At 38.5% G+C, this 57,671-nt stretch carries 57 protein-coding genes (2 of these 57 running past the window's edge); 40 read left to right on the forward strand and 17 right to left on the reverse strand.

Going from position 1 to position 57,671, the window contains the following annotated elements; all coding sequences use genetic code 11:
* The 8 genes from I573_RS07965 to I573_RS08000 all read left to right on the forward strand — a co-directional run.
* Window positions 1-620, forward strand: partial view of an alpha/beta hydrolase gene (locus tag I573_RS07965; protein WP_016185530.1) — the 3' portion only. It extends 307 nt beyond the left edge of the window; 620 of the gene's 927 nt are visible here — the last part of the coding sequence; the start codon falls outside the window, past its left edge; it ends in the stop codon at window positions 618-620.
* A 126-nt stretch (window positions 621-746) separates the two neighbouring features.
* A complete protein-coding gene (obgE, locus tag I573_RS07970; protein ID WP_016185529.1) occupies window positions 747-2,060 on the forward strand; it encodes a GTPase ObgE in 1,314 nt (437 codons plus the stop codon).
* A gap of 103 nt (window positions 2,061-2,163) precedes the next feature.
* Window positions 2,164-2,715 (forward strand): DUF456 domain-containing protein, encoded by a 552-nt coding sequence (locus tag I573_RS07975; protein WP_016185528.1) that lies wholly within the window; start codon window positions 2,164-2,166, stop codon window positions 2,713-2,715.
* Between the two features lie 21 nt (window positions 2,716-2,736).
* On the forward strand, window positions 2,737-3,675 hold the full coding sequence (gene rnz, locus I573_RS07980; RefSeq protein ID WP_016185527.1) for a ribonuclease Z: 939 nt from the start codon (window positions 2,737-2,739) through the stop codon (window positions 3,673-3,675).
* 3 nt (window positions 3,676-3,678) lie between these two features.
* Window positions 3,679-4,467: an SDR family NAD(P)-dependent oxidoreductase gene (locus I573_RS07985; RefSeq protein WP_016185526.1), complete on the forward strand. Its 789-nt coding sequence runs from the start codon at window positions 3,679-3,681 to the stop codon at window positions 4,465-4,467.
* Window positions 4,468-4,494: 27 nt separating this feature from the next.
* On the forward strand, window positions 4,495-4,893 hold the full coding sequence (locus tag I573_RS07990; RefSeq protein ID WP_016185525.1) for a LapA family protein: 399 nt from the start codon (window positions 4,495-4,497) through the stop codon (window positions 4,891-4,893).
* 85 nt (window positions 4,894-4,978) lie between these two features.
* Complete coding sequence (recJ, locus tag I573_RS07995) at window positions 4,979-7,264, forward strand: single-stranded-DNA-specific exonuclease RecJ (RefSeq protein WP_016185524.1); 2,286 nt, start codon at window positions 4,979-4,981, stop codon at window positions 7,262-7,264.
* A 9-nt stretch (window positions 7,265-7,273) separates the two neighbouring features.
* Complete coding sequence (locus tag I573_RS08000; RefSeq protein ID WP_016185523.1) at window positions 7,274-7,786, forward strand: adenine phosphoribosyltransferase; 513 nt, start codon at window positions 7,274-7,276, stop codon at window positions 7,784-7,786.
* A 37-nt stretch (window positions 7,787-7,823) separates the two neighbouring features.
* Here I573_RS08000 and I573_RS08005 read toward each other — a convergent pair whose 3' ends face one another.
* Together I573_RS08005 and lexA are read right to left on the reverse strand one after the other, a co-directional pair.
* A complete protein-coding gene (locus tag I573_RS08005; protein ID WP_016185522.1) occupies window positions 7,824-8,027 on the reverse strand; it encodes a hypothetical protein in 204 nt (67 codons plus the stop codon).
* A gap of 179 nt (window positions 8,028-8,206) precedes the next feature.
* Window positions 8,207-8,830, reverse strand: a complete 624-nt coding sequence (lexA, locus tag I573_RS08010; protein WP_016185521.1) for a transcriptional repressor LexA — start codon at window positions 8,828-8,830, stop codon at window positions 8,207-8,209.
* Window positions 8,831-8,974: 144 nt separating this feature from the next.
* Here lexA and I573_RS08015 point away from each other — a divergent pair, with 144 nt between their 5' ends.
* The 21 genes from I573_RS08015 to clpB all read left to right on the forward strand — a co-directional run bounded on the left by I573_RS08015 (window position 8,975) and on the right by clpB (window position 33,251).
* Window positions 8,975-9,217, forward strand: coding sequence for a DUF896 family protein (locus tag I573_RS08015; RefSeq protein WP_016185520.1), 243 nt, complete (start codon window positions 8,975-8,977; stop codon window positions 9,215-9,217).
* Between the two features lie 116 nt (window positions 9,218-9,333).
* Entirely contained in the window at window positions 9,334-11,328 is a 1,995-nt protein-coding gene (tkt, locus tag I573_RS08020) for a transketolase (protein ID WP_016185519.1), read from the forward strand.
* Between the two features lie 176 nt (window positions 11,329-11,504).
* A complete protein-coding gene (locus tag I573_RS08025) occupies window positions 11,505-12,347 on the forward strand; it encodes a glucosaminidase domain-containing protein (protein ID WP_016185518.1) in 843 nt (280 codons plus the stop codon).
* A 71-nt stretch (window positions 12,348-12,418) separates the two neighbouring features.
* The gene (locus I573_RS08030) at window positions 12,419-13,153 is read left to right on the forward strand and encodes a metallophosphoesterase family protein (protein ID WP_016185517.1); all 735 of its coding nucleotides are present in this window, start codon (window positions 12,419-12,421) and stop codon (window positions 13,151-13,153) included.
* 15 nt (window positions 13,154-13,168) lie between these two features.
* Complete coding sequence (locus I573_RS08035) at window positions 13,169-15,355, forward strand: Tex family protein (protein WP_016185516.1); 2,187 nt, start codon at window positions 13,169-13,171, stop codon at window positions 15,353-15,355.
* Between the two features lie 108 nt (window positions 15,356-15,463).
* Window positions 15,464-16,798, forward strand: a complete 1,335-nt coding sequence (murC, locus tag I573_RS08040; protein ID WP_016185515.1) for a UDP-N-acetylmuramate--L-alanine ligase — start codon at window positions 15,464-15,466, stop codon at window positions 16,796-16,798.
* Between the two features lie 123 nt (window positions 16,799-16,921).
* Window positions 16,922-17,389 carry a MaoC family dehydratase gene (locus I573_RS08045; protein WP_016185514.1) on the forward strand — a complete coding sequence of 156 codons (468 nt, stop codon included), beginning with the start codon at window positions 16,922-16,924 and terminating at the stop codon, window positions 17,387-17,389.
* Window positions 17,382-18,059, forward strand: coding sequence for a Bax inhibitor-1/YccA family protein (locus tag I573_RS08050; RefSeq protein ID WP_016185513.1), 678 nt, complete (start codon window positions 17,382-17,384; stop codon window positions 18,057-18,059). The genes I573_RS08045 and I573_RS08050 overlap by 8 nt, the downstream gene beginning before the upstream one ends.
* 100 nt (window positions 18,060-18,159) lie before the next feature.
* Complete coding sequence (gene polA / locus I573_RS08055) at window positions 18,160-20,802, forward strand: DNA polymerase I (protein ID WP_016185512.1); 2,643 nt, start codon at window positions 18,160-18,162, stop codon at window positions 20,800-20,802.
* A 9-nt stretch (window positions 20,803-20,811) separates the two neighbouring features.
* Window positions 20,812-21,648 (forward strand): DNA-formamidopyrimidine glycosylase, encoded by an 837-nt coding sequence (gene mutM / locus I573_RS08060; RefSeq protein WP_016185511.1) that lies wholly within the window; start codon window positions 20,812-20,814, stop codon window positions 21,646-21,648.
* On the forward strand, window positions 21,648-22,259 hold the full coding sequence (gene coaE / locus I573_RS08065) for a dephospho-CoA kinase (protein ID WP_016185510.1): 612 nt from the start codon (window positions 21,648-21,650) through the stop codon (window positions 22,257-22,259). The genes mutM and coaE overlap by 1 nt, the downstream gene beginning before the upstream one ends.
* Window positions 22,260-22,374: 115 nt before the next feature.
* Complete coding sequence (gene nrdR, locus I573_RS08070) at window positions 22,375-22,842, forward strand: transcriptional regulator NrdR (RefSeq protein ID WP_016185509.1); 468 nt, start codon at window positions 22,375-22,377, stop codon at window positions 22,840-22,842.
* Window positions 22,843-22,859: 17 nt separating this feature from the next.
* Entirely contained in the window at window positions 22,860-24,239 is a 1,380-nt protein-coding gene (locus tag I573_RS08075; RefSeq protein ID WP_016185508.1) for a DnaD domain protein, read from the forward strand.
* Window positions 24,239-25,171 (forward strand): primosomal protein DnaI, encoded by a 933-nt coding sequence (gene dnaI, locus I573_RS08080; RefSeq protein WP_016185507.1) that lies wholly within the window; start codon window positions 24,239-24,241, stop codon window positions 25,169-25,171. The genes I573_RS08075 and dnaI overlap by 1 nt, the downstream gene beginning before the upstream one ends.
* A gap of 23 nt (window positions 25,172-25,194) precedes the next feature.
* Window positions 25,195-25,905, forward strand: coding sequence for a tRNA (adenine(22)-N(1))-methyltransferase (locus I573_RS08085; RefSeq protein WP_016185506.1), 711 nt, complete (start codon window positions 25,195-25,197; stop codon window positions 25,903-25,905).
* Complete coding sequence (locus I573_RS08090) at window positions 25,896-26,921, forward strand: Nif3-like dinuclear metal center hexameric protein (RefSeq protein ID WP_016185505.1); 1,026 nt, start codon at window positions 25,896-25,898, stop codon at window positions 26,919-26,921. Before I573_RS08085 ends, I573_RS08090 begins: the two co-directional genes overlap by 10 nt.
* 27 nt (window positions 26,922-26,948) lie before the next feature.
* Window positions 26,949-28,178: a peptidase T gene (gene pepT / locus I573_RS08095; RefSeq protein WP_016185504.1), complete on the forward strand. Its 1,230-nt coding sequence runs from the start codon at window positions 26,949-26,951 to the stop codon at window positions 28,176-28,178.
* A gap of 71 nt (window positions 28,179-28,249) precedes the next feature.
* Entirely contained in the window at window positions 28,250-29,158 is a 909-nt protein-coding gene (locus tag I573_RS08100; protein ID WP_016185503.1) for a diacylglycerol/lipid kinase family protein, read from the forward strand.
* A complete protein-coding gene (locus I573_RS08105; protein ID WP_016185502.1) occupies window positions 29,155-29,418 on the forward strand; it encodes a DUF1294 domain-containing protein in 264 nt (87 codons plus the stop codon). The genes I573_RS08100 and I573_RS08105 overlap by 4 nt, the downstream gene beginning before the upstream one ends.
* Complete coding sequence (locus I573_RS08110) at window positions 29,415-30,431, forward strand: lysylphosphatidylglycerol synthase transmembrane domain-containing protein (protein WP_016185501.1); 1,017 nt, start codon at window positions 29,415-29,417, stop codon at window positions 30,429-30,431. The genes I573_RS08105 and I573_RS08110 overlap by 4 nt, the downstream gene beginning before the upstream one ends.
* A gap of 195 nt (window positions 30,432-30,626) precedes the next feature.
* On the forward strand, window positions 30,627-33,251 hold the full coding sequence (gene clpB, locus I573_RS08115) for an ATP-dependent chaperone ClpB (RefSeq protein ID WP_016185500.1): 2,625 nt from the start codon (window positions 30,627-30,629) through the stop codon (window positions 33,249-33,251).
* 154 nt (window positions 33,252-33,405) lie between these two features.
* On the opposite strand, the gene I573_RS11470 is transcribed toward clpB, so the two are convergent.
* The 3 genes from I573_RS11470 to I573_RS08125 all read right to left on the reverse strand — a co-directional run bounded on the left by I573_RS11470 (window position 33,406) and on the right by I573_RS08125 (window position 35,584).
* On the reverse strand, window positions 33,406-33,501 hold the full coding sequence (locus I573_RS11470) for a type I toxin-antitoxin system Fst family toxin (protein ID WP_155855541.1): 96 nt from the start codon (window positions 33,499-33,501) through the stop codon (window positions 33,406-33,408).
* A 64-nt stretch (window positions 33,502-33,565) separates the two neighbouring features.
* Complete coding sequence (locus I573_RS08120; RefSeq protein WP_016185499.1) at window positions 33,566-34,117, reverse strand: tyrosine-type recombinase/integrase; 552 nt, start codon at window positions 34,115-34,117, stop codon at window positions 33,566-33,568.
* 246 nt (window positions 34,118-34,363) lie between these two features.
* On the reverse strand, window positions 34,364-35,584 hold the full coding sequence (locus I573_RS08125; protein WP_016185498.1) for a GNAT family N-acetyltransferase: 1,221 nt from the start codon (window positions 35,582-35,584) through the stop codon (window positions 34,364-34,366).
* 145 nt (window positions 35,585-35,729) lie between these two features.
* Between I573_RS08125 and lepA the strand changes: the two genes are divergently transcribed.
* The 11 genes from lepA to I573_RS08180 all read left to right on the forward strand — a co-directional run bounded on the left by lepA (window position 35,730) and on the right by I573_RS08180 (window position 45,257).
* A complete protein-coding gene (gene lepA / locus I573_RS08130; protein ID WP_016185497.1) occupies window positions 35,730-37,568 on the forward strand; it encodes a translation elongation factor 4 in 1,839 nt (612 codons plus the stop codon).
* A 454-nt stretch (window positions 37,569-38,022) separates the two neighbouring features.
* Complete coding sequence (locus I573_RS08135) at window positions 38,023-38,313, forward strand: hypothetical protein (RefSeq protein WP_016185496.1); 291 nt, start codon at window positions 38,023-38,025, stop codon at window positions 38,311-38,313.
* A 24-nt stretch (window positions 38,314-38,337) separates the two neighbouring features.
* Window positions 38,338-38,520 carry a hypothetical protein gene (locus I573_RS08140; protein WP_016185495.1) on the forward strand — a complete coding sequence of 61 codons (183 nt, stop codon included), beginning with the start codon at window positions 38,338-38,340 and terminating at the stop codon, window positions 38,518-38,520.
* 69 nt (window positions 38,521-38,589) lie between these two features.
* Entirely contained in the window at window positions 38,590-38,775 is a 186-nt protein-coding gene (locus tag I573_RS08145) for a hypothetical protein (RefSeq protein ID WP_016185494.1), read from the forward strand.
* A 298-nt stretch (window positions 38,776-39,073) separates the two neighbouring features.
* A complete protein-coding gene (locus I573_RS08150; protein ID WP_016185493.1) occupies window positions 39,074-39,616 on the forward strand; it encodes a GNAT family N-acetyltransferase in 543 nt (180 codons plus the stop codon).
* A 42-nt stretch (window positions 39,617-39,658) separates the two neighbouring features.
* The gene (locus I573_RS08155; protein ID WP_016185492.1) at window positions 39,659-39,844 is read left to right on the forward strand and encodes a hypothetical protein; all 186 of its coding nucleotides are present in this window, start codon (window positions 39,659-39,661) and stop codon (window positions 39,842-39,844) included.
* A 54-nt stretch (window positions 39,845-39,898) separates the two neighbouring features.
* A complete protein-coding gene (locus I573_RS08160; RefSeq protein WP_016185491.1) occupies window positions 39,899-40,750 on the forward strand; it encodes a hypothetical protein in 852 nt (283 codons plus the stop codon).
* Window positions 40,737-41,708 (forward strand): hypothetical protein, encoded by a 972-nt coding sequence (locus tag I573_RS08165; protein WP_016185490.1) that lies wholly within the window; start codon window positions 40,737-40,739, stop codon window positions 41,706-41,708. Before I573_RS08160 ends, I573_RS08165 begins: the two co-directional genes overlap by 14 nt.
* A 49-nt stretch (window positions 41,709-41,757) precedes the next feature.
* Window positions 41,758-42,483 carry a class I SAM-dependent methyltransferase gene (locus I573_RS08170; protein WP_016185489.1) on the forward strand — a complete coding sequence of 242 codons (726 nt, stop codon included), beginning with the start codon at window positions 41,758-41,760 and terminating at the stop codon, window positions 42,481-42,483.
* Between the two features lie 21 nt (window positions 42,484-42,504).
* Window positions 42,505-43,914, forward strand: coding sequence for a helix-turn-helix domain-containing protein (locus tag I573_RS08175; protein WP_016185488.1), 1,410 nt, complete (start codon window positions 42,505-42,507; stop codon window positions 43,912-43,914).
* Complete coding sequence (locus tag I573_RS08180; protein WP_016185487.1) at window positions 43,911-45,257, forward strand: FAD-dependent oxidoreductase; 1,347 nt, start codon at window positions 43,911-43,913, stop codon at window positions 45,255-45,257. Before I573_RS08175 ends, I573_RS08180 begins: the two co-directional genes overlap by 4 nt.
* 259 nt (window positions 45,258-45,516) lie before the next feature.
* On the opposite strand, the gene I573_RS08185 is transcribed toward I573_RS08180, so the two are convergent.
* The 12 genes from I573_RS08185 to I573_RS08240 form a co-directional block, all read right to left on the reverse strand.
* Window positions 45,517-46,701, reverse strand: a complete 1,185-nt coding sequence (locus tag I573_RS08185) for a NupC/NupG family nucleoside CNT transporter (RefSeq protein ID WP_016185486.1) — start codon at window positions 46,699-46,701, stop codon at window positions 45,517-45,519.
* A gap of 184 nt (window positions 46,702-46,885) precedes the next feature.
* Window positions 46,886-47,734: a DegV family protein gene (locus I573_RS08190; RefSeq protein ID WP_016185485.1), complete on the reverse strand. Its 849-nt coding sequence runs from the start codon at window positions 47,732-47,734 to the stop codon at window positions 46,886-46,888.
* Window positions 47,735-47,854: 120 nt separating this feature from the next.
* Window positions 47,855-48,685 (reverse strand): prephenate dehydratase, encoded by an 831-nt coding sequence (gene pheA, locus I573_RS08195; protein ID WP_035020719.1) that lies wholly within the window; start codon window positions 48,683-48,685, stop codon window positions 47,855-47,857.
* Window positions 48,682-49,191 carry a shikimate kinase gene (locus I573_RS08200; RefSeq protein WP_016185483.1) on the reverse strand — a complete coding sequence of 170 codons (510 nt, stop codon included), beginning with the start codon at window positions 49,189-49,191 and terminating at the stop codon, window positions 48,682-48,684. The genes pheA and I573_RS08200 overlap by 4 nt, the downstream gene beginning before the upstream one ends.
* Window positions 49,188-50,483 carry a 3-phosphoshikimate 1-carboxyvinyltransferase gene (aroA, locus tag I573_RS08205; protein WP_016185482.1) on the reverse strand — a complete coding sequence of 432 codons (1,296 nt, stop codon included), beginning with the start codon at window positions 50,481-50,483 and terminating at the stop codon, window positions 49,188-49,190. The genes I573_RS08200 and aroA overlap by 4 nt, the downstream gene beginning before the upstream one ends.
* A 14-nt stretch (window positions 50,484-50,497) precedes the next feature.
* Window positions 50,498-51,595, reverse strand: coding sequence for a prephenate dehydrogenase (locus I573_RS08210; protein ID WP_016185481.1), 1,098 nt, complete (start codon window positions 51,593-51,595; stop codon window positions 50,498-50,500).
* 27 nt (window positions 51,596-51,622) lie between these two features.
* On the reverse strand, window positions 51,623-52,789 hold the full coding sequence (aroC, locus tag I573_RS08215) for a chorismate synthase (RefSeq protein ID WP_016185480.1): 1,167 nt from the start codon (window positions 52,787-52,789) through the stop codon (window positions 51,623-51,625).
* Window positions 52,790-52,791: 2 nt separating this feature from the next.
* On the reverse strand, window positions 52,792-53,865 hold the full coding sequence (aroB, locus tag I573_RS08220) for a 3-dehydroquinate synthase (RefSeq protein ID WP_016185479.1): 1,074 nt from the start codon (window positions 53,863-53,865) through the stop codon (window positions 52,792-52,794).
* A gap of 11 nt (window positions 53,866-53,876) precedes the next feature.
* Window positions 53,877-54,902, reverse strand: coding sequence for a 3-deoxy-7-phosphoheptulonate synthase (gene aroF / locus I573_RS08225; protein WP_016185478.1), 1,026 nt, complete (start codon window positions 54,900-54,902; stop codon window positions 53,877-53,879).
* A 3-nt stretch (window positions 54,903-54,905) separates the two neighbouring features.
* Complete coding sequence (gene aroE / locus I573_RS08230; protein ID WP_016185477.1) at window positions 54,906-55,790, reverse strand: shikimate dehydrogenase; 885 nt, start codon at window positions 55,788-55,790, stop codon at window positions 54,906-54,908.
* Window positions 55,791-56,166: 376 nt separating this feature from the next.
* Complete coding sequence (locus I573_RS08235) at window positions 56,167-56,934, reverse strand: ABC transporter ATP-binding protein (protein ID WP_425387056.1); 768 nt, start codon at window positions 56,932-56,934, stop codon at window positions 56,167-56,169.
* Window positions 56,931-57,671, reverse strand: partial view of an ABC transporter permease gene (locus I573_RS08240; protein WP_016185475.1) — the 3' portion only. It continues 144 nt past the right edge of the window; only the last 741 of its 885 coding nucleotides appear in the window; its start codon lies off the right edge, out of view; the stop codon is at window positions 56,931-56,933. Before I573_RS08240 ends, I573_RS08235 begins: the two co-directional genes overlap by 4 nt.

The following is a 57,671-nucleotide window of genomic DNA, read 5'->3' on the forward strand; positions in this document are numbered from 1 at the left end:
CAATGGCGGCGTATGCGAAGATGTACCATGACATGGGCTATAATGTCTTAGTCCCAGATGCGCGCGGTCATGGCCAAAGTGAAGGGGATTATATTGGATTTGGCTGGCATGAACGTCGTGATATGGTGGGATGGATTGATGAAATCATCCAAAAAAATGGTTCCGATGAAACCATTACACTATTTGGGATTAGTATGGGGGCAGCGACGGTCATGATGACTGCCGGTGAACCGTTACCAAAAAATGTCGTTTCGATCGTCGAAGATTGCGGGTATGCTTCTGTCAATGAAGAATTGACCTATCAATTAAAAGAATTATTTGGTTTACCAGCCTTTCCATTGATTCCGGTAACAAGCTTAGTCACCAAAGTCCGTGCAAATTACTTTTTTGGCGAAGCAGATGTTGTCAAACAGTTGCATAAAAATCAACTGCCAATATTGTTTATCCATGGAGATGCGGATACTTTTGTACCGTTTCACATGTTAGATGAAGTCTATGAGGCAACGAATGGTCCAAAAGAAAAATGGGTCGTACCTGGTGCAGAACATGCGAAAAGTTATGCTGTGGATCCTGAACAATACCGTCAAAAAGTAAAGGCCTTTTTAGAAAAGTACAATTAAATCAAACGGACAATGAGAGATTTAGGAGAGTCTAGGGAAAGTAATAGACAAACGACTAGTCAGTAGGTACAATGAAAGAGACTTTTTGACACACTAGGTTAGTATATAGAATGGAGGACAAGTTTAATGTCCATGTTTTTAGATCAAGTAACAATTGACGTCAAAGCCGGAAAAGGCGGCGACGGAATGGTCGCGTTTCGCCGTGAGAAATACGTACCAGATGGCGGACCTGCCGGAGGTGACGGTGGACGTGGTGGCGATGTGATTTTAGAAGTTGATGAGGGCTTGCGCACGTTAATGGATTTTCGCTTTAATCGTCACTTTAAAGCAATTCCTGGAGAAAACGGGATGAGTAAAGGGATGCACGGTCGGGGATCAGAAGATCTATACGTGAAAGTGCCACAAGGAACGACAGTACGTGATGCAGAGACGGGCGCATTTATCGGAGATTTAGTCGAGCAAGGCCAAACCTTGGTGATCGCAAAAGGCGGTCGCGGTGGACGTGGGAATATCCGATTTGCTTCACCTCGTAATCCAGCACCAGAGATTGCTGAAAATGGTGAGCCTGGCCAAGAACGCAAGATCGAACTAGAATTAAAAGTATTAGCCGATGTAGGTTTAGTTGGATTTCCTTCAGTAGGAAAATCAACCTTACTTTCAGTGATTTCTTCAGCCAAACCTAAAATTGGCGCGTATCACTTTACAACGTTAGTTCCAAATCTAGGAATGGTTACAACAAGCGAAGGCCAAAGCTTTGTGGTAGCAGATCTTCCAGGATTGATTGAAGGAGCTTCACAAGGTGTGGGCTTAGGAACGCAATTTTTACGTCATATCGAACGGACACGTGTTATTTTGCATATTGTCGATATGAGCGGTATGGAAGGTCGCGACCCTTATGAAGATTATCTAGCAATCAATGCAGAGCTAGCGACACATAACTTGCGCTTGTTAGAACGTCCGCAGTTGATCGTGGCCAATAAAATGGATATGCCAGACGCTGAAGAAAACTTAAAACTCTTCAAAGAAAAACTAGCAGCTGAACAAGACGATGAATTTGCAGATCCAATTCCGGTCTTCCCAATTTCAGGGGTAACACGACAAGGAATTGATGCTTTATTGAATGCGACTGCTGAATTGCTTGATGTGACAGATGAATTCTTATTATATGAAGAAGAAGTGGAAGAAGATGTAGTCGAATATGGCTTACGCAATGAAGGACCTGAGTTTGTGATCGATCGTCAACCAGATGCTTCTTGGATCTTAAGTGGTGAAAAACTAGAAAAACTATTTGAGATGACGAATTTTGATCATGATGAAACGGTCATGCGTTTTGCCCGTCAATTACGTGCAATGGGTGTCGACGAAGCGTTACGTACTCGTGGAGCTAAAGATGGTGACATCGTACGAATCGGGAACTTCGAGTTTGAATTTGTAGAATAAATATAAATAAGAAGAAGCTCTTTATGAGTTTCTTCTTATTTCTTTGTGTTTTCCTTATTTATTGGTAGAATAAAAAGAAAACGCAAAGAAAGAAGTGGTCTAGATGGAAAAACGAGTGATCGTCGTGACGTTTGAGGAAAATGCACTGGCCTATCAAGCATTTTCAGAAGCAAAAAAACTTTATGCGACAAGACAATTAAAAGTGGAACAAATGGCTGTTGTGAAACATTCTGAAGATGGCGAACATAAATTTTCGATTGAAGATTTTTTTGATCCAACAGGTTCGAATGCGACAACGACAGGTGGTATCATTGGAATGATCGTTGGTGTATTAGTCAGTCCACTTGCCATATTACTTGGTTGGTTTGGCGGAAGTTTAATCGGCGCAAGTAAAGATGCTAAAGAGTTATCCACAGCAAAAAATATTTTCGAACATTTAATCAGTCAAATCAATGAAGGAAATACTGGATTGATCTTGATTGTTGAAGAAGACGACAATCGTCCATTGAACGAATTGATGATGAATCAGTTAGGTGGGTCGATTCACCGCTTTACTTTTGAAGAGGTGGAATCAGAAATTAAACATGCAAAAGAAGTGCAAGATGAAACAAGTGCCTCGACAAAAGAAAATTGGATGGCACGACATAAAAAATAAGCAAAAGAAACGAGTCGAAAGATGGAATTAGAATTTTTAGGTACGGGCGCGGGTGTCCCAGCAAAACACCGTAATGTGACATCGATTGCATTAAAATTACTAGATGAACGCAATAAAGTATGGTTGTTCGATTGTGGTGAAGGGACGCAAATGCAAATTTTACGTACCACAATTCGTCCGCGAAAAATTGAAAAAATCTTTATTACACATTTACACGGAGATCATATTTTCGGATTACCTGGATTATTAAGTAGCCGGTCTTTTCAAGGTGGCGATGAAGGGTTAGAAATTTATGGACCAAAAGGGATCGAAGAATATGTTCGTACGTCTCTGAAACTCTCACAATCTCGTTTATCTTATCCGCTGACGTTTATCGAATTAGATGAAGAAGGACTGATTTTTGAGGATGATCGGTTTCAAGTCTTTACTAAAAGGTTAGACCATGGGATTGAGTGTTTTGGGTATCGAGTGGTTGAAAAAGATTATCCAGGAGAATTGCAAGTAGCACAACTTACGGCTTTAGGCGTGACACCTGGCCCCATCTTTGGTCGATTAAAACGAGGGGAAACGGTCACGTTAGAAAGCGGTGAAACAATCAATGGATTAGACTTTCTAGGCAAGGCTAAAAAAGGGAGAATCGTGACGATATTAGGCGATACAAGATATTGTCCAGCAGCGATCGAACTGGCGCAACATGCAGATGTGTTAGTCCACGAAAGTACATTCAATAAGCATGAAGCCAAAATGGCGCGTGCCTATTGTCATTCCACAACATATCAAGCCGCAACCGTTGCGCAAAAAGCCAACGTACGTCTATTGTGTTTAACGCATATTAGCGCACGTTATCTAGCCAAAGAATCAAAGGAACTTGAACAAGAAGCACAAGAGATTTTTGAACATAGTCAACTCATGAAAGATTTTGATATAATCGATATTCCATTTCAAACAGAAGAGGTGTAGAAGATGAAGTTAAAAGGTAAAGTTGTGTTTGTAACAGGAGCTTCAGCAGGGTTAGGAAAAAAAATCTGTTATGAGGCGGCTAAACAAGGTGCGATCGTAGTGGCCTGTGCCCGACGAATCGATGAATTAACAAAAGTAAAACAAACGTGTGCTGCATTAAGTAAACAAGAAGCATTTTGTTATCAATTAGATGTTTCAAATCCTACACAAGTTGATCAAGTTCTAGAAGCTATTTCTTTAGAAGTCGGTCCTATCGATGTCTTGGTCAATAATGCAGGTTTTGGTATTTTTGAAGATTTTGTCGCGTTTGATTTTGAAAAAACACGCCAAATGTTCGAAGTCAATGTATTAGGATTGATGTATATTACACAAAAAATCGCCGCACAGATGGTACAAGCCCAAAAAGGAAGCATTATCAATATTGCGTCGATTGCTGGGAAGATCGCGACACCAAAAACTGCGGTTTATTCGGCTACAAAATTTGCTGTATTAGGATTTTCAAATGCGTTGCGTCTTGAATTGAAACCATATGGTGTAAGTGTTACTACAGTAAATCCTGGACCAATGGAAACAAACTTTTTCACTACGGCAGATCCTTCAGGAAACTACGTCAACGGCGTGAAACCTTTCTTATCAAGTCCAGAAGTATTAGCTAAAAAAATTGTACGAACGATGCATAAACCAAAGCGCGAAATCAATCAGCCGAAAATTATGAACGCAGCAGCAAAAGCGTATACGCTATTTCCAAGTGTGGGTGATTATTTAGCAAGTGGTATTTTAAATAAAAAATAAGTGAATGTAGTATAAAGGGGTTAGGACATGAAAAATCAGTGGCGAGTTATAGTAGGGTTAGTATTGGCATTTATTATCGTGATCTTTGCAGTGTTAAATAATCAAGACGTAAAGATTAGTTTTGGGTTTACACAATTGAATGCGCCGCTTGTATTGGTGATTATGGGATCAGCATTTATTGGCGCAGTCGTGATCGCGTTAGTAGCGACTAGCGGCTATTTGAAGCAAAAGAAAACAATTAAAGAGTTGCGCAATCAAGCATTGACTGACGATGCAATCATCGAACGTCGAGTAGCAGAAAAACGTGCCGAATTAGAGCGCGAATATGCAAACAAAGCAGTCGAAATGCAACAAGCATTTGATCAAAATCAAGTCTCGATCGAAGAGGCGAATGAAACTAAATCGTTAGACGATACAATCGAATAAAAAAAGAAAAGAAGAAGTCCTAAAGAGGTGACTTCTTCTCTTTTTTTGGCTTTTTTGCTATAATATGCAAGTTGGGAGTGATTGTGTGCCGAAAAAAAAATACGAATGGATCGAGCCGCAAACGGTTCAATTACCAGTAGAATTTACACAAGCGTTACAAGCTGAGCAACTACCAGAAATTTTAGCACCGATTCTATATACACGTGGAATCCAAACGAAAGAAGCGTTGCATGACTTTTTATATCCAGACCTTGCAAGCTTACATGATCCTTTTTTACTTTACGATATGGAACGAGTGATCGAACGTATCCAACAAGCGCTGATGGAAGAAGAAGCGATCTTGATTTACGGGGATTATGATGCCGATGGAATCACCAGTACAACCGTGTTAAAAGAAGCATTAGAATTACTTGGTGCACAGGTATCGACGTATTTACCAAATCGCTTTACTGATGGCTACGGACCAAATACACGTGTCTATAAAGAACAAATCGAAGCGGGGATTCAATTGATTATTACGGTCGATAATGGCGTATCTGGTCATGAAGCCATTGAATATGCGCGCACTCAAGGTGTTGACGTTATCGTAACGGATCATCATGAATTACCAGAAATCTTACCAAATGCTTACGCGATTATTCATCCAAAACATCCACAAGGGGCTTATCCATTTAAAGAATTAGCTGGAGTAGGAGTAGCCTTTAAACTCGTCTGTGCACTGCTAGAAGAAGTCGTTTATGATGCATTAGATCTCGTTGCAATTGGAACGGTCGCAGATATGGTCTCCTTGACTGGTGAAAATCGGGTATTGGTCTCACAAGGGATCAAAGCATTGAAGCAAACGCAGCGTTTAGGACTACTTGAATTGTTCAACGTAAGCGGAGTGGATCCTTTGACTATCTCAGGAGAAACAATCGGATTTTCTTTAGCCCCTAGATTAAATGCTTTAGGTCGTCTAGCTGATGCCAATGAGGCGATTACGTTATTGTCGACATTTGATTCACAAGAGGCCAGTCAACTGGCAAAAGAATTAGATGAATGGAACACAAAGCGAAAAGCGCTCGTTGAAGCGGTTATGGAAGAAGCGACAAAACAATTAAATCCAATACATCAAGTCAATGTATTGCTTGGTGATGAGTGGCACGAAGGCGTATTAGGTATTGTAGCAGGTCGGATTATGCAAGAAACAGCAAAACCTACTATTGTGTTGACACGTTTAGCCTCGGGTTTGGTTAAAGGATCTGGTCGTAGTATTCCGCAAGTGGATTTGTTTATGATGCTATCTCAATGGAAAGAAGAATTTCGCTCTTTTGGTGGACATCATTCGGCGATTGGGATTACGTTAGAAGAAGCGTATGTCGATACCCTCCAGCAAAAAATGGATGCGTATCTGTTAGAGAAAGGACTTGAGAACAAAGGGCTTCCGTTAAACATTGCAGCTTCCTTATCATTGTCTCAAGTCGACCTCACTTTAGTGGAGGCGATTGATCGTTTTGCCCCATTTGGAATGGACAATGCGTTACCATTATTTGAATTTGATCATTTAAAAGTCGACAACTTATCCGCGATCGGTGCCAAGCGAAACCATTTGAAAGGTGTGCTCCAAGAAGCACAACATCAATTGGATATGATTGCTTTTCAAATGGGAGATTCTTTAGATGCTTTGCAAGCAGACAATGTGTCGTTTGTTGGAAAACTGACGCTCAATGAATGGAATGGTCGAAAAAAGGTCCAACTACAAGTAGAAGATTATGCTACAAAAGGTGTCCAATTCTATGATTATCGAACAAAAAAACGTATGTTGCCCATGGAAGAAGGAATCTATCTTTCGTTTACTGATCGCTCTTCTACATTTAAAAAGAGTTTGCCACATCTTACAGAATTAACCAATGAACACGCAATTAAAGAATGGATTGAAACAGCGCCATCCACCACGAAAATCGTATTTGTGGATTGTCCGATATCATTAGAATGGTTACGTCTTATTTATCAAGCAGAAGTGACACAAAATTACTATTTAGTTTTTGAGACCGAAGATGATGCCTATTTAGACGGTCTTGGAACGCGTGAACAATATGCCCGCTTGTTTACCTTGGTCAAACAAGTCAACACACTAGACATTCGGTATAAATTAGCAGAAGTTGCGAAATACTTAAATTTACCACCGAAACTATTAATTTTCATGATTCAAGTGTTTTTTGAGTTGAAATTTGTTACAATAGACGATGGTGTTTTAAGTTATGTTCCTGACGCACCCAATCGGGCACTGTCAGAAAGTGTTCTTTATCAAGAGCGCCAGTTAAAGATGGAGAGTCAATCCTTTTTGCAATTAACAAACTTAGAAAATTTAAAACAATGGTTTTTTTCATAGGAGGAAAAAATGGATTTAAAAAATTATATCGCAAGTATCGAAAATTATCCGTCAGAAGGAATCGTCTTTCGTGACATTTCACCTTTAATGGCAGATGGCGATGCTTACCGTGCCGCTACACATGAAATTGTAAAATATGCAGAAGAAAAACAAATCGATATGGTCGTAGGACCTGAAGCACGTGGATTTATCGTCGGTTGTCCAGTAGCCTATGAATTAGGTGTTGGTTTTGCTCCTGTTCGCAAACCTGGAAAATTACCACGTAAAACAATTTCTGTCTCATATGATTTAGAATATGGGAGTGATACATTATCGTTGCACGCTGATGCAATCAAACCAGGTCAACGCGTATTGATTTGTGACGATCTACTTGCAACAGGTGGTACGATTAAAGCGACTATCGAATTGATCGAAGAACTAGGTGGAATCGTGGTAGGTTGTGCATTTTTAATTGAATTAAAAGATTTACATGGCCGTGACAAAATCGAAGGCTATGACATGATTACATTGATGGAATATTAAAAAAAGCAAGTGAGCTAAATAGGCTCACTTGCTTTTTTTATTCCGATCGTTTGGTATAAGAAGAAAAGCGCGCATTCTTTTTTTGATAGTGTAAACGGTAGCGCTTATCGTCCCATGCAACCAACCACATAATTCCTAACGGACAAAAAATTAAAAACGAAATCAACGTACCTGCACGACCAAGCAACATACCGACTAACAACACGACTAAAATAAATCCATAGCGACGAATGGCTTCCATTTTCTTCACTCCTAATCATTATACGAACAAACGTTTGCTTTATTAGTATACAAACATTTGTTCGTTTTGTAAAGAGGAATCGACGAAAAAATACGTCTAACTATTATCGCATTCACGATGGAATTTAAAAAAACATAAAGAAAAAGATTCTCTAGTGGAAAAACTAGAGAATCTTCCTATTAATTATCTAAATGTCGGTACAAGCCGACTACTTTACCTAAGATACGCACGGAATCAAGTAAAATAGGGGCTAAAAAATCATTTTCGGGTTGTAGTCGAATATGATCACTTTCTTTATAGAACGTTTTACAGGTCGCTTCATTTTCATCAGTCATTGCAATCACGATATCTCCGTTTTGAGCGATATCTTGTTTACGAATAATCACTTGATCGCCATCTAAAATTCCCGCATTGATCATACTTTCACCACGAATCGTTAGCATAAACAATTGACTTTGTTCATGTAAAAAATCAGGTGGTAGAGGGAAAAAATCTGAAGCATCCTCGACTGCTAAAATCGGTTCACCAGCTGTTACCACACCTAGTAGTGGAATTTGAGTAGGGGCAATATCGAGTACTTCTAATCCTTTGGTCGTTAATTCGATGGCTCGCGGTTTCGTTGGATCACGTTGAATATATCCCTTCTTTTCTAAACGAGCTAAATGCCCGTGAACAGTAGAGGTAGAAGAAAGTTGCACAGCTGCTCCGATCTCACGAACAGTGGGTGGATATCCTTTTTCTACTACTTTTGTATGTATAAATTTTAATACTTCTAATTGACGACTTTCTGTACGTCTAGCCAACGTTTACACCTTCTTTCGAATTCTAATTTAATTTTATCATACGTTTACATTGAATTCAAACAAATGTTCGTATGTGACCGATCTGATAGTTGTCTTTTTAAGCATAATCTATTACTATGAAGAAAAAGCACTGGAGGAATCGATATGTTATCAGAACAAAAGATGGCAAGAATCAATGAATTAGCACGGAAAAAGAAAGCAAGTGGCTTAAGTGAAGGCGAACTTGCAGAACAAAAATTACTGCGTGAAGAGTATCTTGAAGCCTTTCGTGGTGGGATGAGACACCACATTGAAGGGATGAAAGTTGTGGATCCAGAAGGAAATGACGTTACACCAGATAAATTAAAAGAAATTCAACGTCAAAAAGGATTGCACGATCGCGGATAAAAATTAAGATAAGGAATGTAATCTTTGAGGAACAAAGATTGCGTTCCTTGTTTTTTTCTTTTATAATAGAGAAGTATATTAATAGTAAAAAAAACCAAAAAACGGAGGCGTTACATTTGTTTGATAAAATTGATCAATTAGGTGTCGATACATTACGTACATTAAGTATCGATGCAGTACAAAAAGCCAACTCAGGGCATCCAGGATTACCAATGGGAGCTGCACCAATGGCTTACGCATTATGGACAAAACATTTAAAAATCAATCCGGCTACTTCTCGTAATTGGGTTGACCGTGATCGTTTCGTTTTATCAGCAGGACATGGATCAGCATTATTATACAGCTTGCTTCACACTGCAGGATACAACGTGACGACAGAAGATCTAAAAAGCTTCCGTCAATGGGAAAGTAAAACACCAGGACATCCTGAAGTCAATCATACTGACGGTGTCGAAGCGACAACTGGCCCATTAGGACAAGGTGTGGCAATGGCAGTTGGGATGGCAATGGCCGAAGCGCATTTAGCCGCAACATACAACAAACCAAATTATAATGTCATTGATCATTACACATATGCACTATGTGGTGATGGGGACTTGATGGAAGGTGTTTCACAAGAAGCAGCTTCAATGGCAGGTCATTTAAAATTAGATAAATTGATCGTACTATACGATTCAAATGATATTTCACTAGATGGTCCAACAAATAAATCATTTACGGAAAATGTAGGTCAACGCTTTGAAGCATATGGCTGGCAACATATTTTGGTCAAAGAAGGCAATGACCTAGAAGCGATTAGTCGTGCAATTGAAGAAGCTAAAGCAGAAACTGGAAAACCAACCTTGATTGAAATTAAAACAATTATTGGATTTGGTGCTCCAAAACAAGGGACTTCTGGCGTTCACGGAGCTCCTTTAGGTCTTGAAGGGGTACAAGCAGCCAAAGCAGCATATGGATGGGATTACCCAGAGTTTACAGTTCCTGAAGAAGCAAAAGCACGTTTTAAAGAAGCGATCAATGATCGTGGTGCCAAAGCAGAAGCAGCGTGGAATGTTTTATTTGCAGATTATGAAACAGCTTATCCAGAACTAGCAGCACAATTCAAAGCCGCTTTTGCTGGCGAGTTACCTGAAAATTGGGACCAAGAAATGCCACGTTATGAAGAAGGATCAAGCCAAGCAAGCCGTGTATCAAGTAAAGAAATGATCCAAGCAATCTCAAAAGCCGTTCCAAGTTTCTGGGGTGGTTCAGCGGATCTTTCAAGCTCAAACAATACAATGGTTGCAGCAGAATCTGATTTCGAACCAGAAAATTATGCTGGTCGTAATATTTGGTATGGTGTACGTGAATTTGCGATGGCTGCTGCAATGAACGGAATCCAATTACATGGTGGAACACAAGTATACGGCGGAACATTCTTTGTATTCGTAGATTACTTACGTCCAGCAGTACGTCTATCTGCTATTCAAGGCGTACCAGTAACTTATGTGTTAACACATGATTCAGTTGCTGTAGGTGAAGATGGCCCAACCCACGAACCTGTAGAACAATTATCAAGTTTACGTTCAATGCCAAACTTACATGTGATTCGCCCGGCTGATGGAAATGAAACACGCGCAGCATGGAAAATCGCCATGGAATCCAAAACAACACCAACCGTATTGGTATTAAGCCGTCAAAATCTACCTGTATTGCCAAATACTGTTACAGATGCAGATGAAAACGTGAAAAAAGGAGCGTATGTGGTCTCTCCTCAAAACGGTGAAACACCAGAAGGTATCTTGATTGCGACAGGTTCTGAAGTGTATTTAGCTTATGAAGCGCAACAAGCTTTAAAAGAAAAAGGAATCGATGTGTCTGTTGTCTCAATGCCAAGTATGGAATTATTTGAAAAACAAAGTCCAGAATACAAACAAAGTGTATTGCCAAAACAAGTGAAAAAACGTGTGGCAATCGAAGCTGGATCACCATTTGGATGGGATCGTTATACTAAATGTCATGGTAAAGTGATTGCCATCGATCATTTTGGGGCTTCAGCTCCAGGAACAACCGTCTTGGAAGAATTTGGCTTCACGGTAGCAAATGTTGTTGAAACATTTGAAACATTATAGTCATTAAATTTTAATCTAAGGTACGATAAAAAAACTCTGTTGGTCTGACGCGGCTAAACGGAGTTTTTTTATCGTTTTTTATGAAAATGCTCGTGATGCTTTTATGAACAATTTGATTTTTTAGTGAAGATAATCGTATAATATAGTAAGGTTAATGGGAAAATTAGGAGGAATTTATGACGCAGAAAACAAGAAGTCAACGACACCAAAAACAAGCGACGCCACGTCGACCACTTACTATGGCGCTTCCGCTTGCCGGAGCCGCGATGATGGTGACACCAATGGTCGTGGATGTATCTCAACAAGTTTCAGCTGATGAAGTCGGATACAGCCAAGCGCAACAATTAATTAATCAAATTGGACCATCTGCTTCACAAATCGCCGATCAATATGATTTATATGCCTCTGTCATGATCGCACAAGCGTTATTAGAAAGTGGTAATGGGGGCTCTACTCTTTCTAGCGCACCTTATTACAATTTATTTGGTGTTAAAGAATATCACGGTGGGCCATCAGTTTGGTTATCCACACAAGAGTATTTAAATGGTCAATGGGTGACGATGAGCGAACCTTTTAGACAATACAATTCTTATTATGAGTCATTAGTGGATCATGCGAATGTCTTAGTGTCACAAGGTGCAATGACAGGACAACCTCGATATGCAGGTTCATTTAAGCGCAATGCACCAAGTTATTATGAAGCTACGGCAGCTTTAACTGGTCGTTATGCGACAGATCCTACTTATGGACAAAAATTAAATTGGTTGATCCAAAACTATCAATTGACACAATACGATACTGGTAGTTCATATGTTGAAGCGACACCAGTAGTTGAAGAAACTGCTACACAATCCGCTCAAGCAGCAGTCCAAACCACATCAGGTACAACATATACTGTCGTCGAAGGGGATAGCTTATGGTCAATTGCCCAAAAATATAACGTATCTTTAGATGATTTGATTGCTAAAAACAATATTTCTGGAAATCTGATCGTAGTTGGACAACAATTAACACTATAATTAAATAGATCAAAAAAAGAGATATCCAATCCTGGTTATCTCTTTTTTCGTAAAGAAAGAAGGAGCATAAGATGAAACCTTATTTATTTGTAATTGGAGATGTTCATGGACAATATGACTTGATGATGAATCTATTGAAAGACTATGACCCAGTGGTCCATCAACTTGTCTTTATTGGGGATTTGATTGATCGTGGACCTAAAAGTGTAGCTTGTATGCGTCAAGCGAAACAACTTGTAGAGACAGATCAAGCGATTTATTTAAAAGGCAATCATGAAGATTATCTATTACGTTTTTTAGCTGATCCAGAAGATGTATTTGAACGCTATCTTTTAAATGGTGGACAAGCCACGATCGAAGGATTATTGCATCAAGGCGCAACAGCAGAATATTCGCCTACTGAAATGGCGATGATGATTCGCTCAAGAGAAAAAGAACTTATTGCGTTTTTGGAAGCATTACCGTATGTTTATGAATGGAACGACTATTTATGCGTTCATGCTGGAGTCAATTTAGCCTTGTCAGATTGGAGAAATACGACATCACATGATTTTTTATGGATTCGTGAACCGTTTCATCACTTGCCAAATCAAACGGGAAAAACAATTGTTTTTGGACATACGATCACGCAAGTTTTAGCTGGTGACAATGAATCGACAGCTTTGTGGCAACACGATCATAAAATTGGGATCGACAGCGGGGCAACATATGGTGGTGTATTACATGGTGTGATTTTTGATCGAACAACATTACTTCAAGATATAAGCTATCCCAATTATACAAATATTTGGACAGGCGAACGTTAGGAAAGAAGGAGAAACATGGACAATACTATACGAAAACAAATACAGGACGCTTTACCACACTATCAGACTAAACAAATTCATGCAGTGATCGACTTACTTGAAGCAGGGAATACGATCCCATTTATCGCACGTTATCGCAAAGAGCAAACGCAAGCGTTAGATGAGGTGGCAATCAAAGAGATTTCAGACACTGCTACGCATACGCTCGCACTAGCAAAACGAAAAACAGATATTCTTCATCGAATAATGGAACTAGAAAAGTTGACACCAAGTTTGCAAAAAGCGATCGAAGAAACAACACAGCTAAACCGTTTAGAAGAGCTTTATCAGCCATATAAACAAAAACGACGCACAAAAGCGATGATCGCCAAAGAAAATGGGTTATTGCCGTTGGCTCAATGGATCCAAACCTATCCTAAAACCGGAGACCTTTTAAAACAATCCGCACACTATTGCAATGAACAAGTATTGACGCCCGAAGATGCTCTTCAAGGTGCACAAGATATTATCGCAGAATCGATAAATGAAAAAATCCATCTAAAAAAATGGATTAGAGAGCATATATGGCGTTTTGGCAAATTGGCAACGAAATTAAAAAAACAAGCAGAAGATGAAGAAGAAACTTACCGTATGTATTATGAATACGAAGAGAAACTCACCACGATTGTGCCACACCGAGTATTAGCTATGAATCGTGGGGAAAAAGCAGGGATTTTAAGTGTAAAATTACTAGTAGACGATACAAAGATTAAAGAGTTTTTATATCGAAATTGTTGTCCAACGACTACGATTGCAAAAGAAATTCTGTATCAAAGTGTTGATCAAGCGTATAAAAAAGCGATTTTCCCAGCAATTGAACGAGAAATTCGTAACGAGTTAACTGAAAAAGCCGATGCACAAGCCATTCATATCTTTGGCGAAAATTTACGCAACTTATTATTGCAATCGCCATTAAAAAATCAAATCATTTTAGGTTTAGATCCAGCCTATCGCACAGGATGTAAATTAGCTATCATCGATCAAACGGGATCTGTCTTGCATATCGATGTCATTTATCCGCATCCACCTGCTTCTGAAGCTCAACGAAAACAAAGTAAACAAGTATTTAAAGACTTACTTATGCGTTATAACGTGAACATGGTCGCCATTGGAAATGGAACGGCCAGTCGTGAATCGGAGCAGTTTGTCGCCGATTGTGTAAACGAGTGTGATCGAACGATTTATTTTACCATCGTGAGTGAAGCAGGAGCGTCGATTTATTCAGCAAGTGACGTAGCAAGAAAAGAATTTCCTGACTTGACCGTAGAAAAACGAAGCGCCATCAGTATCGCACGACGCTTGCAAGATCCATTAGCAGAACTTGTAAAAATCGATCCTCAATCTGTTGGAGTTGGACAGTATCAACACGATGTTTCTCAGACGAAATTAAAATCAGAATTGGAATTTGTGGTCGAAACCGTAGTAAACCAAGTAGGAGTGGATGTGAATACAGCAAGTGCAGAATTGTTGGTTCATATTGCAGGGTTGACGAAAACTACTGCAGAAAATATTGTCGCCTATCGAATGGAAAATGGTCCTTTTAAACAGCGTAAAGAGTTAGAAAAAGTACCGCGTTTAGGACCAAAAGCATTTGAGCAAGCGATTGGCTTTTTGCGTATTTTTGATAGTCTTGAACCATTAGATCAGACTGCGATCCATCCAGAAAGTTATCCATTGGCAGAAGAAATTTTATCTGTATTGCGTCTGGATAAGCGTAATTTAGGAGAAAAACCAGTCCATTCTCTTTTATCTGAACAAGAGGTTTTACAAGCGATCGATCAAAGTACGATATTATCTGCGTTGACACTACATGATCTTTATACGCAATTGCTTCATCCACGTGCAGATATTCGTGAAAAAATGCCAAAACCAATTCTAAGGCAAGATGTATTGACCATCAAAGATGTCTCTGATGGAATGCAGTTAACAGGAACCGTACGAAATGTAGTCGACTTTGGCGCATTTGTGGATATTGGATTAAAACAAGACGGGCTAGTTCATGTTTCAAAAATGAGTACAAAATTTGTAAAAAATGCGACCACTTTAGTATCTGTAGGTGATATTGTTACAGTATGGGTCGAGGCGATCGATTTAGCTAGACAACGCGTTAGTTTAACGATGATCGATCCAAAACATTTTGCTACAAAAGCCAAAAACTCATAAGAAACAAGAAAAACTAATTGCTATTTTGGAGGGATTGTAAGATAATAGGCAACGGTTCGAAAAGTTTTAGAATCAATTGAATGATAGGTAGAAAAGAGGAAATGAACCATGAAAGAACAAGACTCATTGTATCATTTTGTAGGAATCAAAGGTTCTGGTATGAGCTCTTTGGCTTTAGTTCTACATGAAAAAGGCTATCACGTACAAGGTTCAGACGTAGCCACTTATTTTTTCACACAACGCGATTTAGAGAAAGCAAATATTCCATTAATGGTCTTTAATAAAGAAAATATCCAACCCAATATGACTGTAATTGCAGGAAATGCCTTTCCAGATACACACGAAGAACTGGTACAAGCAAAAGAATTAGGCTTGGAAATTGTCCGTTATCATGATTTCATCGGACAATTTATTCAAAATTTTACAAGTATTGCAGTCACTGGCGCACACGGAAAAACAAGCACTACCGGGATGTTGGCACATGTATTCACCGGCATCAAACCAACGAGTTATTTAATTGGAGATGGTACGGGTCATGGACAACCGGATGCTGAATTTTTTGCATTTGAAGCGTGCGAATATCGCCGCCACTTTTTAGCGTATTCACCAGACTACGCCATTATGACCAATATCGATTTCGATCATCCAGATTACTATAAGAGTATCGATGATGTGTTTTCTGCTTTCCAAACAATGGCTAGTCAAGTTAAAAAAGCGATTCTCGCTTATGGTGATGACGCGTATTTAAGAAAATTAGAAGCAGATGTTCCGATTTATTATTATGGGTTAAATGATGATGACGATATTCAAGCAAAAAACATCGAGCGTACGACGACTGGTTCCGAATTTGATGTCTTTTTTAATGACACATTCATTGGACATTTTGTGATTCCAGCATTCGGTGCTCACAATATCAATAATGCTTTAGGTGTGATTGCTGCAGCCTATCTAGAAAAACTAGATATGAACTTAGTAGCAAAAGAACTGTTGAGTTTTGCAGGTGTAAAACGTCGCTTTACAGAAAAGAAAGTAGCCGATATGACGATCGTTGACGATTATGCACATCATCCAGCTGAAATTATTGCAACAATTGATGGCGCGCGTCAAAAATATCCAGATAAAGAAATTATCGCAGTGTTCCAACCACATACATTTACTCGGACCATTGCATTGATGGATGAATTTGCTGAGGCATTGGATTTAGCCGACCACGTATACTTATGTGATATCTTTGGATCTGCTCGTGAGACACAAGGTGAAGTGAAGATCGAAGACTTAGGAGATAAAATTACTAAAGGTGGTCAAGTGATCACGGAAGAAAATGTTTCGCCTTTGTTAAACTATGAAGATGCGGTGATTATTTTTATGGGTGCAGGTGATGTTCAAAAATTTGAACATGCTTATGAAGAACTCTTAAGCAAAACAACGCGTAGTGTGTTATAACTAAACAAAGATTTTATCTGATTTAGATAAAATCTTTGTTTTTTCTTTTTTATAAGCGATCGAACTTGCACTTTTTGTGGGTTTTGATAAAATTAAGAAAAATAGAAGTTGGAGGAGTATGTTTTGAATATAGGGAAACCGAGAAAAATTGGAAAGACGATTGATGAAATCGAAGAAGGTGATTCGTTATCTTTAACAGAATCGATTGAAGACAATCAATTATTATTATATTTAGGACTAACAAATGATGCAAATCCTTTATATATCCAGCATGATTATGCACAAAAAACGTCGTATGAACGTCCAATCGTTCCCTCGATTATGCTTATGGGGATTATTACAAGTGCTGTATCAAAGCATTTACCTGGAGCAGGCTCTCATGTTGTCAATTTTTCGGTCAATTTTATTGAACCTGTGTATCACTATGAAACCTTAACCTTTGATTTTGAAGTCATCAAAGTCGATAAAATGAAAGATGTGGTGACGATTTCTGTTGAAGCGATCAATGCAGAAAAAGATCGAGTACTAGATGCCGTAGTGATGGTTCAGCCACCACTTCTTACACAAGAAAGCGAGGATATACATGAATAATACGTATACAGAAACAACGGGTTTAAATCGTTTTTATGGAAAAGTTTACGGCTTTTTCGCAATGGGATTGAGTATTAGCGCATTAGCTGCGTATTTATCGATTAATGTATTTCAAGAACAAATGATGCAATTTGTCCGTAACTTTCCATTAGGGATTACGGGGATTTGGTTGATCGAATTGGTTTTAGTTGTCGTAATGAGTGCGAAAGCTGCCAAAAATCCTGCCTTAACCTTAGCTGGTTTTATCGTCTACTCTTTATTAAATGGGATTACACTTTCTGTAACACTGATGATGTTTACAGCATCGAATGTGACAATCGCCTTTGTGACAGCAGCGGCTACATTTTTTGCGATGTCGGCTTACGGGATCATGACCAAGCGTGATTTAAGTAAAATTGGTCAAATTGGGATCGGGTTATTAATTGGTGTAATCATCGCGACACTGATTAATCTGTTTGTAGGAAGCCCTGCAATCACATATTTCTTATCCTATGTGACTGTTGTGATCTTTATGGGACTTACAGCTTACGACAATCAACAAATCCGTAAATTATACTATGCTGCTAATGGACAAGATCTAACTGGATTAGCTGCATTTATGGCCTTACAACTTTACTTAGATTTCATCAATCTATTTTTATCTTTATTACAAATTTTTTCACGAGATTAAAAAGAAGCGTACGCGCTTCTTTTTTTTATGGCGAATTCATCGCAATCGAACGATTTTTTTGCTAAAATAGACCAGATAGAAGACTTGAAGGAGAGAGCACATGACAAAAAATAAATTATTACTAGTTGATGGCAACAGCGTAGCCTTTCGAGCGTTCTTTGCGTTACATCAATCACTAGAACGCTTCAAAAATAGTAATGGATTACATACCAATGCGCTCTATGCGTTTCATAATATGTTTACGAACGTAATGGATAAAGAACAACCAACACACGTCTTAGTTGCCTTTGATGCTGGGAAAACGACTTTTCGTAATGAATGGTATGAAGAGTATAAAGGTGGGCGAGCAAAAACGCCAAGCGAGTTCAAAGAACAAATGCCCTACCTACGTGAATTGATTGCAGCATTAGGTGTAAAACATTATGAGTTATCTAATTATGAAGCAGATGATATTATCGGCACGTTAGCGAAATCAGTCGATCCTAACGAATTTGATGTAGTCGTGCTCACAGGTGATCGTGACTTGACGCAACTGGCAAGTGATCATATACGAGTCGACATCACTGTAAAAGGTGTCAGCGAAATCGAATCGTACACACCTGCGTTTATTGCGGAGAAATATAACGGACTAACGCCAAATCAAATCATCGATATGAAAGGATTAGCTGGCGATGCTTCAGATAATATTCCTGGTGTCACCAAAATTGGTGAGAAAACTGCGATTAAATTATTAACGCAATTTGGAAGTGTGGAAGGAATCTATGATCACCTTGATGAATTGAAAAAAAGCAAAATGAAGGAAAATCTGATTGCAGATCATGAACAAGCACTCTTATCCAAACGTTTAGCTACGATCGATACGGATGCGCCTGTTGCGGTTTCAATCGAAGATCTAATTTATACGGGTAAAGATTTTGATGCCTTGATTGCGTTCTATCAAGAAATGAATTTTCAATCTTTCTTAGAAAAACTCGCTGTTCCTGATGATATCAAAAAAATGGACGATATTTTATTTGAGTATGTTGAAGAAGCGACTGCAGAAATGTTTGGCGACAAAGGGGCACTTTATGTGGAAATGTTAGAAGACAACTATCATACCAGCGATATCGTAGGGGTCGCTTGGAGTTGCCAAGAAAAAACGTATGTCACAGATCAAGTAAGTATTTTTGACAATCCTTACTTTAAAGCTTGGTTAGCCGATGATAAAATCGAAAAACGAGTATTTGATGCCAAACGAACAACAGTTGCCTTAACGCGCTATGACCAACAAGTAAATGGGATTCGGTTTGATTTATTGCTTGCAGCATATTTACTCGATACAAACGATTCATCCAATGATATCGCGACAATCGCTTCACATTATGGCTATCATCAAGTTCAAACAGATGAACAAGTCTACGGAAAAGGAGCGAAAAAAGGCTTACCAGAAGATCTAGAAGCTTTTTATGCTCATTTAGCACGTAAAGTTCAAACTATCGAATATTTGCAACCGAATTTACTCGAAGAACTACATGCTAAGAATCAACTTGAATTGTTTCAAACGATCGAGTTACCGTTAGCGTTTATTTTAGCCGAAATGGAGATGACAGGGATCTCTGTCGATACCTCTCGTTTAATCGATATGCGTACGGAATTTGCAGAACGTTTACATGCCATCGAAGAAAAGATCTTCGAACAAGCTGGAGAACGCTTCAATTTAAACTCACCAAAACAATTAGGTGTGATTTTATTTGAAAAAATGGAGTTACCTGTCATAAAAAAAACCAAAACAGGGTATTCAACAGCTGTCGATGTATTGGAACAACTACGAGAACAAGCCCCGATTGTAGACGATATTTTGATTTATCGTCAGATCGCCAAAATTCAATCAACATATGTAGAAGGACTACTTCGCATGATTCAACAAGATGGAAAAGTCCATACACGTTACATTCAAACTCTGACACAAACTGGACGATTAAGCTCGGTTGATCCTAATTTGCAAAATATTCCGATTCGTTTGGAAGAAGGACGTAAAATCCGTCAAGCATTTGTCCCAAGACAAAAAGACTGGGTCATTTATTCTTCCGATTACTCTCAAATTGAATTACGTGTACTAGCCGATATGTCTCACGATGAGCATTTACAACAAGCGTTTATCGACAAGCAAGATATTCATACGAGTACCGCCATGCGCGTATTTGGAGTAAGCGAGTCTGAAGTAACCAGCAATATGCGGCGCGATGCGAAAGCTGTAAACTTTGGGATCGTTTATGGTATTTCCGATTATGGACTCTCACAGAATCTAGGGATCACAAGAAAAGCTGCTCAAAATTATATTGATACGTATTTTGAACGTTATCCTGGTGTGAAGACGTATATGGAAGAAATCGTAACAAAAGCCAAACAACAAGGGTTTGTCGAAACACTGTATCATCGCCGTCGCTATTTACCAGATTTGGCATCACGAAACTATAATATTCGCTCATTTGCAGAACGGACTGCAATTAATACACCGATTCAAGGAAGTGCAGCAGATATTTTAAAAATTGCGATGATTCAATTGGCCAAACGATTAAAAGAAGAAAAATTAGAAGCTACGATGCTGTTACAAGTCCATGATGAACTTGTATTTGAAGTTCCAGAACAAGAAGTATTGCGTTTAGATGCATTAGTCAAAGAAGTCATGAATCATGCTGTTTCTTTAGCTGTCCCGTTAGTTAGCGATAGTAGTTGGGGAAATACATGGTACGACGCAAAGTGAGGAGAGTTTATGCCAGAATTACCAGAAGTTGAAACCGTTCGTCGCGGGTTGATTCAATTAGTCAAACAAAAGACGATCGAACATGTTGATGTATATTGGCCTAAAATTATTGAACGACCAGATATCCCAGAGTTTAAAGCCGATTTAATAGGTGAAACGATTTTAGATGTTCATCGCCGTGGAAAATATTTAGTATTTATTTTCGATAGTTTTGAAATGGTGTCTCATTTACGAATGGAAGGAAAATACGATTACTTTTCTGAAATGACTGCGCCAAATAAGCATACGCATGTCGTCTTTACATTTAATGACCACAGTCAGTTGCATTATCAAGACGTACGTAAATTTGGGCGGATGGCCTTATTGCCTAAAGGAGAAGCGAAATGGTATAAAGGAATCCAAAAATTAGGACCTGAGCCTGTACTACCCGATTTTTCACTTACTGCATTTGCCACCCGTTTAAAAAAAGTAAACAAAGCCATCAAGCCGGCCTTACTTGATCAAACGATTGTAACCGGCCTTGGGAATATTTATGTCGATGAAGCATTGTGGCGTGCAAAAATCCATCCTGAAACAAGTGGGGCAACGCTAACACCAGAAGAAGTCAGCACTTTACATGAAGCGATCATCCATGTATTAAGCGCCGCAGTCGAAGCTGGAGGTACCACGATTCGAACGTATCAAAATGCTTTAGGAGAAGCTGGGACTTTTCAAACTTCGCTTTATGTTTACGGGCAACAAGGAAAACCTTGTGTCCGCTGTGGAACAACGATCATAAAATGTAAAGTCGCACAACGCGGAACCCATTTGTGTCCGCAATGTCAAGTTAAGAAAGAAGGAATTTGATGACAGTGGTCTTAGGCATTACCGGTGGCATCGCTTGTGGAAAATCAACAGTCGTTAGCTATTTAGCTAACCAAACGATTCCAGTAATCGACGGAGATCTCATCGCACGCCAAGTGGTTGAACCAGAACAAGAAGGATTGCTTACATTATGTGAGACGTTCGGTCCGGAGATCTTACTTGAAACAGGACAGTTAAATCGTGCGTTTTTAGGCGATTTAGTATTTTCTGATTCGATAAAACGACAACAAATGAATGCGATACTAGGCCCAATCATCCGAAAGGAAATCTTAGCACAGATCAAGCGATATCAAGAACAGCAAACACCACTGATTCTAGTAGATATTCCGTTGCTATATGAATCCGGCTATGAAACTTATATGTCTAAAGTTTTAGTGGTATGGGTATCTGAAACCACACAAGTTGAACGTTTGATGAAGCGAAACCAACTCAGTCAAACGGACGCTTTAGCACGAATTCACAGCCAGTGGCCGTTAGATGTAAAACGTGCGCGTGCAGACTTTGTCATTGACAATAATGGCACAATCGAACAAACATATCGACAATTGGATGCGCTAATGCTTCAGTTATCTGATTTAATCAAAAAAAATTAAAGAAAACTCTAGTCTGACTAGAGTTTTTTATTTTGAATAGTGGGAGTCAGAAATGATTTCATGTTATAATAAAGCCACTATTTCAGATACATATTGTAAATGCGAGGTGAGAAGAATGCACTGTCCGAAATGTCAACATCAAAATTCAAAAGTAATCGATAGTCGCCAAGCAGATGATGGCCGCGCGATTCGTCGCCGTCGTGAATGTGAACATTGTGGATTTCGATTCACAACCTTTGAACGAATCGAAGAGACACCACTTCTTGTGATCAAAAAAAATGGCGATCGTGAAGAATTTAATCGCGAAAAAATATTAAGAGGATTGATTCGTTCCGCTGAAAAACGTCCAGTTGCGATGGAACAAATGGAAGAAATCGTCAGTCGAGTCGAATCGAGAGTTCGTCAATTAGGTGAAAAAGAAGTCTCTACCACTCAAATCGGTGAATTTGTCATGGAGGATCTGGTTAAATTAGACGAGATCTCCTATATTCGATTTGCTAGTGTGTATCGTCAATTTAAAGACATGTCTGTCTTTTTAAAAGAGTTACAAGACATCGTTGATAAAGCAAATCATCAGTCTTAAGGAATAGGAGTAGTGATATGGCATCAATTGCCCCAAATACACTGTATCAAGTCAGATACGCACGTACGTTGACCTCTGTTGAAAAAGAAGCATTGGTCACCTTATATCAACCGATTATCGGTGCTGATGCATTGGCCTTGTATTTTATTTTTCTAGGGGATGGCCAAACCAGTAAGGAGCACACTCATTTAGATTTACTGCACTTATTACCGATTGGACTGACAAAATTACTGGATGCACGTAAAAAATTAGAAGGTATCGGACTGTTGGCGGTATTTGAAAAAGAAACAGACGCATTTGGTTTAGTTTATGGCTATGAGTTACGGTTGCCCTTAACACCAGAACACTTTTTTTCTGATACCACCTATAGTTTTTTATTGGAGAGTGTTATTGGTGAACGTCGTTTCCAAGAGCTATTGACACGGTATACCCCTAAAACCATTCATTGGGATGGGTTTACTGAAATTACACAAAAATTCGCAGATATCTACCGCTTTGATCTGACACGGTATGGTCAAAATATGGAAAAATTTGAGACGATTTCAACTCATTTTCCATCTGAAAAAACAAAATTAACGGTAGATCAGACCTTAGATTTTGCTTTTTTAGCCTTTCATGCGCATAAAAAGCAAATTTCAAAAGAGAATTTTACACCTGAATTTAACCAACAATTGGCCTTGTTACATCAGTTATATGGCTATGATGAGTTAGAATTGGTCGAATTTATGACTCAAATCGTTTCGTTAAGCGATGGCATGGTGAAGATAAATGAATTAAAAAAAGTTATTCAAGCACGTAATGCACAAACACAAAAAATAGATAAATCTAAACAAAACCAACCACTAGACGAGGCAAAACGAATCGAAGCGTTAAAACAATCTGGTTTTTCTGATACGGATATCTTAGTCATACAAGAAAGCGAAGCCTATCCTCCATATGATTACTTTTCTGCTATCAAACGTGAAAAGAAAAGTTATATTTCAAAACTGGAAGAATGGTTAGTTCGAGAATTGGTTGAACGAAGCAGGCTAAACAATAGTGTCATCAATATTTTATTGCATTATGTCTTGGTTGTGAAAAACAATAGTACATTACCTCAAAAATTAGTTGAAAAATTAGCTGCGGATTGGTCAGAAAAAGAAGTTAAACGTCCAGAAGAAGCGGTCCAACTGGTACGGAAATTAGATAAAGAAAGTAAATTAGCCAAGGAAGCTCGAGAAAATACGCCTTCACGGTATGCGAAGCCAACAAAAACGGAAGTCGTTCCTAAATGGCTTGAACAGCAAGAAAAAGAAAAAACATCCCCTAAAAAACAGACGGAAACGACGACAGCTCAGCAAGAAGAATTAGATGCGCGTCTTGCTGCCTATCTTAAACGTAAAGAAGGTGAAACATAATGGAAGATTTAGGGAAAAGTATGCAACGTAAGATGGATCAAAACAATTATCGTGCGCGCTATCAAGAGATGATGCAAGAAGTCTTACAAAATGAAGAAGTCAAACAATTTCTTGAGGATCATCAACAAGAACTGACGCAACAAGATATTCAAAAAAGTTTTGCCAAATTATATGAGTTTGTACAAGAAAAACAAAAATTTTTGACTGATGATAAAAATATGATCGCACCCGGGTATGAACCTAAATTAACGATGAATTTTCATTTTATCGATGTAACGTATGTGCCGACGACAGCTCTACTAGAAAAAGAACATCAGCAAGAAGTAAAAGCGAGAATCCATACCTTGCACATGCCAAAAGACATCCAAGACGCTTCGATCGAACACTATGAGCGAACTACTGGTAGAAGTCAAGCTTGGTTAGGTGCAGTCGATTTTATTGAATCGTATCTGGCTGATCCGAAAGCCTTTCATAAAGGATTATATCTTGTTGGTCCTTTTGGTGTAGGGAAAACGTATTTATTAGGCGCGATCGCACGTGAATTAGCAGAAGCTGGAAAGCAGACCACGCTCGTGCATTTCCCGACGTTTGCATCAGATATGAAGCAAGCAATTGGAAAAGATCAAGTTGGCGAAAAACTAGACGCAGTGAAACGAACGCCCATTCTTATGATTGATGATATTGGCGCAGATTCGATGAGTAGTTGGATTCGTGATGAGGTCTTTGGGATTATCTTACAGCACCGAATGCAAGAACAACTGCCAACATTCTTTTCGTCTAATTTTTCTGTTGAAGAATTAGAAGCCCATCTCACTGTTTCACAGCGTGGCGATGTTGAACCCTTAAAATCAAAACGAATCATGGAACGGATCCGTTATTTAGTAAAAGAAATCGAAGTCACGGGACCAAATCGTCGTTTAGGCGAACAGTAGGAAAATTTAGGAGTGAAGTGTCAGTGAATGAACACCTATTATCAAAACGATTAGAACAAGTTGGAAAATTTGTTCCCCAAAACGCACGCTTAGCCGATATAGGCTCGGATCATGCTTATTTACCAGTTGCATTGATGTTGCAACATCAAATCACGTATGCCATCGCTGGTGAAGTCGTGAAAGGGCCATATCAATCAGCAAAGCGACAAGTACAAAAAAATGGACTGTCGCATCAAATCGATGTGCGTTTAGCCGATGGATTAGAAGCCATTACTTTGGCAGATACTATCGAGGCCATTACGATTGCCGGAATGGGCGGTACGTTGATTCGCTCGATTTTAGAAAATGGAAAACAAAAAAATCGCTTGTCGCACCAAGAACGCTTGATTTTACAACCAAACATCGGAGAAAGATCCCTTAGAGAGTGGTTGATGCAAAATCGATACGAGATCATAGACGAAACGATTTTGGAAGAAAATCAAAAAATATATGAGATTATTGTTGCACAACCAGTCAAAGAAGTCATGTCCTATACGCAACAAGAGTTGTTGTTTGGGCCTATTTTACGTCAACATCCAAGTGAGATTCTGTGTCGAAAATGGGAACGTGAAGCAACACAGCGCCAATATGTCTTAACACAGCTTCAACAAGCCAGTGTGCTAAATCAAAGCAAGTATGATGCTACAAAACAAGAATTAGAATGGATTCAAGAGGAGTTGACGAGATGGTCTTAGGCACAACGTTCATGCAACGATTTGAAGAATATTGTCCTCAATGGTTAGCAGAAGAACGAGATCCAGTTGGGTTACAGATCGGAACGTTACATAAAGAAATCAAACGGGTGATGATGACGCTTGATGTACGGCCAGAAGTCGTAGCTGAAGCGATCGCAAAAAAAGTTGATCTAGTGATCGCAAAACATCCACCTATTTTTCGTGCCATTCAAACCTTAACAGCAGATGATCCGCAAACAAAAATGTATTTAGATTTAGCCAAGCATGATATTGCAGTCTATGCAGCCCATACCAATATGGACATCATCGACGATGGATTAAATGATTGGTTTTGTGAGGATCTGGAGATTTTAAATACTAGATATTTGACTGAAACGCATCGTCTTTCTCGCTCATTGATTACATGTCACATTCCAATTGTGCAACAAGCTCACCTAATCGCTAAGCTAACGACACGTTTTTATGATCTTGCTGGAAAAATTCAGATCAGTCAAGACGAACATTTTATGACTCTTTTAGTCTTAACCAACCAAGTATCGACAATCGTGAACTGGTTAGTTAAAGAAGAGATTTGTAGTGAGCAAGTGGATATCAAGGAAAGTACGGATGAGGTAACTTTTGGGATCGGTCGTGTGGGAACGTTAGCGACACCCAAAACACTCACTGAATTTTCAACACAAGTCAAAGAAGCTTTTGATCTAGATGGCTTACGTATCGTCCCTGTGTGTCCAGAACGGATGATTGAAACTGTTGCGATATGCGGCGGAAGCGGTGGGAGTTTATACCCTAAAGCTGTAGCAGCAAAAGCGGATGTCTATATTACAGGAGATATCTACTACCATACGGCTCACGATATGCAAGCGCATGGACTAGCCGCAATCGATCCTGGTCATCATATTGAAGAGCGATGTATTTTGACATTTGTAGAGAAAATGGTAGAGTGGAAGCAAGTAGAAGGATGGGATCTTGAGATTATCGGGTCCACTACCAATACGAATCCATTTTATTTTAACTAATATTAACCAAAAGGTAGGCGTTTTTATATGTATGAAAATTTAGTTCCACGATTTATCCGCTACGTGAAGACAGAAACACGTTCTGACGCAAAAAGTACGACAACTCCTTCAACACCGACTCAAATTGCATTTGCAAAAGAGTTAAAACAAGAGTTAGAGACATTAGGTATGTCAGATGTTCATTATAACGAAAAAAATGGATTTGTGATTGCGACATTACCTGCAAATACAGCAAAAAACGTGCGTTCAATTGGATTCATCGCCCATATGGATACTGCTGATTTTAATGCGGTAAACGTTACTCCTCAATTTGTAGAAAACTATGACGGTCAATCTACAATTGCACTAGACGCAGAAGGAAAATATACGTTAAACGTTAAAGACTTTCCTAATTTAGCCAATTATAAGGGGCAAACGTTGATCACAACAGACGGTTCTACATTACTTGGATCAGATGATAAATCTGGAATCGCAGAAATCATGACGGCAATGGAATATTTGCTTGCTCATCCTGAAATCGAGCATGGAGATGTAAAAGTCGCTTTTGGTCCCGATGAAGAAATTGGTGTCGGTGCCGATAAATTTGATGTGACTGATTTTGCGGTAGATTTTGCTTATACGATGGACGGTGGACCTGTTGGCGAATTGCAGTATGAAACATTTAATGCTGCACAAGCAGACGTGACGATCTTAGGAAAAAATGTACACCCAGGTACTGCAAAAGACACGATGATCAATGCATTACAAGTAGGAATCGATTACCATAACGAATTACCTCTAGACGAAGTCCCTGAAAAAACAGATGGCGCGCAAGGGTTTTATCATTTAATGGCCTTTGAAGGAACAACTGAAGAGGCAAAATTAAGTTATATCATTCGTGACCATGATCGTGAACGTTTTGAAGAACGTAAAGAAATGATGCTGCGGATCAAAGAAAAATTAAACCAACGTTTTGACCAAGAACGTGTCATCGTGAATGTGTTTGATCAATATTACAATATGAAAGAAATCATTGAAAAAGACATGTCGATCGTCACTCTTGCAAAAGAAGCAATGATCCAACTTGGCATCGAGCCAATTATTGAACCTGTACGTGGGGGAACAGATGGTTCTAAAATTTCATATCTTGGAATCCCAACACCTAATATTTTTGCTGGTGGTGAAAATATGCACGGGCGATTCGAGTTCGTGGCTGTCGAAAGTATGGAAAAAGCAACAGACGTGATTGTTAAAATTATCGAAAATAACGCAAAATAAGCAAAAAAAGAAGAAACTGAGTTGATGGTTTCTTCTTTTTTTCTAAATAAGATCTAAAGGAAGTTACGATTATGGAAAATGTACTAATTTTATACAATGATTCCTCAGGCAGTAATGAAGGGGAGACAATCGCAACAAAACTTTGTACCTATCTAAAAACAGAACAACCTGAATGGGACGTGTGGACACATGTATCCAACGCAGAAACAAAAGCCGATACTTTACGTCAATTTGCGCACGAACATGCCATTTCACGCTTAGTATTTATTGGAGGCGATGGCACGATTCATCATTTGGTCAATACATTTAGACAAGAGATGGACAACTACACGATTGGCATTATTCCAGGAGGTACGGTGAATAACTTCGCTCGCTCCTTAAACTTGCCTCTAAAACAAGAAGCTGCTTTTGAAGTGATCGCACAGGGTCGTCCAAAAGGCGTCGATTATGGTGTGATCAATGATAAAGACGTGATTATTTCAACTTTAACGATCGGATTACTTGCCGATACAGCAGCGCGCGTAAGCCAAAAAGAAAAACAGACGTATGGGCCATTGGCATTTATGAAGCGATTTTTTAAACTGTTACGCAAAAAGAAACGCTATCCACTAGTATTTGACTCAAAAGAAAAAAAATGGAGTGGAAAATCATCGCTTGTGACGATTACAATGACGAATTCTGCAGGAGGCTATGTTCATTTTGATGAATCAGCTTCACCTGACGACGGTCAGATGCACATTACGATTTTAGATCGGCTAAATTTTTATCAGACTTTACGATTATTGCCAAAAATTATTTTAGGGAAATTATCTGAAATCGAATCTGTTGAGTATTTTTCAACGGATCATGTGACGATTACTTCTACGAAAAAACAAGTCCGGACACGTACCGATGGTGATCCTACAGATGATCTACCCGTGACGTTACATGTCGTTAAACAAGGCATGCAAGTACTCGTCAAACAAGAGTCTTCACTATGATATTGACTAGTTATTTACTTGTGCTGAATCTTTGGTTATTTTTCCTCATGGGATATGATAAAGCACAAGCCAAAAAACACAAATTTCGTATACGTGAACGCACTTTACTCCTTATTGGACTGTTCGGTGGCGGTCTAGGTGGTTTAGTCGGCCAAACGGTATTTCATCATAAGACGAAAAAGCCACGCTTTTTTGTCAGTTATATATTTGGGGTTCTTGTGATCCTAGGACTTTATTGGATCAGAAAGGAGTACCAATGAAAAAAAACAGGCTAAAGCTAGGCGCAAATCTTGTATTTTTATGTCTAATTATTGGAATTTTATTTTTTTTAGTACGTCAATCCTTTGCATCGATCGTAACAGAATTACTTCACACAACTCTTTTTTTAGTGCTTGCCTTGCTTCTTTTCGGAACAGGGTACCAACTCATCGAAGGCTATTTGATTAAACGAATTGTTCAGCGTCCAGACTTTTCATTTTGGAATGGAGTATGTACAAGTATCTATGTGGCCTTTTATCGAGTGGTTACATTTGGTGCGGGAACGTTTATTTCGGAAGTTGCATTTTATCACAAAAAAACGATTGCCTATTCAGAAAGTGTTGGTCTCGCGATGTTTCGTTTGATGCTGTATAAAGTGACACTAGTCGTCTATGCTTTACTCGCTTTGCTCTTTTTTGGACCGACTTTATATCAAAGCAACCAAAAAGCATTTTGGTTTGTTTTACTAGGATGTGTCGTGACGTGCGGTATTGTCGGGATTTTACTGGCATTAACATTTAGCGTACGTATTCAACACTTTAATACGACACTCGTTAAAACACTCATTAAAAAGCCAAAATGGATCAAAAAAATCAATGAGTTTAATGATCAAGTCGATGCGCTGCGTCAAACGATTAAAGATTTATTATTAAAGCCACGCGTATTTGCTCAACTGTTGTTGATCAGTGTACTTAAATTATCGTGTTGGTATATTATTCCAGCTATCTATTTAGTGTTTAATCCAAGCGATCTTACTTATTCTTATGCAGTTGCAGCGATTGCTTTTTCAGTTGTATTAGCGGGTGTTTTACCCGCTCCGGCAGGAATTGGTTCATTTGAATTTGTTTATTTATTTATGTTTCAACCACTACTAGGTACAGTAGCGACCGCTTCTTCACTTGTTTTATATCGCTTTGCGACATACGTTCTCCCTTTTTTATTAGGAGCAGGTTACGTGTTTTGGGATAAAAAACAAACGTTAACAAAAGAATTTCAGACCATGCGAAATGAATAATTAAAAGCCCTCTATCGAGTTTGTAGAGGGCTTTTAAAAGTGAAAGCATTTCGTAAGACTAGGTTATGGTTATTTTCTTAAGAAAATGTAAAATTGTAGAGAGAAGATCAGATACTCGTTTGACCTTTACTGACCAATTTGATATAGTAAGCTTGTAAGAAAAAATGTATCGTAGACGATGGGAGGAATACATATATGGAAATTGAAAAAATGACCACAACCTTACAAAGTGCTTTAGCTGAAGCACAACAAATCGCGGTGACCCGTCATCATCAAGAAATTGACATCGCGCACCTTTGGAAGATTTTTTTACAACCAAATCATTTTGCACGTAACCTATATAAAGATGCGGGGCTTGATGTTGATTCATTCGAACGCGAAATCGACCGTGAATTAGATAAATTACCTGTCATTGAAGGCAGCCAAGTCGCTTATGGACAATCCATGAGTCAAAACTTATTTCATTTATTTACAGAAGCCGATCATATCCGTGCTTCATTTGAAGATGAATACTTAGCAACTGAAGTCGTTGTACTTGCCTTGATGACGATGAAACATTACGCTTTGACGAGCTATTTAACCAAACAAGGACTAACTCAAAAACAACTAAAAGAGTTGATTTTGACAATGCGAGGTGGAGAAAAAGTGACATCACAAAATCAAGAAGAAACCTATAAAGCACTAGAAAAATATGGTGTAGATTTAATTGAACAAGTAAAAAACGGAAAAATGGATCCCATTATCGGACGTGATGAAGAAATCCGTGACGTGATCCGCATTTTATCACGTAAAACGAAAAACAATCCAGTTTTGATCGGAGAACCTGGTGTCGGAAAAACTGCGATCGTAGAAGGATTAGCACAACGGATCGTACGTAAAGATGTCCCAGAAAATTTAAAAAACAAAACGATTTTTTCATTAGATATGGGCGCACTAATTGCCGGAGCAAAATTTAGAGGCGAGTTTGAAGAGCGCTTAAAAGCAGTGTTACAAGAAGTGAAAAAGTCTGATGGACAAATCATTCTCTTTATCGATGAGATCCATACGATTGTTGGAGCAGGAAAAACTGAAGGCAGTATGGATGCAGGAAACTTGTTGAAACCAATGCTTGCGCGTGGTGAATTACACACAATTGGTGCGACGACATTAGATGAATACCGTCAATATATGGAAAAAGACAAAGCACTAGAACGTCGCTTCCAAAAAGTATTGGTCAAAGAGCCAACTGTTGAAGACACGATTTCGATTTTACGTGGCTTAAAAGAACGTTTTGAGATCCATCATGGTGTGAATATTCACGACAATGCGCTAGTTGCAGCAGCGACTTTATCTGATCGTTATATTACTGATCGTTTCTTACCAGATAAAGCCATTGATTTGGTCGATGAAGCGTGTGCTACAATTCGGGTAGAAATGAATTCAATGCCGACAGAATTAGACCAAGTGACACGCCGTTTGATGCAATTAGAAATTGAAGAAGCAGCGTTGAAAAAAGAAAAAGATGATGCGTCTAAAAAACGATTGACGTCATTACAAGAAGAATTGGCGAATTTGCGTGAAGAAGCCAATACGATGAAAATGCAATGGGAAACTGAAAAAGAAGAAGTGAATGCGATCTCGACAAAACGTGCCGAAATTGATCGTGCACGTCATGAATTAGAAGACGCTGAAAATAATTATGACCTAGAACGTGCAGCGGTCTTGCGTCATGGTACCATCCCACAATTAGAACAAGAATTAAAAGCGTTAGAAGCCAAAAACCAACAAGAGCTTTCTCGAATGGTTCAAGAATCTGTAACAGATAATGAAATCGCGACTGTCGTTGGACGAATGACCGGTATTCCAGTTACAAAACTTGTTGAAGGTGAACGCGAAAAATTAATGAAGTTAAATGAAATTCTACATGTTCGGGTAATTGGACAAGATGAAGCTGTCGATGCCGTAAGCGATGCTGTGTTACGTTCACGTGCAGGCTTACAAGATCCAAACCGTCCACTAGGTTCATTCTTATTCTTAGGACCTACAGGGGTTGGGAAAACCGAGCTTGCCAAAGCTTTAGCTGAAAACTTATTTGATTCTGAAGACCATATGGTACGAATCGATATGAGTGAATACATGGAAAAACATGCTGTCTCTCGTTTAGTTGGAGCCCCTCCAGGCTATGTTGGCTATGAAGAAGGTGGACAACTGACAGAAGCTGTCCGACGTAACCCATATACAATCGTGCTACTAGATGAAATCGAAAAAGCACATCCAGATGTCTTTAATATCTTATTGCAAGTATTAGACGATGGACGCCTAACAGATTCTAAAGGGCGCGTCGTTGATTTCAAAAATACCGTAATGATCATGACCAGTAATATCGGGTCTCAATTTTTACTAGATGGTGTAACGTCAGAAGGTGTTATTCCAGAAGATATCAAAGAACAAGTGCTTACGATGTTGCGCGGAAGCTTTAAACCTGAATTTTTAAATCGAATCGATGATACTATTTTATTTACTCCATTGAGTTTAGATAACGTAGTGGGTATCGTAGATAAATTAGTAGCGCAAGTCACAAAACGATTAGAACACCAAGAAATCTACTTACATTTAAGTGAAGAGGCAAAACGCTGGATTGCAACGCAAGCGTATGAACCAGCTTATGGCGCACGACCATTGAAACGATTTATTACCAAAGAAGTAGAGACACCACTAGCAAAAGAAATCATTTCAGGGCGTGTGACACCAAAAACAAACGTCACGATCGAATTATTAGAAGGACATTTAGTTTTTGAGAATACACCGATTGAAGATGAAGTAAAGCGTATCATCCAGTAAAATAATTGGTCTTCTGTCAAAAAGCATGATATACTAAATGTGCGAAATGAGATAAGCGTTCTATGAGTAACATAAAAGCCACCCCTATTGCGAGTAGGGGTGGCTTTTTTTGCACCAGTTGCGATTCTGGCGTATGAGTTAGCCAAGCAACTTGCTAGTTATCGTCTTTCTCGTCTAACCAATGAGAAACTAGTTGAATGACTAGCCCAACAAAAAGTGGTGCGATAACCAATGAGATAAGATCTTTCATGAGTAACACCCCCAATTGGGGCAAGCTGCCATTTATGAGTATAACATAGAAACGATGTAGGAAATCAACCGAGCTTAAATCCTTTCAAGGAATCAATGATCTCATCATCTGTGATCCCAATATAGCGCTTGGTGATTTCTTGAGAGCTATGATTAAAGATCATCATTAATGTGGCGATATCGTGTGTTTTTTTGTAAAAGTGGTAACCGAATGTTTTACGTAATGTATGTGTTCCAATATCATCGCGACCTAATTTTTCTGCGATCTCGCTATACAATTGATAGACCCGTTTTTCACTCAGATGTCGTCCTTGTTGACGGCTAGGAAATAACCAATCTTCTGCTGCCATTTCTTTAGTGTATTCTTCAAATTCATCGCGTAAACTTTCAATAAAGATCGCTTTTTTCTTTCCTGTCTTTTTTTCAATAATTGCAGGTTTTTTGACGTGGCGAATATCTCCGACTTTTAAAGATACGATATCGGATATTCTTAGGCCATTGTTAATCCCAAATAAAAATAAAAAGACATCTCGTTTTGCATTTGGGGTTCTTCGTAACCAAAATTGAAAATCTTGAATCTCTTCAGCAGATCGTAGCGGCTCTACTTTATATTTCATAAAATTGTCTCCTCTAGCTAGAATATTCTGACATATCTTTTTTTATTATATAGCAAAAAAATAACTATCTCAAGTTTAGGTATCTTAGAAACGTAGGAAAAAAAGGGTGTTGAGTTCGTAATTTTATCTAAAATAGCGATGTCAGAATACTCAAACAGCTTAGCGTCAGAGCACTCGTTTGTATATTACGATGTAGAACAAGCTTATTTAGACTAAAAATAAAAAGACAACGAAATTCGTTGTCTTTTAAAAGTAGTCCCCAAAATACGCTTCCATGTCTGGAATAATCCGTTCTAAAGTTAAGAGCGTTTCTTGTGTGGTATGCAAGCGTTCGATACGCGATAAATAAGCCGCTCGCCGATAGTTCATCATTAAGCAAGTTAATGTTTGGATGTCTAAAGTTACTGCATCGCCGATTGGTTCGTTTCCAATGATCACACGCTGTTCAGTTGCGTTATAGGTCAAGCTAAAAATACCGGTGTTCCATTTTGCGACAGGGTCTGTTACGACAAAGTGAAACGGTCGATCAAACGACTTAAATGGATACCGTGCTAAAAATTGAGTAACATCTACAATTCGTGCCATATAATACGGCTCGATCGTCTCTTTGATTTGACCGTCTTCTAACAAGAAGGCTAACGGTTCATTCTTATAAATATTGCCTTTGACCCAATAGACCATTGAAAAATGTGCGCTAATAAAATTCCATAATCCGTTGCGTGCTTCTTGAGTTAGATAAAACATTTCACGAATATGAAAGACTTCTTCTGCAACCCAATAAAACAGGACGCCTTGAGGGTTTTGATGTTCGTCGTAATAAATCGCAGCTGTGCGTTCTTCTTCATTTTCATAACGCCAATATTCTTCCCAGTTAAATGGCGTTCGTTGTAACGCACCGTGATTGACTTTAGAAAATTGATCGTAGACCGTAAAGACATCCGGGTGATCGACTTCTTGACGTTCAACGTAACCTGGTACTGTGACAGTTTTAGGTAATTGTGTATCACGAATCGAAAATGTTAATTTATCGGACATGATTTCCCAACCTTTACGACGATAATAAGGGATATTATACGGGTAGAGATAAGAAATCCATTGCCCGTCTTGGCGCATTTGGTTTAACGCGCGTTCGACGAGTGCTTGCATCAATCCGTGACCTGCATATTCAGGATACGTTCCGACTCCAGTCACACCGCCCATTTGGTACATCGTGCCATGAATGTTCACCGTACACGGATAGATCGCGATCTGTGAAATCAATTTTTCTTTATGAAACCAACCAAAAACTTTCGAGACTTCTAAAATTGGTTTTTTCGATTTGATCATGTCTCGTTTGCTATCAAATCCACTTTCTTCAATATCTGCTTCGGTAATTTGGAACACATAACTGAGTAACTCATTAAATTGATCCACATCTGTTTCTTCGACATTGCGTATTTCAAACGCTTGATTCGAGTCGATATCCATATTTTCTCCTCCAATTGTTCGTTTTCCTACAAGCAGTATACCAAAGAATAAAAAGTTTGTTTAGTCCGAGTAGATAAAACACTTTTATTCTGTAGCATGCGTTGGTATAATAAGAAAAGTTGATTAAAGAAATGAAGGAGTAACTATGCATACAATAGAAGAAATGAAACAGCGCCAAGAGATGATCCGAAATTTTTCGATCATTGCGCATATTGATCACGGCAAGTCGACCTTAGCCGATCGAATCTTAGAAAAAACCAATACAGTTTCTTCACGCGAAATGCAAGCACAATTACTAGATTCAATGGATCTAGAGCGTGAGCGTGGAATTACGATCAAATTAAATGCAGTTGAATTAAACTATACCGCTAAAGATGGAAAAACATATATTTTCCACTTAATCGATACTCCTGGACACGTCGATTTTACTTACGAAGTCTCTCGTAGTTTAGCTGCGTGTGAAGGAGCTGTTTTAGTTGTCGATGCTGCTCAAGGGATCGAAGCGCAAACGTTAGCCAATGTGTACTTAGCGTTAGATAATGATTTAGAAATTCTACCGGTCATTAATAAAATTGACTTACCGGCAGCCGATCCTGAACGCGTACGTACTGAAATCGAAGACGTAATCGGAATCGATGCTAGTGAAGCTGTTTTAGCCAGTGCAAAAGCCGGAATCGGGATCGAAGATATCTTAGAGCAAGTTGTAGAACTTGTTCCTGCCCCTCAAGGCGATATCGAAGCACCATTAAAAGCATTGATCTTTGATTCAATTTATGACGCTTATCGTGGGGTCGTATTAAATATTCGCGTAATGGATGGTGTCGTAAAACCTGGAGATAAGATCCAAATGATGAGTAATGGAAAAACTTTTGAAGTGACTGAAGTAGGGATCTTCTCACCTAAAACCATCAAACGTGATTACTTAATGGTCGGAGACGTGGGCTACATCACAGCAGCAATCAAGACGGTTCAAGATACGCGTGTCGGGGATACAGTGACGTTAGCTAATAATCCAGCTACTGAAGCTTTAGAAGGGTATCGTCAGATGAATCCAATGGTCTATTGTGGATTATATCCAATCGATACGTCTCGTTACAATGATCTACGTGAAGCGTTAGAAAAATTACAATTGAATGATGCTGCCTTGCAGTTTGAACCTGAAACTTCACAAGCGTTAGGATTTGGGTTCCGTTGCGGTTTCTTAGGTCTATTGCACATGGATGTTATCCAAGAGCGTTTAGAACGAGAATTTAATTTAGAGTTAATCACTACAGCACCTTCTGTAATCTATCATGTCAATAAAACAGATGGAACGCAGATGACAGTTGATAATCCAGCTGATTTTCCAGAGCCCGTGACCATTGACAATGTTGAAGAACCTTACGTAAAAGCCACGATTATGGTCCCAAACGACTATGTAGGCGCTGTTATGGAGTTGTCTCAACGAAAACGTGGTGATTTTGTAACGATGGATTATTTAGATGATTACCGTGTGAATGTGGTATATGAGATTCCATTATCAGAAATCGTATTTGATTTCTTTGATAAACTAAAATCAAGTACCAAAGGATATGCCTCACTTGATTATGAAATGTCAGGCTATCGTCCAAGTCGTTTAGTGAAAATGGATATTTTGTTAAATGCCGAGAAAGTAGATGCTTTAGGCTTTATCGTCCATCGTGATTTCGCATTTGAACGCGGAAAAGCAATTGTTGAGAAATTGAAAAAATTAATTCCTCGCCAACAATTTGAAGTACCGATCCAAGCGGCAATTGGTCAAAAAATCGTTGCCCGTTCCGATATCAAAGCTTTACGTAAAAACGTATTGGCCAAATGTTACGGTGGAGATGTATCACGTAAGCGTAAATTACTGGAAAAACAAAAAGAAGGTAAGAAACGTATGAAACAAATCGGATCTGTTGAAGTACCACAAGAAGCCTTCATGGCCGTCTTGAAAATGGACGATGACGAACCAAAAAAATAAATAACTAAAAAAGACGAATCTTATTAAAAGATTCGTCTTTTTATAACATTTTTCATACATATTATTCTCTATAAAAAAGAGACTAAGTATAGAAAAAGTAGCAGTGTTTTTCTTGTTTTTAATCAATATAGTATATTTATACACAAAAAAGCACCTAAGCAGGGCGGTGCTTAGGTGCTACGACAAATCGGCAATAAACCTGTATCTCATTGTAATAAAAGGGAGATGTGCAATGTTTTTGATGAGTGTACCGATTTGTCCATTGGCTTACTTACCAACAAGTTGATTGTACACCACTTCACGAATAATAGATATCAGAACACTAGTGATAATTGAAAAGAAATAAAATAACTGAACAAATCAGATGAAAGTGTGTGAAAAAAAGCAAAAATAGCCAGTAACGGTTTTATTTTGACTATGGTATACTAAAGAAAAAAGAGTGTGAGGTGCAAATATGACCACCAATAAATATGTATATCCTCATCCGATCAATCTGTATATTATTAGTTACCTCGACATGCCTGTTGATCAGTTTTGTGCATTATATGGGTTTATCCAATCGACAGTAGCTACTTGGGTTTCGCGTGATCGTAAAGTCGAGACGTTACCTGCCTCATTTATCTACGCGTTGTCACTTGCTTCTAGTCGTGATATGAGCTTTGTATATGAAAAATTACTTGATTATCAAGAGACATATCTTAAAGAATTGGAACAGGGACAGAAAATAAAAAAAGAAATTGAGTAAGCAAGGAAAAGGAGGAAACACGCCGTGCGTGATTTTGAACAAGAATTGGAAGAATTAAGTGCTGGAACGCGTACTACGCTTGAGGTCAAACGTGATGAATTCCTGGTCTTTCGAGAGATTTGGGTGAAGCGAGAAGACCGTGAAGCCATTGTCGGAGAAGCACATCAAAATGGTTCAGTGACGTACCGTTATCTACCAAAAGTGTAAGTCACTACCAAATTCTTTGCCCAAATCGTCCATTCAAGATACAATAAGGAAAAGAAAGGACTGATTGTAATGGGAAAATTTTTTAGAAATACGAAAACAGGGAAAGTTCTCTCTGAAGATGAGTACAAAGATCAGCTTTTAACGAATGCACAAGCCAATGCCTATGATATGGGTATGACAGGAATGGATATTTTAGACGATGTTGTTCCAGGAAGTACTATGGATGAATACGAAGAATATTTTGAAGAAGAGTAATACTTAGGCGTAACTGCCTAAGTATTTTTTTATCTAAATGGACGAATGCCTACCAAGCAAGCTTGATAGGCGTTCTAACGATACGATATTTTATTTAAAGTTGCAGCCAAACTATTACTCAAATTCGACTTATTTCTCATTTAAACGATCCATACCCATAACCTCTTATGGATCCTTGTAGCTCTCAAGCTACGCCAGTTGGAATAAACTTCAGCGAAATATAGAAAAATTGTTGCTAATCTATCTTTTCGTATATACTAATACTAACATAAATTAAAAAAAATAGATAGGAGAGCATATGAACCTTAAGATTCGTTTAGCAACTTTAGAGGATTTAGATCAACTTGAAGCCATTGTAAATGATGCGATTGTTTCAATGAACGAACAAGGATTACCGCAGTGGCAAAATGGATATGGCCCTAATCGAGATCGCTTGACAGAAGATATCACGTGTCAGCAGCTCTATGTGGGGATGTTAGAAAATACGCTTGTGGGAATGGCCGCATTAGTATTTGGAACGGATCCTGTTTATACCCGTGTAGATGGACAATTTCATCCCAATAGCCCGTTAGCGTATCTATCTATTCATCGCTTTGCCATTGATCGGACATTACACCAGAAAGGACTTGGAACAGCTTGGTTACGCACGATTTGTCACTTTGCGACTGCACAAGGCTATACTGACCTTAGAATCGATACCCATCCGTTAAATATCGGTATGCAAAAAGTGATTTTAGCCAATGACTTTTCTTATTGTGGGGCGATCGAATTTCCAATTCCTAATGGAGAACGTTTTGTATATCAATATTTGATGGAAACACCAGAAAAAACTTGTCACTAAAAAGATTGCTTGATAAGATAAGTAAGAGAAGGATGGTGCAAGATGAATAAACGTATGAAAAAGAAACAAGCGTATAAAGCGTACATTAAAGCAATTTTTGAAGGATATGAAAAAATGTTAGAAAATCCCGAGATTGATTCTTTAACTTTTACGTATTTACATGAACAAACATCGTTAACACGTGATGAGCAAAAACAAATTCGTTTTTTAACCGTCGACAAAGCATAAAAAAGGGATGTTACATCCCTTTTTTACTACCATCATGAAAGAGGAGGAGACGACATGACGTCTGAACATCCAAAGTCTCAATCGGGGTTTCACGAAATCAAAGATACCGCATCTTTTCAAGTCGGATCTATGCTAAAAGAACTACAAGAGTTTGAACAAGCGATTCAAACTGAAAATATCCCAGCAATTTATCGGATCTATAAAGGTCGCTTACATAATGAGATCAAAGCTACGGCGAATCAACATCATGAAATCGATGAACTGTTGATGCAAAAAATGCATGATCAATTTATCGCCACTTTTCCATTTATGAATAAACTCGCTCGTCTAGATGCCACAAGTCAACACTATAAAATCGATCGCTACTATCATGAACGTGCAACAATCGTATTGGATGCGGCAACACCTAGTGTGTTTATTTTACCTGCAGTAGAAGATGAATGGTTAACGTATAAACAAAATCAACAGGCTCCATTAGACACGATTGAAAAACAAATGGATGCACTCGATGCGCGTTCGATCACCTTAAAAGAAGAGGCAGCGGAATTAATACAAGAAAAAGAAACGATGCTTGAAGCCATTCAAAAGAAAAAAGACGATTCTAAAGGATTTTTTGGCCGCGAGAAGCATACGGAAGAATTAGAACGTATGGAAGCTTATCTAAACACGATTACAACGAAACTAGCAGAAGTTGAAGCATTACTTGCCGATCAAACTGCTTTGATTCAAGAAAAAGAAGCTTTGATGCGGACTTATGAACAACTTCGGTTAAATCAAGCGATTATCACTAAAGAATTTCGCTTGATTACGACTTATTTTGGGTCTTTTGATCAAATGGTTGAACAACTGGAAGCCTTTTTGATCGACTACTTACGTGAAGGAGGAGATATAAGTGAACAAGAATGAGCAAGAGCAAGCATCTCTTCAACGCGATGAAGTCGAAGTCGTAAAAAAAGCGGTAGTGACAGTCGAAGATGTTCCTTCGCCTTCTTTATCAACCATTCCGTTAGATCAAACGAATTTTGACGAATATGAAACGGAAAAAAAAGCATTGCATCGCACTATCCTGACACAGATAAATCAAACAGAGCGTATTCTTGCTGATTTAAAATTGCAAAAATTACTTGCTGAAGCAGATTTTCCTTCTTTGGTAGAAGCTTTTTGTGAATTCACTCAAGACAAAGCGGAGATTTCAAACACTGCCAAAGCACAGTTAGAAGATTATGTTCTCTTTTATTTACTCTATCCGTTAAAAGAAGGCAGTCTACAGAAAACTTCGGATACGCGGATATGGCAAGCCAAGCACTTTTTTATTCGTTACCAAACCAATGCCTCACGTATTACGTTAGAGATTAAGATCCCGGTCACAAACACTCGGTTTGAGAGTACGTACTTGCCTTTGTTTGATTTTGATCTACATAAGATGACAACTAGTGTACGTGAAGAAGAAGTCATGAAGCTGATTCAACTATGGTACAGCAAAAAAGTATTTTCTCGTAGTCAATTATCGTTGATCAATTATGATTTAAATCGCTTATTGGCGAATATAAAAGAATTAGGATTTGTGGTTCAAGAAAACTTTTTAGACAATACTTTGGTGTTAGACCGAAGCATTACAAGTCCCGTTACGATCACTGCACCTATTTTAGACCAAATTTTTATCGTATTAATGGAAAATCCTCAATATGATTTGCATAAGTTAGGCGAGACTACTTATAAAATCGTATTGGACCACGGACAAACGCTTCAATTTGAAGAAAATACAGAACAAGCAGCGTTAATTCTATTTTCAAATAATCGCAAACGTTCGATCTTAGACTTTTTCACTCATTACCCATTTTTAGTTCCATTACTTATTGTATAAGCAAAAAAGCAGCTGCAGGAGATGCAGTTGTTTTTATTTAGGAGGATATATGCTAAATCAACAAACTGCACAATTTTGGGATGAGTTTGCATCAGAATATTATGCCATCCAACAAGAAACGTTTACTACGATCACCACAGATATTGCACATTATCTAGAAAAAATCGGTGTCTTACCTACTCAAGATTTTGTCGATCTTGCAGGAGGATATGGGAAATATATTCCAACCATCTTGCCATATGTAGGAAAGTACTACTTAGTTGATTTTTCAAAAGAGATGTTGCAATTAGCTGAAACACTCTATCCAAAACCAAACATTGAACGCATTCTAACGACGCAAACAGAGTTTTTTACCTATTCTGCGACAAATCAATATGACTGTGTGTTCAGTGCGTTGAATCCTGCGATGCGCCAGATCGAAGAGGTGATCCAAGCATTACGGATTTCAGAGCGTTACGCGTGTTTTGTAGAGTTGGTATCCGATACTGAAGAGCTCTTTACGGAAATTGAACCGATTACGCAAACGAAAGAAGCGCAATTATTTTTAACAAACGTCACTCGATTTGCAACAGACCAAGGAATCCCTTGGCATAAGAAACGCTTCACCTATACCACTCAAACCATGATTGAAAAAACGTTTGCGTTAGACTATTTTGCAGAGGATATCCAACAAGATCCCACCGTATTGGCTAAGATCGAGTCGTTCTATCAAGGGAAAGAGAGTCGAGAGGTGTGTCATGAAGTCCAATTTGAATTGGTAGTTTTAGTCAAATAAACGTGAGGAAGGATATTCGATATGGATCCATTAGCTTTTTTAGATAAACAATCTCGACATCAAGTCCATATTTTTCAATTCTTAATCAAAGAAAACCGTGAAGTTGAAGTAGAGAAATTATTGTCGACATTTTCATTTTCCACGCCAACGATTCAAAAAGCAGTAGGGGAATTAAAAGAAAAATTACATGCCTTTCATAGCCAAACAGACCTTTATTTACTGGATAAAACACTACTGAAATTGAGTTTGCCAAATGACTTTGACTTACGTGCTTTTTTATATACTACTTATTACGAAACAAGTATCGATGTGATCCTCTTAGATCAACTATATACTGTAAGAGACCTTTCTATTACCAAACTTACGCTAGAGCTACAAGTTAGTGAGGCCTCTTTATTTCGTCGCTTAAAACGCGTAAATAATCTGTTAACGGATTTTGATATTGGATATAAAAACAAACAATTGATGGGAAATGCTGAAGATATCCAATTATTTTATTATCATTTTTACACGTCTATCTATCCAATCGCACTCATTCAAAAGCGTTTTTATCGTGAGAGTTTTTCGCAACTATTGAAAATCATTGAATCAACATTAGGGATTACATTTTCAAAAACACAAACGATTCGATTGATGCTTTGGTTGAGTCTAATGGAAAAACAATTGGATATTCGAACTGGACGGAAATTTTCAAGTCCATCTAAATTATTAGAACAAACGACTAAATCGTTCAAACAATTGGAACAAATTTTCTTGCGGTTTTCCAGTCGTTATGCGATGCAGTGGCCATTTGAAGCAGTAGGGTGGTTTTATGTGTTTTTACAAGCAGAAGGGTTTCTTTTTGTAGAGAGTGAGAGTAGCCAACGATTGCAACAATTGACTTTAGAAATCCAACGATTACTTGCTATTCCAGAATCGAATACAGTAGTCATGCAGCAGTTGTATCAGATTCATTTATACGTAAGTTATCAAAAAGTCATTTGGAAAAACGAATTCACGAAAGCTGTTCGTCTTTCAGATACGCATCCAGAATTATTTTATGCGATTATGGAAAAAGTGGAGCAGCTACTTCCAACCACATTACCGACTGTAAAATGGGAATATCTGGACTATGAATATGCTCGGATTCTTGACTTTTTACAGCATACACGAAAACAAGTGATTATACTTTACTGTCATTTAGATATTTCAGAAGTATTTTTACGTGAAGAGACGAAGCAAATTTTAGAAACTTATAGTCAACAACTGGATATTGAACTTAGATATTCTGAAGATATAAAAGAGTTTACAATCACAACCAATAATCCTTTAGAGCAAAAAAAGGATAGTGTGTATTTTTACTTAGAAACAACGCGCTGGACGACGTATTCTTTAGCACAACTCTATCAAATATTCGTTACGATCAAAAAAGAAAAAGAGGTGAGAGAGTGAGAGTAGTGATTATCGGTGCCTCACATGCAGGTATCAGTGCAGCCAAACAGTTAAAAGGAGTAGATCCAAGTATTGAAGTGGTTTTGATTGAACGTACACACAGTTTAGCTTATTTAGCCAGTACGTTACATTTGGTTTTAGCTGAACGATTAGACGATTTAAAAGAAGGACATCAAACCTCAATCAATGAACTCATTACGTTAGGAATCCATGTTATGTTGGACACTCAGGTAGTCGAGATCGAGGCAAAGACGCATCAATTACGATTTAGCTCATTAGAAGGCAGTAGCGAAACGTTAACCTATGACAAGTTAATCTTAGCAATGGGATCAACACAGCCTAATATTCCCATCGAATTAGAAGCAGGGGAGATCACGACATATAAAAGTTATAAAGAGGCTACACAAGCTCTAAAAGAGTTTGAACAAGTAGATCAAGTTGCCATTATCGGTGCGGGGTTGATTGGATTAGAGTTAGCAGACGCGTTAAAAGAGAAAAAAGAAGTCGTTCTAATCGATCGTATGAATGATGTTTTGTTTCGCTATTTTGATGTTGAACTTACCCAAATGATCAAACGTCACTTAACTAAACAAACGCGAATGTACTTAGGCGAAACAATCCAAACTATCGTACAAGATACACAAACAGGAACTCAAGAGATTGTCTTGACAGGTCAAACGATTCAGACACAAGCGATTGTCTATGCCGTAAATCCTAGACCATCAATTGAATTAGTGAAAGACTTTTTAGAGATCACCTCAGATGGTACGATTCGAACAGATGCGTATCTAAGAACTTCTGAGCCTGATATATATGCCATTGGTGACTTGATTTCTTTACCGTTTAAAAATACGCAAGAAACAAGTTATATTCCGTTATTAAGTAATGCGATTACAACTGGATTAGTTGCTGCTCAAAATATTGCATTTGATAATCAATTGATTTGTCCTAGCGTGCAAAGAACGGTCGTATCGAGCTTTTTTGATCTACATGTTGCTTCAACAGGGATTACACAAGAAGAAGCTCCATATTATGGGATATCAAGTTTTGCCTATACAAAGACATTTTCACCGAAATCGTATCTAGCAAAAACAGATTCGCCATTTGTCACGTTAAAACTCGTTTATACAAAAGAAACCAATCAACTAATTGGTGGTCAATTGCTGACGAATTCCAGTCATTATATTGAATGGATTGATCTGATTTCGCTTGCGATCAACCAAGAAACAACGATTTCAGAGTTAGCTGTGATGGATTTTTATTTTCAGCCTTTATTTAATGAGCCGATTCATCCAATTAGTCAGGTTGCATTAGATATTTTAGCCACACAACAACACACGTAAAATTTTTTTACGTGGTTGTTGTGTTTTTATCTAAAAATGAGTTAGAAGGGGTGATTTTTAAGCACTATCCAATTCTTTTTATTTTAGTTTACATAATATACATTATAAAAAGTTAAGTAAGAAAAAGAATAGTCCCTCTAATTTCACTTTTTCCACCTTGTCTAACCTAAATTCCACTTTATACGTAAAAATTATACGTAAAAAAATTTTACAAACAAAAAAACTGCCATAGTTTGCAGCAGTTTTTTTGTTTGTGTGTTTAAATAATTAATCCTACAATAATCGAACTTAAAAAACTCACTAATGTTGCAGATCCTAGAATCTTTAGTCCATGTTTGGCAATCAAGTTTGATTTTTCTTCATTCAATCCTTTTACTGCACCAGATAATACACCAATTGATGAAAAGTTAGCAAATGATACCAAAAATACAGAAATAATGGCTAATGATCGTTCAGAGAAATGCCAATTTTGTGTGGTTAATTGTGTCATAGCAACAAATTCATTCGTTGCTAGTTTTGTTGCCATCAAACTACCAGCATCTACAGCTTGGTCCCAAGGGATACCGGTTAAAAACGCTAGTGGCGCAAATACATAGCCTAGTAACTGTTGAAAACTAATCCCAATAAGATGTAAAAACAACGAGTTAATAAATGCGATCAAGGCCACGAAACCAATCAACATAGCCGCAACCGTTACGGCAACTTTAAACCCATCTAACATATATTCACCTAACATCTGGAAAAATGTATGTTCAGAATCTTCTTTTGTTTCAAGTTCATCTTTTTCACTTGGATCAAGTTCATATGGATTGACTATCGAACTGATAATGAAGCCACCGAATAGATTTAAGACGACTGCGGTGATCACATATTCCGGTTTGATCAAACGCATATACGACCCCATAATCGATAATGAGATTGTTGACATCGTAGAAATCCCAAATGTCATCATACGACGTTCACTTAAAAACGCCAATTCTTTTTTCAAGGTAATAAAGACTTCAGATTGCCCTAGCACAGCAGAAGCAATTCCATTGTACGATTCTAATTTACCCATTCCGTTGATTTTTTGTAACCCTAACCCAACATATTTCATAAACAACGGTAAGATTTTAATATAACGTAAGATCCCGATCAAGGCAGAAATGAAGACGATCGGCATTAATACCGTTAGGAAAAATGGTGCGCTCCCCTTATTGGCAATTCCTTTAAAGACAAAGTTGACCCCTTCGTTGGCGTCATCTAATAACTCTGTAAACCCACTAGATAACGATTCAACTAGTGCTGTCCCAGAAGATGTTTTAAGTAAGATAAATGCTAAAATCACTTGTAAAATAAACATTCGAAGAATTGGAAAATAGCGAATCTTCTTTCGATCGGTACTCATTACATAAGCTACTACAAAAATACTACATAATCCTAAAATTGCCATCAGATAATTCAAAAACATGCTCCTTTACCCATTTCATAATCTTATAAAGACTACCACTAAGTCTTGTTAAATTCAATTCACTTTCTGAAAAAAGTAAATTCAATGAGAAAAGATTTAGATTATTGCATAAAAAAACCTTACAGACTGGCTGTAAGGTAGAAATAATCAAAATAATAGCAGAAAAAATAGTTCGTAATTATTGCGCTGAGATTGCTAATCCAATTGCTTTTTCACCTAGATGAGTTCCAATAACAGGCCCGAAATGCCCGATTTCAATCGTTGCATCTGGATACTGTGCTTGTAGCTTTTCTTTCTCAATTTCAGCTAGTTCTAAATTATTTGCATGAATGACATAAAGTTTAATTGGAGGTGCCATTTCAGCTTTACGTAACCCAATCACTGCTTCTGCACGTTTAAACGCTTTTTTACTTGAACGGATCTTTTCGAAAAGTACGATCTTTCCTTCATCAAAGGTTAAGATTGGTTTGATTTTTAATAAACCAGCAATCAAAGCTGCTCCGTTTGTTAAGCGCCCTCCCCTTACTAAATTGTTCAAATCTTCCACGATTAGATACGCATACGTATTCGCTCGAATATGATCTAAATGTGCAATAATTTTTTCAATCGTTGCGCCTTGATCAAGCATATCTAAAGCCGATTCTACCATGTGCCCCATTGGCATACTTGTAATTTTAGAATCATATGGAATGATCGTCATTCCGTCGATTTCATCTTTGATACTAAATAAAGTAGAAATAAATCCTGAAATCCCAGAAGATAAATGGATACTTAAAATGGTATCGTATCCTTTTTCTTTTAACGCTTCATATAAACTAATGGTTTCTCCTAATACAGGCTGAGATGTGGTAGGAAATTCTAGACTGTTATTTAACAATGCGTAATAGTCATCTGGTTCGATGTCAATCCCTTCCAAATAGGTTGTTCCATCTAAGATGACCGGAATTGGCAATACATATAAATCTTGATGATCACGTACCCTTTCTGGAATAAAAGCAGTACTATCCGTCACTACGGCTAATTTCATTTTATGTCCTCGTTTCAAACAGTTTTTAAACATTAGCTATAATATAGCATAGATTTTAGTTGTTTCAAAATAGTATCGTATGAATTTTAATCGAAACTAAATGAAAGCTACAAAGACTTATCATAAAGTCTCTGTAGCTTTTAAAATAGAATATGGACCAAATGGTTTTATTGTGGCACCTAACAGTTTGATCTCTTCTAATGCGTAATGAACCCACTCTTTTTGCTCCACTACGATATCGATCACAAAATAATACTGTCCTAAACTCGTCTTTAACGGACGAGATTCAATTTTTGTTAAATCGATATTTCGCCAAGCAAACACGGCTAAAATTTGATGTAAGGCCCCTGCTTGATTTTGTGGTAAGGTGACAAATAAGGTTAACTTTTGTGCAGGTTCGGTATTTTTTAGCGTGATACTTTCTTTTTGAATCAACCAAAATCGAGTTTGATTTTGATCATTATCTTGAATATCTTTAGCGATAATCGGTAAAGCGAAGGCTTCAGCTGCTTCCTTTGAGGCAATCGCAAGTAACGCTTCATTCGGATGCGTTGCGACATATTCTGCAGCATAAGTCGTTGAAGGCGTTTCTTTTAACGTGACATGCGGATAATGGGTGGTCAAAAAGTGTTGCGACTGTGCAAGTGCTTGTGGATGAGATAAAATCATCGCCGGCGTTGTTGCAGTTCCCATTAATTGCTGTTTAATCGGTAAAATAATCTCTTTAGTCACCGTCAATCCCTGACTTTTAAATAGATAATCCATACTCGTATGGACAGAACCTTCAAGTGAGTTTTCGATTGGAACGATTGCCGATTCAATTTCTCCATTGGCTAAACTTTCTAAGCAAAGAGGAATACTATGAAAGGCTTGAATCGCGTCATTTGGAAATAAAGAAGTGGTCGCTTGATAAGTAAACGAACTTTTAGGCCCCAAATATCCGATCATCATAATACCTCCTTTACTACATCGATAAGTTCTGAAACGATTGTTTCTGGCGTTTTCTTTGTCGTATCCACCGTAATCGTTGCGACTTCTTGATATAGCGGTAATCGACTCTCATACAAGGCAATAAAGTCTTTTTGAGAACGTTGTGCAAGCGGTCGAACCATATTATGATCTTGCAAGACACGTTGATAGACCGTGTCTGCCTCTGCTTGTAAAAAGATTACATGTTTCATCTGCTTTAATGCCATGCGGTTGAGTTCTTTTAAGACGATTCCTCCCCCTGTAGACAATACTGCAGATTGCGTCATGACCTCATGGAGGAGTTCTGTTTCTTCATTGCGAAATGCCTCTTCACCAAATTGATCAAAATACTCCGCAATGCTCATGTTTAAGCGTTCAACTAAGGCTTGATCAAAATCGATAAACGGTATATCTAACTCTTGACTCAATAAACGCCCCACTGTTGTTTTACCAGCTCCCATAAAGCCAATGAGGACGATAGCGTTCATAGCGTTTGCTCCGGATTTGTCGCAATTCGTTTAAAATCATCAAAGAAATGAGGGTAAGAAATGGCAACAGCTTCAGGATCAGTCAATTCAATCACGTCGTCAGTTAATAGAGCAGCGACTTGTAGCATCATGCCAATTCGATGATCTTTATGGCTATCGACTTGACCTCCATGTAGTGCAGTTGGCCCTTTAATAATCAAACCATCTTCAGTTGCTGTAATATCCGCTCCTAATTTTTGTAACTCCATAGCAGTGGCATCGATCCGATTGGTTTCTTTTACTTTTAACTCTTGTGCATCTTTGATGACTGTAACGCCTTTTGCTTGCGTGGCCAACAGCGCGATAACCGGTAATTCATCAATCAAACGTGGGATGATCTCCCCTTCGATTGTCGTCGCTTCTAATTCTGATGACCCAATAATCAAATCAGCAGCTTGATTTTGAGTATCCACATTGGTAATCGCTAAATTTGCGCCCATTTGGGTCAAGACATCTAAAATACCTGTACGTGTTGGGTTGATCCCGACATTTTCTAAAGTCAATTCGCTGTTTTTTGCAATTGCTCCAGCAACTAAAAAGAAAGCAGCAGAAGAAATATCACCTGGTACAGTCACGTCTTGTGCGACAAGTTCTTGAGGACCCGTAATCGATATCGTGCGTTCGTTGACTTCGATTTGACCACCGAACTGACGAATCATTTCTTCTGTATGATTACGTGAGGCTTCTTTTTCATGAACGAGTGTGGTGCCATCGGCTTGTAATGCGGCAAATAAAATAGCTGATTTTACTTGGGCACTAGCAACTGGCATCGTATACTCCATTGGATATAATGTATCATTTTTATGAATCGTTAAAGGAGCAAATTCACTCTCATTCACTCCTGTAATCGACGCATGCATTTGATTTAATGGATTCATCACGCGTCCCATTGGTCGTTTAGATAAAGATGCATCGCCAATCAAGGTAATATCAAATGGTTGTTTAGCTAAAATTCCCATCATCAATCGGGTGGTTGTACCAGAATTGCCCATATCTAGCGGATGGATGGGTTGTTTAAATCCATCTAAGCCCACGCCTTCAATTTCAAGCATCCCGTCTGGATGTTTGGTAATGAGTACACCTAAATCTTCAAAGGCTTTTAAGGTACTTAGGCAATCTTCAGCATACAAAAAATTACGAACAGTCGTCGTTCCTTTAGCTAATGCCCCAAACATAATGCTACGATGGGAAATGGATTTATCTGCAGGCACACGGATTGTTCCATGTACCTGTCTTGTTTGAATTAATTTCACTCAAATTCGCTCCTTTACTCTTTTATCCGACAAGGATAGGTAGTATGTTGTGTGAGATAGTCTTTTGCAAGAAAAAGATCCGCTTCGTGTTTAAAGGAGACTTGCAAGATTCCAATAATATCTTCTCTGGTTTCTAAGATTTTAATATTTGTCAATGAAATATTCGCTTGTGCTAATTTAGCAGTTACTGTAGCGATTACACCAGGCTCATCCGGAACATCGATCAATAAGTCATAGAACCTTGGAATCGCACCAGGTTGATGAATCGGCATCGCATCGCGTGTTTCTTTTGCAGATTCAAAAAAATGATGGATCGCATGTCGATCTTTATGATCTAACCATTGATACACTTGTTGCATCTGTATTTGCCAAGTTGTGATCAAGTCCATCAATTGCGTACGATTACTTAACAGAATATCTGTCCAAATGACTGGATCAGAAGAAGCGATACGTGTAATATCTCGAAATCCACCAGCTGCAAGTTGTTTTGCACGAGGGTGGGCTTGATTAAATCCATCTGATTGGTTCACAATTCCAGATGCAATGATATGAGGTAAATGACTAAGCATTCCTGTAATTTGATCATGTTCTAAAGGCGACAATACAATAAATTTTGCCTTTGTCTCTTGGTATAGTGTCACCAGCTCATTTACTCGTTTTTGTTGCGATGGACTAGTCGGTGTAAAAATAAAATAAGCATTCTCAAATAACAGTGTATCCGCAGCGAGTACGCCGGATTTGTGTGATCCAGCCATGGGATGTCCCCCAATGAAATCAAAAGGGAGCGTATTGGCGTAAGTTGCGATTTCGTATTTCGTACTGCCGACATCTGTCACTAGCACATCAGGTTTTAGGGTAAGTTGTTGAAAATCATGTAAATATTGCATCGTGGTATGAATCGGCCCAGCCAGAATAATAATATCTGCTAATGGGGCAACTTCAGCTACAGAAGGTGCGACTTGTGTAATAATTCCACTTTTTTTTGCAATGTGTGTCGATTCTATTTTTGTATCCCATCCATAAACCGTATGTTCAGGATGGGAAATTGTCATGGTTTTGGCTAATGAAGCGCCAATCAATCCTAGTCCAATGACGAAAACGGTTTTGCTCATTTTCGTTCCTCCTATCGTATGCGTTTCTTAGTATTGAGTAAGATACGTACGATAGTCTGCAACTTGTTCAACCAGCTCTTCAAATGAATCGTGACCAAATTTTTCTAGGATCTCATTTGCGATCGTCGTCGCTACTACGCTCTCGCAGACTACACTTGCTGCTGGAACAGCTGTACTATCCGAGCGTTCAACACTCGCTTTGTAAGGTTCTTTTGTATCCATATCCACACTTTGTAATGGTTTGTAAAGTGTTGGGATTGGTTTCATCACTCCGCGAACAATAATCACTTCACCGTTTGTCATACCGCCTTCAAATCCACCTAGATTATTACTACGGCGTGTATATCCTTTTTCTTTTTCCCAAAGAATTTCGTCCATTACTTGAGAACCTGGACGATTAGCCATTTCAAAACCTAAACCAAATTCAACACCCTTGAATGCATTGATACTTACAACGGCTTGAGCAATTTTAGCATCTAGTTTTGTATCCCATTGGACATAACTACCTAGACCTGCCGGTACTCCGCCAACTAAGACTTCTACTGTCCCACCGATCGTATCGCCATTTTTCTTCGTTTGATCGATTAAATCACGAATGTCTTGTTCAACTTCAGGATCCACAACACGAATGTCAGAAGCTTCTGATAATTCGCGTACTTGACTAACCGTTAATCCTTCTGGAATGTTTGCTTGAATCCCACCTAATTTTGTAACATGTCCTGCGACTTCAATTCCTAATTCTTGAAGTAATTTTTTCGCTACAGCACCGATAGCAACACGCATGGTTGTTTCACGAGCAGATGAACGCTCTAAAACGTTTCTTAAGTCACTGTGATGGTATTTCATCCCACCAACAAGATCGGCATGTCCTGGTCTTGGACGTGCAACACGGCGCATCTTCGCTTCTTTTTCCGTTACTTCTTCAATCCCCATGACTTTCGTCCAGTTTTTCCAATCTTTATTTTCCACGACTAAAGTCACGGGTGAGCCTAATGTTTTTCCATGACGAACTCCTGAAGTGATACGAACTTGATCTTTTTCAATCAGCATCCGTCCCCCACGTCCGTATCCAGTTTGACGACGACGTAATTCTTTATTGATGTCTTCTGCACTTAAAGGCATTCCTGCTGGTAATCCTTCGATAATAGTTGTTAATTCTGGTCCATGTGATTCTCCTGCTGTGAGATAGCGCATTGTTATATTCCCTCCGTTTGTAAGAACTCTTCCATCATGTTAACTGGAATCGTTTCAATTCGTGCTTTTCCAATTTCTTCTAAAACAATAATTTGAAGTGTATGACCACGTGCTTTTTTATCTTTTGTAATCGCGTCAAAAAGATGTGTACGCTCTAAGTCATTGGGGATCGTTGTCGGTAAATGGAATTTTTCTAGTAATGCACGTAATGGTGCGAGATGCGAGGCACTCATTAACTCATGCTCACTAGCGGCTTTACTCATCCAAACCATCCCCAGTGAAACAGCTTCTCCATGACTAATTTTACCATATCCTGCATTTTTTTCGATAGCATGTCCGATTGTATGGCCAAAATTTAGAATCAGACGGATCCCATTATCAAATTCATCTTCTTCGACAACAGCCTGTTTGACTTTTAATGCTTTTAAAATGACGGATTCTACATGATTCAATAAATCGAATTCATCTTGATACTGCGTCAATTCTTCCCATAAATTTACATCCGCAATCGCAGCTGCTTTGACGATCTCTGCAATTCCCTCACGCAAACGTCGAGGTTCTAAAGTATCTAAAACATCTGGATCAATAAGTACTGCATCAGGTTGATAAAAAGAACCCACTAGATTTTTAGCTGTTGGAGTGTTTACCGCTGTCTTTCCACCAATACTTGAATCGACTTGCGCAAGTAAACTTGTAGGTACTTGAGAAAAACCGATCCCCCGCATATAGGTTGATGCTACAAAACCAGCTAAATCGCCAATAACACCACCGCCAAGAGCTAAGACTGCATCTGAACGTGTAAAATTGGCTTGGGCTAATTTTTCATAAAGTTTCATCGCTTGCGTAAACGATTTACTTTCTTCTCCTTCTGGTACGGTCAGTACAGTAGGAGTAAACCCGGCATTTTGTAAAGAGGTAAATACAGTCTCGGCGTATAACTCGCCAACACGAGTATCTGTGATGATCGCCACTTGTTTAGGTTGCCAAATCTCGGTTAAAAAATCACCAATCGTACTTAATGACTGACGTTTTATTTGAATGTTATAGCTATGGTCTTTTGTTTGAACTGTTAACATACACTCGCTCCTTAACGTTCTAATTGTTTGATCTGTTGCATCGCATCAACTAAGATATCGACTTCTTGCATCATGTTCATATACGTTTTTTCATTTAGGGATTGTGCACCGTCTGACCATGCATTTTTAGGATCAGGATGAATTTCAACGATCATGCCATCTGCACCACTTGCTACACCTGCTCGAGCCATTGGAGGAACTAGATCCCAAACGCCAGTTCCATGACTTGGATCGACAATAATTGGGAAATGACTTAATTTTTTCATTAAAGGAACTGCGCTTAAGTCAAAGGTATTTCGCGTTGCCGTTTCATACGTTCGAATGCCACGTTCAATAAAGATAATTGGACTTTTCCCTTCTACAGCGATGTATTCAGCAGCATTTAGCCATTCTGATATCGTACCTGAAATCCCTCGCTTTAATCCGATCGGTTTTCCTGTTTTTCCAACCGCAGATAATAATTTAAAGTTTTGCATATTCCGTGCCCCGATTTGTAGAATATCACTGTAAGCGGCGACCATGTCGATATGGGCTTCATCCATCACTTCGGTAATGACTTTCATCCCATATTCATCTGCTGCTTGCCGAATATAACGCAATCCTTCTTCTTCTAATCCTTGGAAGGCGTAAGGTGATGTTCTTGGTTTGAATGCCCCTCCACGTAAAATTGTAGCGCCACCTTTTTTGGCAATCGCTGCACATTCGCGGATTTGGTCTAACCCTTCGATTGAGCAAGGTCCAGCCATTGTCACGAAACTGCCATCGCCGATTTTTACTCCATCCACATCCACTACAGTATCATCTGGATGAAATTCACGTGAGGTAAGTTTATAGGTATTGGTGATCCGAACAACATCTTCTACACCTTCATAAATCTTAAATGCTACATCTTGTAAGTTTCGAGTATCGCCGATTAATCCTAAAACAACTTGATTACTTCCTGTATTAACTTGAACAGTTAAAGCTAATTCTTCTGCTTTTTTAATCACTGTCTCGATTTGGTCATTTGTCGCATGTGCATTCATAATAATAATCATCTGTTATCGCTCCTTTAAGTAAGTGGTTATCGTAGTAGTAATAGGCTCAATTGGCATTGGTTTTCCTGTCCATAATTCAAAGGCTAACGCGCCTTGATGGATCAGCATGCCTAGGCCATTATGGATTTCGCATCCGTTCGATTTTGCTAATGTTAATAATGGTGTTTCTTGTGGGGTATAAATGATGTCGACCACAACTAATGAAGAGTGTAGGTTACATGCAGGCGGCAAAGCCATTTTCCCTTCGTGTGGATGCATCCCTAAAGCACTAGTATTGACCAATAGATCGCTTTGATAAAGGGCATGCTGCAAGGTTTCCTGTTGCTCGATTGGGATCAATTCTATCGTACATGCAGTTTGTTGTTCAATTCGTTTGGCATGTGCTAAAAAACGAGTAAAGGAGTCACCTAACCGATTGCTAACGTAGATTTTAGTGGCACCATCTAGCGCAGCTTGTGCCACGATCGCCAAAGCAGCACCACCGCATCCGAGTACTGTCATCGTTTTATCTGAAATGTCGATATGATGTGCAGCTAAGCTTTGGATAAAGCCTTTGCCATCCGTATTATGTCCGATCAATCGACCATGATCATTGACAATCGTATTGATTGCTTGGATCAGTTCAACTTCTCGGCTGTATTCGTCTACGTAAGACAAGGCCATTTGTTTAAATGGCATCGATAAGTTGACCCCAATCAATTGAAGATCGCGAATGCTTTGTATCGCACGAGCAAACGTTTCTTCATCCTTTGCTACTTCAAATGCCAAATACCGCGCATCGATCTGGGTTAAATCAAAAGCCTGATTGTGCATCAAAGGTGAAATGCTATGTGTCGCTGGATTTGCAAAAATACCAGCTAAAGCAGTGGTTCCAGTTATTGTCTGCATATTTCCTCTCCTTTTTTTGAATGAACGAAAAAGAGGTATCCACAATAGAAATTGATCTACAGTGAATACCTCTATACTTAGTCTAATAGAATGTCGAAGTATGAAAGATGTCGTTAACCACTATAGATAATTTTTTATCTATGTGGCGGTCCATCCTAAAATCCCCTAGCCATCATAGATACAAACGAGTCTGTTTGTATCCAAGTTATGAATACAAACCTATCTAAAATAGCTAAAGTAATAATTATTCAGTTGTGTAGGGGTACATGTTGTCATGTTCATCGCTCCAAACTGATAAGATGTTTTTAGTATAGAGAGAGTTGATTTGAAAGTCAACTCTTTTTTTACTAGAAAGTTCGTTTTATCGAAAAAAGGATTAATAAGAGGCTTCAAAAAAGCTGAGTAAATCAAGTAACGTTAAGGCTTCTTTTTCTTTTTGATTAAAATCCCGGACGATTTTTCCTTTTTCTAATACAATCAATCGATTTCCATATTGTAAGGCATCTTCCATGCGATGCGTGATCATCAAACAGGTCAACTGTTGTTCGCGAACTTTTTTTTCTGTTAAGGCCATTAATGATTTAGATGTTTTAGGATCTAAAGCGGCTGTATGTTCATCCAATAATAATAGATCAGGAGTGGTCAAGGTGGCCATCAATAAACTTAGCGCTTGACGTTGTCCACCAGAAAGATGACCAGTTGGCGTGTCTAAATGCTGTTCTAATCCATTGCCTACTTCTTGACACATTGCATAAAAGTGTTCTTTCTGACTGGCTAAACGACGCAATTTAAAAGGACGTTTTTTCCCTCTAAACTGAGCGAGCAATAAATTTTCTGCTACAGTCATACGTGGTGCTGTCCCTAGTTTTGGATCTTGGAATACCCGAGCTAAGAAACGCGCTCGTTTTTCCTCAGGTTCATGCGTTACATCGTGTCCTTTGATCAATACTTTTCCACTGGTCAAAGCCAAATTTCCTGAAATCGTATTAAATAGCGTACTTTTTCCTGCTCCATTGCCACCCAAAATCGTGACAAATTCTCCTGCATGTACTTGAAAATCGACATGATCCAAGAGTGTTTTTTCATCTTGAGTTCCGTTATTGATTTGTTTTGTCGCTTGTTTTAATTCCAATTGCATCGTTATTCACCTGCCTTTTCTAATCCAGTATTTAAGCGTAATGCTTTTTTCAATTGAGGGACCATTAGACAAATCGCTAGAATGATCGAAGAGAAGATTTTCAAGTACGTCGTATCAAATCCTAATTTGATAACAAGTAAAATTAATAGCTGATACAATACACTCCCTAGCACGATCGCCAATAAACGTTCTAAAAAGCTCAATTCGCCATAAAGCACTTCCCCGATAATAATCGAGGCTAAGCCGATCACAATGACGCCGATCCCTTTATTGACATCTGCATAACCATCATTTTGTGCAATCAACGCACCTGACAATGCAATGACTCCATTGGATAATACAAGCCCCATAATCTTCATACGATCCGTCTTGATCCCTAATGAGCGTGCCATATGTTCGTTATCTCCTGTGGCAATATAAGCTTGTCCAAGATCCGTTTGAAAGAAAAAGAATAGTAAAGCAAGTAATAAAATCAAAACAATCATGCCTAAAAGAACGGTATCGAAATATTTGGGTAAATGAAGACCACTAAAATAATCTAAAATTCGTGGTTGATTGAGTAAAGATAGATTTGGCGTTTGCATGACAAACAACATCACAGAATTTAACCCAGACATTACTAAAATCCCAGCCAGTAAAATCGGTATTTTTCCTTTTGTATATAGCAAGCCAGTGACAAGCCCTGCTGCCATTCCAGCTAAGACACCTAATACGGTCGCTAAGATAGGTGAAATCCCATGTAC

Source organism: Enterococcus sulfureus ATCC 49903 (genome assembly GCF_000407605.1).
Classification (GTDB): Bacteria; Bacillota; Bacilli; order Lactobacillales; family Enterococcaceae; genus Enterococcus_G; species Enterococcus_G sulfureus.

Excerpts from the sequence above, each read along its gene's own strand:
- obgE (WP_016185529.1), top strand. The coding sequence starts at position 747 with ATGTCCATGTTTTTAGATCAAGTAACAATTGACGTCAAAGCCGGAAAA.
- I573_RS07975 (WP_016185528.1), top strand. The coding sequence starts at position 2,164 with ATGGAAAAACGAGTGATCGTCGTGACGTTTGAGGAAAATGCACTGGCC.
- rnz (WP_016185527.1), top strand. The coding sequence starts at position 2,737 with ATGGAATTAGAATTTTTAGGTACGGGCGCGGGTGTCCCAGCAAAACAC.
- I573_RS07985 (WP_016185526.1), top strand. The coding sequence starts at position 3,679 with ATGAAGTTAAAAGGTAAAGTTGTGTTTGTAACAGGAGCTTCAGCAGGG.
- I573_RS07990 (WP_016185525.1), top strand. The coding sequence starts at position 4,495 with ATGAAAAATCAGTGGCGAGTTATAGTAGGGTTAGTATTGGCATTTATT.
- I573_RS08000 (WP_016185523.1), top strand. The coding sequence starts at position 7,274 with ATGGATTTAAAAAATTATATCGCAAGTATCGAAAATTATCCGTCAGAA.
- I573_RS08005 (WP_016185522.1), bottom strand. The coding sequence starts at position 8,027 with ATGGAAGCCATTCGTCGCTATGGATTTATTTTAGTCGTGTTGTTAGTC.
- I573_RS08015 (WP_016185520.1), top strand. The coding sequence starts at position 8,975 with ATGTTATCAGAACAAAAGATGGCAAGAATCAATGAATTAGCACGGAAA.
- I573_RS08025 (WP_016185518.1), top strand. The coding sequence starts at position 11,505 with ATGACGCAGAAAACAAGAAGTCAACGACACCAAAAACAAGCGACGCCA.
- I573_RS08030 (WP_016185517.1), top strand. The coding sequence starts at position 12,419 with ATGAAACCTTATTTATTTGTAATTGGAGATGTTCATGGACAATATGAC.
- I573_RS08035 (WP_016185516.1), top strand. The coding sequence starts at position 13,169 with ATGGACAATACTATACGAAAACAAATACAGGACGCTTTACCACACTAT.
- murC (WP_016185515.1), top strand. The coding sequence starts at position 15,464 with ATGAAAGAACAAGACTCATTGTATCATTTTGTAGGAATCAAAGGTTCT.
- I573_RS08050 (WP_016185513.1), top strand. The coding sequence starts at position 17,382 with ATGAATAATACGTATACAGAAACAACGGGTTTAAATCGTTTTTATGGA.
- polA (WP_016185512.1), top strand. The coding sequence starts at position 18,160 with ATGACAAAAAATAAATTATTACTAGTTGATGGCAACAGCGTAGCCTTT.
- mutM (WP_016185511.1), top strand. The coding sequence starts at position 20,812 with ATGCCAGAATTACCAGAAGTTGAAACCGTTCGTCGCGGGTTGATTCAA.
- coaE (WP_016185510.1), top strand. The coding sequence starts at position 21,648 with ATGACAGTGGTCTTAGGCATTACCGGTGGCATCGCTTGTGGAAAATCA.
- nrdR (WP_016185509.1), top strand. The coding sequence starts at position 22,375 with ATGCACTGTCCGAAATGTCAACATCAAAATTCAAAAGTAATCGATAGT.
- I573_RS08075 (WP_016185508.1), top strand. The coding sequence starts at position 22,860 with ATGGCATCAATTGCCCCAAATACACTGTATCAAGTCAGATACGCACGT.
- dnaI (WP_016185507.1), top strand. The coding sequence starts at position 24,239 with ATGGAAGATTTAGGGAAAAGTATGCAACGTAAGATGGATCAAAACAAT.
- I573_RS08090 (WP_016185505.1), top strand. The coding sequence starts at position 25,896 with ATGGTCTTAGGCACAACGTTCATGCAACGATTTGAAGAATATTGTCCT.
- pepT (WP_016185504.1), top strand. The coding sequence starts at position 26,949 with ATGTATGAAAATTTAGTTCCACGATTTATCCGCTACGTGAAGACAGAA.
- I573_RS08100 (WP_016185503.1), top strand. The coding sequence starts at position 28,250 with ATGGAAAATGTACTAATTTTATACAATGATTCCTCAGGCAGTAATGAA.
- I573_RS08105 (WP_016185502.1), top strand. The coding sequence starts at position 29,155 with ATGATATTGACTAGTTATTTACTTGTGCTGAATCTTTGGTTATTTTTC.
- I573_RS08110 (WP_016185501.1), top strand. The coding sequence starts at position 29,415 with ATGAAAAAAAACAGGCTAAAGCTAGGCGCAAATCTTGTATTTTTATGT.
- clpB (WP_016185500.1), top strand. The coding sequence starts at position 30,627 with ATGGAAATTGAAAAAATGACCACAACCTTACAAAGTGCTTTAGCTGAA.
- I573_RS11470 (WP_155855541.1), bottom strand. The coding sequence starts at position 33,501 with ATGAAAGATCTTATCTCATTGGTTATCGCACCACTTTTTGTTGGGCTA.
- I573_RS08120 (WP_016185499.1), bottom strand. The coding sequence starts at position 34,117 with ATGAAATATAAAGTAGAGCCGCTACGATCTGCTGAAGAGATTCAAGAT.
- I573_RS08125 (WP_016185498.1), bottom strand. The coding sequence starts at position 35,584 with ATGGATATCGACTCGAATCAAGCGTTTGAAATACGCAATGTCGAAGAA.
- lepA (WP_016185497.1), top strand. The coding sequence starts at position 35,730 with ATGCATACAATAGAAGAAATGAAACAGCGCCAAGAGATGATCCGAAAT.
- I573_RS08135 (WP_016185496.1), top strand. The coding sequence starts at position 38,023 with ATGACCACCAATAAATATGTATATCCTCATCCGATCAATCTGTATATT.
- I573_RS08145 (WP_016185494.1), top strand. The coding sequence starts at position 38,590 with ATGGGAAAATTTTTTAGAAATACGAAAACAGGGAAAGTTCTCTCTGAA.
- I573_RS08150 (WP_016185493.1), top strand. The coding sequence starts at position 39,074 with ATGAACCTTAAGATTCGTTTAGCAACTTTAGAGGATTTAGATCAACTT.
- I573_RS08155 (WP_016185492.1), top strand. The coding sequence starts at position 39,659 with ATGAATAAACGTATGAAAAAGAAACAAGCGTATAAAGCGTACATTAAA.
- I573_RS08160 (WP_016185491.1), top strand. The coding sequence starts at position 39,899 with ATGACGTCTGAACATCCAAAGTCTCAATCGGGGTTTCACGAAATCAAA.
- I573_RS08170 (WP_016185489.1), top strand. The coding sequence starts at position 41,758 with ATGCTAAATCAACAAACTGCACAATTTTGGGATGAGTTTGCATCAGAA.
- I573_RS08175 (WP_016185488.1), top strand. The coding sequence starts at position 42,505 with ATGGATCCATTAGCTTTTTTAGATAAACAATCTCGACATCAAGTCCAT.
- I573_RS08190 (WP_016185485.1), bottom strand. The coding sequence starts at position 47,734 with ATGAAATTAGCCGTAGTGACGGATAGTACTGCTTTTATTCCAGAAAGG.
- pheA (WP_035020719.1), bottom strand. The coding sequence starts at position 48,685 with ATGATGATCGGATATTTGGGGCCTAAAAGTTCGTTTACTTATCAAGCG.
- I573_RS08200 (WP_016185483.1), bottom strand. The coding sequence starts at position 49,191 with ATGAACGCTATCGTCCTCATTGGCTTTATGGGAGCTGGTAAAACAACA.
- I573_RS08210 (WP_016185481.1), bottom strand. The coding sequence starts at position 51,595 with ATGAGCAAAACCGTTTTCGTCATTGGACTAGGATTGATTGGCGCTTCA.
- aroC (WP_016185480.1), bottom strand. The coding sequence starts at position 52,789 with ATGCGCTATCTCACAGCAGGAGAATCACATGGACCAGAATTAACAACT.
- aroB (WP_016185479.1), bottom strand. The coding sequence starts at position 53,865 with ATGTTAACAGTTCAAACAAAAGACCATAGCTATAACATTCAAATAAAA.
- aroF (WP_016185478.1), bottom strand. The coding sequence starts at position 54,902 with ATGATTATTATTATGAATGCACATGCGACAAATGACCAAATCGAGACA.
- aroE (WP_016185477.1), bottom strand. The coding sequence starts at position 55,790 with ATGCAGACAATAACTGGAACCACTGCTTTAGCTGGTATTTTTGCAAAT.